A 57,671-nucleotide genomic window follows, 5' to 3' on the forward strand; every position below is an offset into this window, starting at 1 on the left:
CGGCCACGCGCGTGCGCGCCGGAAGCGTTCGCCACCGGATCACCCCGCCCGGTTGTAGTGAGAATCTGTGACGAGGCAGGTCTCCTGGCTGACGGTGTTCAGGCATTGGGCCTGGCGTTTGCTGCGCCTTCCCGCTGGCTCATGGGGTTGAGCTGGCAGTGGCGTGGCAGCGAACATCACCGTTCACAGTTGCGGGGGCAGCCGCGGCATTGACCGCGTTCCCTTCTTAGCTTCGGCAGCGGCCGAAGAACCTCGAAAGCGCAAGGCTACGCATGGCTTGCTTATGGGTCAATGTTTGGATTGGGGGCATATCCGTTTCTGCGGCAACGGCTACTTAGGGTTCCGCCCTTACGGCGGGTCACTTTTTCCAAACGCCGAAAAAGTAACCAAAAAGGCTTGCCCCGGCGTACGGCACTTCGCTGAGGCTCAGTGTTCCCTCGCTACGGTGTCCATCCGGGGGCATCGCCTACGGTTTGCTTCGCTGCACCTCCTCTCGATGTGTTCGACTTCGTCGAACGGCGCTGCGCGCCTAACCCCCGGATGAACACCTACGTTCGGCCTGCCGAAGGGGCAAAAAAGCCAGATCAAAAGCCAGATCAAAAGCCCCTCACCCTAGCCCTCTCCCGGAGGGAGAGGGGACTGATCGAGTTGTTTGGGCGAGGTACGCCGACGTGCGATACCGCGTTGAACTCAGGCTCAAAAAAGCAAAAAAATCGGCCCCCTATCCATGAGGTTAGGGGGACTGATCGGGGTGTTTGGGAGAGCTACGCCGACGTGCAATACCGAGTCGAACTCAGATTTTGAAAAGCCCACAAATCGGCTCCCTCTCCCTCGGGAGAGGGCTGGGGTGAGGGGCACATCCACCACAAAACCAAAGTCCAACACCCGCTCCTCACCACTCAATAGGCCGAGTGTCAGCTCGCCTGCTTTTGATCTTGGAGCCCGTCGGCAGGCTGAGTGGAGGGATTGATCCGGGGGTGGGAGCGCAGCGACCGTTTGGCGCAGCCAAACACAGCGGGAGTAGGTGCAGCGAAGCAAACCGGAGACGCTGCGCCCGGATCGGTCCCGGAGCGAAGGAACCCCGAGCTTTAGCGAGCGGGCCGAACGTCAGGGCGAAGACCTTTTGGTTACTTTTGGGGCGTTTGCCAAAAGTGACCCGCAGTAAGGGCGGAACCCTAATCAGCAACACCCGCAGCAACGGATATACACCCAAAAATTGACCAAAACCCCACCCCCATGCTCTCCTACACAACTTGTTACGGGTGCCCTTCACAGGGTGAAACGGGAAACCGGTGAATCATGTGCTTTACTCAAGCCCATGTCAGTCCGGTGCTGCCCCCGCAACGGTAAGCGAGCGAAGCGTCAAAACCACTGTGTCAGCAAGGCATGGGAAGGTGACGCTTGCAGGTCGGCCTGACGCCAACCCCTCGTGAGCCCGGAGACCGGCCCGCAACACACAGCCCGCACCTTGTGCGTCGCTGAACATAACAAACCCGCGGTGGGCGGGCGCTGTTCGAACCTCTGCGAGCCCGACCCGCAGGGGTTTTCATGCGCTCGATTCACCCACTGACATTCCAGAGGGAAGCGCCATGTCGATCATCAGCAGCACCGGCAGCAACACGGACAAAATTTCCAGCACCGCCACCCTGAGCCAACGCCTGACCGCCGCGATCTTTGCGTCGATCCTCGGCGCCAGCCTGGTCTACTTCGCCGGTTTCTCGCACATCGAAGCGGTGCACAACGCCGCCCACGATACCCGCCACAGCGCCGCGTTCCCGTGCCACTGAGACCTGCCGACATGATCAAGCGAATCGCGCAAACCGCAGGTTTCACCGGTCTGCTGGCCGCCCTGCTCCTCACTCTGCTGCAAAGCTTCTGGGTCTCGCCGCTGATTCTTCAGGCAGAGACGTTCGAGAAAGCCGAACCGGTTGCAGAAGTTCACGAACACGCCGCCGGCACCGCTGCGCACACCCACGATGCCGAGGCCTGGGAGCCGGAAAACGGCTGGCAGCGCGTAGTCTCGACCACTGGCGGTAATCTGGTGGTAGCCGTCGGTTTCGCTCTGATGCTTGCCGGCCTCTACACCCTGCGCGCACCGACCAAAACCTCGCAAGGCCTGCTCTGGGGCCTGGCCGGTTACGCCACTTTCGTCCTCGCGCCGACCCTGGGCCTGCCGCCTGAGTTGCCGGGCACAGCCGCTGCTGATCTGGCCTCACGCCAGATGTGGTGGATCGGCACGGCCGCTTCGACTGCGGTCGGGCTGTCGTTGATCGCGTTCAGCCGTCACTGGCTGATGAAGATCCTCGGCGTGGCGATTCTTGCCGTACCGCACGTGATCGGCGCACCGCAGCCGCAAGTGCATTCGATGCTTGCTCCCGAGGCATTGGAAGCCCAGTTCAAAATCGCTTCGCAGTTGACCAACGTGGTGTTCTGGCTGGCCCTCGGCCTGATCAGCGCCTGGTTGTTCCGCCGCAAAAGCGCTGGCCAATACCACGCATGACCGATGACAGTGCAGCGCCGACCTTCGTGGTCGGCCTGGGCTGCCAGCGCGGCTGCCCGGCCAGTACGCTGCGCGCGTTACTTGATCAAGCCTTACAGGCACATCGCATTGAACTTGAAACGGTCAAGGCATTGGCCAGCATCGATTTGAAGCGCGACGAGCCTGGCTTGCAGGAACTTGCCGCTCAGTTGGCTTTGCCCTTGCTGTATTTCAGCAGTGAGGAACTGGCCAGTTATCAGCAACGACTCAGCCACCATTCGCAAATTGCCTACGAGCGCACCGGTTGCTACGGCGTGGCGGAAAGTGCAGCGTTGGCACTCGCCGAACAGTTGATTCAGGCTCCGGCAAAACTGCTGATTTCCCGGCAAAAATACGCTCAGGCAACACTGGCATTGGCCGGCGCGGCGTAAAATCCCGATAATCCCCGCCATTGATCATGAGCGTTGTTCATCTGCAACGCGGTCGTGCCCTTTTTTACTCAGGATTCAACGATGACCGTCTACTTCATCGGCGCCGGCCCCGGCGACCCGGAATTGATCACCGTCAAAGGCCAGCGGCTGATCCGCAGTTGCCCGGTGATTATCTACGCAGGTTCACTGGTGCCGGCGGCAGTGCTCGACGGCCATCAAGCCGAAACGGTGGTCAACAGCGCTGAATTGCATCTGGAACAGATCATCGAACTGATCAAGACCGCGCATGCCAAGGGTCAGGATGTGGCGCGGGTGCATTCCGGTGATCCGAGCCTGTATGGCGCGATTGGTGAGCAGATTCGCTATCTGCGTGAGTTGAATATCCCGTTCGAAATCATCCCGGGAGTGACGGCAACGGCAGCCTGTGCCGCGTTGCTCGGCGCGGAACTGACCCTGCCGGACGTGTCGCAAAGCGTGATTCTGACCCGCTACGCCGACAAGACCGCCATGCCGGCAGGCGAAGAGCTCGGCAGTCTGGCGCAGCACGGCGCGACCATGGCGATTCATCTGGGGGTCAATCATCTGGACAAGATTCTGGCGGAACTGCTGCCGCATTACGGCGCCGACTGCCCGATTGCGGTGATTCACCGGGCGACGTGGCCGGACCAGGATTGGGTGGTGGGGACGCTGGCGGATATTGCCGGGAAGGTCGAGGCCAAAGGGTTTCGGCGTACGGCGTTGATTTTGGTTGGGCGCGTTTTGGGCAGTGAGGTGTTCAGCGAGTCATCGCTGTATCGCGCCGGGCATGCTCACCTCTATCGCCCATGAAGGCCCCTTCGCGAGCAGGCTCGCTCCCACATTTGGAATGCGATCAAATGTGGGAGCGAGCCTGCTCGCGAAGGCGTCAGTACATTTCATCCATAAAAAACTCACCCATAAAAAAACGGCGCTCACGGGGCGCCGTTTTTCATGTCCGCAGCGAACACCTTAGTAGTAGGCGTTTTCTTTCTGCGTGTGGTCGGTCACGTCGCGAACGCCCTTCAGTTCAGGGATGCGCTCGAGCAAGGTGCGCTCGATGCCTTCCTTCAAGGTCACGTCCGCCTGCCCGCAGCCCTGGCAACCACCACCGAACTGCAGAACGGCGATGCCGTCTTCAACCACATCGATCAGGCTGACCTGACCGCCGTGGCTGGCCAGCCCCGGGTTGATTTCGGTTTGCAGGTAATAGTTGATGCGCTCGTTGACCGGGCTGTCGGCGTTGACCATCGGTACTTTGGCGTTTGGCGCCTTGATGGTCAGCTGGCCGCCCATGCGGTCGGTGGCATAGTCGACGACGGCGTCATCGAGAAACGCTTCGCTGAAGTGATCGATATACGCGGTGAAGCTTTTCAGCCCCAGCGCGGTGTCTTCAGGTTTTTCTTCGCCCGGCTTGCAGTAGGCAATGCAGGTTTCGGCGTACTGGGTGCCAGGCTGGGTGATAAAGACGCGGATGCCGATGCCCGGGGTGTTCTGCTTGGAGAGCAGATCAGCCAGGTAATCGTGGGCGGCGTCGGTAATGGTAATAGCGGTCATGGAAACTCCTCGCAGGCTTGGGCGCAGTTTACGCCAATCGTTGCGCCGGACAAAGTCCTAGTATTTTTGTCGGGAAAGATTCTCGTCCGCCCCGCCGTCGATCCGCGCCTTGAGCCAGCGATAGCTGCGTTTCTCCACCCATTCGTAGCTCAACCAGGAGCCGACGCCGATGGCCAGCGCACACACGACAAACATCAAATACGGGTTGATGCCGTAGCGCCGGGCCAGATAACCGCCAGCCGACAGCACCAGAACGTGCATCAGATACACCGAATACGAGCAATCGCCGAGCAGTTTCAGGACCCGGCTGCGCTCGACATAACGCTCAAGGGAAATACACGACATCACCAGCAGCGCACTCGGTACGCCCCAGTTGAGCAACCTCGGCGCCGGTGCCAACTGATAGATCGTCAGCAACGCAGCGCCAATCGCGGTCAGCGGCAGCCAGAAACCCGGGCCAATCCAGCCCCGGCGATAGAGCATGCCGATGCCAATCCCCAGCAGAAACTCATAAACAATGTCCGAACGATAAAACTCGCTGATCCAGCCAAACCCGGTCCAGGCCTGACTCACCGCAAACAGCAGCGCCGCGACTACCAGCAGGCGCACCTGCAGACGGAACAGCAACGCCCAGGCGAACAACACGTAAAACAGGATTTCGTAATTCAGCGTCCAGCCGACATTCAGCGTCGGATAGAGGCCGTAGCCGCCGGGGTTCTCAGTCGGAATGAACAGCAACGACAGCAGCAAATGGCTCCAGTCCACAGACTGATCCGGCAGCAACGGCTGGGCGAACACCACCAGCAGCGCCATCAACAGCGTGTACAACCAATACGCCGGGACGATGCGAAACAGCCGATACAACAGAAAACGCGCGGGCGGCAGCGGTTTGTTCTCGGTCGAGAGGAAAATCACCAGACCGCTGATGACGAAGAAGATATCGACGCCTACCGCGCCCTTGTCGATGAACAGCTGCCCGATAGGCCCTCGCGCCTGGAAGTCGAAGAAAATCTGCATGAAGTGGTGGCAGACCACCGTCCACGCGGCAAGCGCACGCAGGGCTTGCACTGAAATCAACATCACCTGCTCCCGATCACACCCTCAAATTCACCTCAATCCCCGTAGGAGCTGCGGCACGCTGCGATCTTTTGATCTTGATTTTTAAAGATCAAAAGATCGCAGCCTCGTTTCACTCGACAGCTCCTACAGGGTTTTGCGGTGTTGCTTGAAGTTGGGACAGCAAGCCAATCTGAATCGATCAAAGATTCTCGTAGCGGTTCATGTCCAGTACACCCTCTTCCACCGGATCGGTTTCGTGGATGTACTGACTCAAATCGTGGAAATAGAACCAGAATTGCGGATGACTGCGACGGATCCCCCACCGTTCGACGATTTTCTCAAAGCGATTGGCATCCTTGGCGTTTTCCATTGCATCGACAAACGCCGGCACCTGATCGGCCGGGACATTAAAGATGAAGTTCGGATAACTGCTGAGCACGCCCGGGTAAATGGTCAGCGTGTCCAGCCCCGGTTGATAGCGCAGCGACTCACCCAGCAGGAACGCCACATTGCTATGGGCGCGGTTGCGCAACAGGCTGTAGACCTCGCGTTTGCCGCTGGCGGTTTCAATGCGCAGCATCGTCGCTTCCGGGAGCTGATCAATCACCTTCAAACCGGCCGCCGGGCGCGAAGTCAGGCGACTCAACGCCTGCTCGGCATTTTGCAGCGCCGGGTCGATATTCGGCCGCGAGCAATAAGCGCCGTCGCAACGGTTGATCGGATCGGGCCGCGCATTGAGATCGCCGTAACGTGCCAGTAATTGCATGGCGAAGTCGTGTTTCGGGTCTTTCTCATCGAGCTTCAACGCGGTCGGCTTATCGTCGTCAATCGCCTCGTAATCGAGCCACATCTTGAACTGGCCACCGCTCTGGTACCAATCGTCGAGATAGTCTTCGCGCGAATCAGCGGGCATCAGGCGCAGGAAGTTCTGCTCGGCGCCGTTGCGGATCAGGTCGAAATACAGACGGGTTTGCGCCTGATGGGAGACGTTGCCGAACACATCGAAGTTGACCGCCAACTGGTAATAGGTGCGTTCCAGCAGCGGATAGTCAAACAGCCACATCGTCTGCGGCACCTCGCCAATCAGGCCTTTGGTCACCGAAGCGCTGTCGAAGTGGCGAAAAATGCTCAGCAAGGCGTTGTCGTTGCCGGCCCACAGGGTCGACCAGCTCGGCGCGGGGAGATCCGCGTAGCTGTCGCGGCGCAGAGCCTCATATTCATTGCGCTTGTCGCGGTAGTTGCGCCACAGGCTCAACACGCTGCCGACATCGTCGTTCTGCCCCGGCATGGCCAACAGCGGCGTGGCCTGGCCGCGATAGTTCGGGTCGGTGATATAGAGGTCGTGTTCCGGTGCCTGGAACAGTGCCCAGAAGTTGTCGCGGATCACGTCGGTCGCAATCTGTCCACGGCACACCGGGCCGCGAATAAACGTGCGGACGAAGTATTCGGCGTTGTCGAGCATGAACTGGTAACGCGCCTGCGCCGGAATCGCTTCGAACGTCGCGAAGGGATTGGCACGGCTCTGCGGGCCGTAACCCGGCAAGGCATTGACCTGCCAGTTGCCGCTGTAAAACAGGCTTTTCACCCGCGCCATCTTCGCCGCGCTCAGCGGATAGGTGATGTGGGTTTTATGCACGATCACACCCCGCACCGGCCACAAACGGTAATACACCTGAGTGCCCGGATCGTCGTTCGGGCGGCGAGTGGCGATAAGGTCGATCGGCTGCCCGCTCGGTGTACGCGAACGCACCCACTGGAAGTAATGCCCCGGCTCGCCATCCTTGAAGAAGATGTGCGCGAGATACCAGTGCTCGTACAACCAGCGGCCGACCAGACTTTGCCGTGCGCCGGGAGCGTTGAGCAGGTTTTCCCACTGGACGATTTGCAGCGCCTCTTTCGCGCTCGGCGCCAGGCCTTGTTCGTCAATCGGCGCGCCCGAGGCCAGCCAGCGCTGCAGCGTCTGATATTGCTGATCGGTCAGCCCGGTCACCGCCAGCGGCATGCCTTCTTTCGGATGCGCACCGGCATAACCTTCGAACTCGGCGGGCAGCGAGCACATGTTCTCGCGGTTCAGGCCCAGCACAATCTCTTCCGGGAGTTTGGCGTTGGGCGTCAACGGCGTCTTGTGCCCGAGCTCGAGCATGCGCGCCATCAGCGCCGCCTGACTGCCCTGCGCATCGAGCACCGAATAGAAGTCTTTCTGCTGCCAGGCACGTTTACCGAAGGCGTCGTAAAACAGCCGAGTGGTTGGTGCCGCCTGGGTGCGCTCGCCATCGTAAACCGGCATCTTGCTGGCGCCACGGGCCGCGCCCTCGCCGCTGCCCAGGTTGAGCTGACAGGCAGAGTCGTAGCACGCATGGCAGGCCACGCACTTCTCGGTGAAGATTGGCTGGATGTCGCGGGCGTACGAAATCGACTGAGAAATGGCCGGCACAGTCTCTGGCTCTTGCGCCACGGCGCCCCAGCTGAGAAACAGCAACACAAAACCAATGACGCGGTAAGACATGCTGCTGATCCCGATTGTAAAAAACCGCCGCGATTCTACAGTATGACGCCCGCACCAACATGAGCGATATTCATGAAAAAGCCCCGTATGCTCCAAAAGCGCACAGGTTTGCTATGATCCCGCTCCTTCGTAATGGTCTTTCCGAGTGGTTCAAATGTCCGATCGCAGCGTCCGCCTTCAAGCTCTCAAGCAAGCCCTCAAAGAGCGCATCCTGATACTCGATGGCGGTATGGGCACGATGATCCAGAGCTACAAGCTCGAAGAGCAGGATTATCGCGGCAAACGCTTCGCGGACTGGCCGAGTGACGTCAAGGGCAACAACGACCTGCTGGTGATCACCCGTCCGGACGTGATCGGCGGGATCGAAAAAGCCTATCTGGATGCCGGCGCCGACATCCTCGAAACCAACACCTTCAACGCCACGCGCATTTCCATGGCCGACTACGGCATGGAAGAACTGGCCTACGAACTAAACGTAGAAGGCGCACGTCTGGCGCGCAAGGTCGCCGACGCCAAGACCGCCGAGAACCCGGCCAAGCCGCGTTTCGTTGCCGGCGTACTCGGCCCGACCAGCCGCACCTGCTCGCTGTCGCCGGACGTCAACAACCCTGGCTACCGCAACGTCACCTTTGATGAACTGGTGGAGAACTACACCGAAGCCACCAAAGGCCTGATCGAGGGCGGCGCCGACCTGATCCTGATCGAAACCATTTTCGACACCCTCAACGCCAAAGCGGCGATCTTCGCTGTGCAAGGCGTGTTCGAAGAGCTGCACATCGAACTGCCGATCATGATTTCCGGGACCATCACCGACGCCTCCGGCCGTACCCTGTCGGGGCAGACCACCGAAGCGTTCTGGAACTCGGTGGCGCACGCCAAGCCGATTTCCGTCGGCCTCAACTGCGCGCTCGGCGCCAGTGAATTGCGCCCGTACCTTGAAGAGCTGTCGAACAAGGCCAGCACCCACGTTTCCGCGCACCCGAACGCCGGCCTGCCGAACGAATTCGGCGAGTACGACGAACTGCCGTCGGAAACCGCCAAGGTCATCGAAGAATTCGCCCAGAGCGGCTTCCTCAATATCGTCGGCGGCTGCTGCGGCACCACACCGGGGCACATCGAAGCCATCGCCAAAGCCGTCGCCGGTTACGCGCCGCGGCAGATTCCGGACATTCCCAAGGCGTGCCGCCTCTCGGGTCTGGAGCCGTTCACCATCGATCGCAACTCGCTGTTCGTTAACGTCGGCGAGCGCACCAACATCACCGGCTCGGCGAAATTCGCCCGGCTGATCCGTGAAGACAACTACACCGAAGCGCTGGAAGTCGCCCTGCAACAGGTCGAGGCCGGCGCGCAGGTGATCGACATCAACATGGACGAAGGCATGCTCGATTCGAAGAAGGCCATGGTGACCTTCCTCAATCTGATCGCCGGTGAACCGGACATCTCCCGTGTGCCAATCATGATCGACTCCTCTAAATGGGAAGTGATCGAAGCCGGCCTCAAGTGCATTCAGGGCAAGGGCATCGTCAACTCGATCAGCATGAAAGAAGGCGTCGAGCAGTTCATCCACCACGCCAAACTGTGCAAGCGCTACGGCGCGGCCGTAGTGGTGATGGCGTTCGACGAAGCCGGCCAGGCCGACACCGAAGCGCGCAAGAAAGAAATCTGCAAACGCTCCTACGACATTCTGGTCAACGAAGTCGGCTTCCCGCCGGAAGACATCATCTTCGACCCGAACATCTTCGCCGTCGCCACTGGCATCGAAGAACACAACAACTACGCGGTGGACTTCATCAACGCCTGCGCCTACATCCGCGACGAGCTGCCGTATGCGCTGACCTCGGGCGGCGTGTCCAACGTGTCGTTCTCGTTCCGGGGCAACAACCCGGTGCGTGAGGCGATCCACTCGGTGTTCCTGCTCTACGCAATCCGCGCCGGCCTGACCATGGGCATCGTCAACGCCGGTCAACTGGAGATCTACGACCAGATCCCGCAGGAGCTGCGCGACGCCGTTGAAGACGTGATCCTCAACCGCACGCCGGAAGGCACCGACGCCCTCCTCGCCATCGCCGACAAGTACAAGGGCGACGGCAGCGTCAAGGAAGCCGAGACCGAAGAGTGGCGCAACTGGGAGGTCAACAAGCGTCTGGAACATGCGCTGGTCAAAGGCATCACCACGCACATCGTTGAAGACACCGAAGAATCCCGTCAGTCGTTCGCGCGCCCGATCGAAGTGATCGAAGGCCCGCTGATGTCGGGCATGAACATCGTCGGCGACCTGTTCGGCGCCGGCAAAATGTTCCTGCCGCAAGTGGTGAAATCCGCCCGCGTGATGAAGCAGGCCGTGGCGCACTTGATCCCGTTCATCGAACTGGAAAAGGGCGACAAGCCAGAAGCCAAGGGCAAGATCCTCATGGCGACCGTGAAAGGCGACGTGCATGACATCGGCAAGAACATCGTCGGCGTGGTACTCGGTTGCAACGGCTATGACATCGTCGACCTCGGCGTGATGGTGCCGGCAGAGAAGATTCTGCAGGTGGCCAAAGAGCAGAAGTGCGACATCATCGGCCTCTCCGGCCTGATCACGCCGTCGCTGGATGAAATGGTCCACGTTGCTCGCGAGATGCAGCGTCAGGATTTCCACCTGCCGCTGATGATCGGTGGCGCGACCACCTCCAAAGCGCACACCGCGGTGAAGATCGAGCCGAAGTACAGCAACGATGCGGTGGTTTACGTGACCGACGCCTCCCGCGCGGTGGGCGTTGCCACACAGTTGCTGTCGAAAGAATTGAAGGCCGGTTTCGTCGAGAAGACGCGCCTGGAATACGTCGATGTACGCGAACGCACCGCCAACCGCAGCGCCCGCACCGAGCGCCTGAGCTACGCAGCGGCCATCGCCAAGAAGCCGCAGTTCGACTGGGCGACTTATGAGCCGGTCAAACCGACCTTCACCGGCAGCAAGGTGCTGGACAACATTGATCTCAAGGTTCTGGCCGAATACATCGACTGGACGCCGTTCTTTATCTCTTGGGATCTGGCCGGCAAGTTCCCGCGCATCCTCGAAGACGAAGTGGTCGGTGAAGCCGCCACCGCGCTGTACAAGGACGCGCAGGAAATGCTCGCCAAGCTGATCGACGAGAAGCTGATCAGCGCCCGTGCGGTGTTCGGTTTCTGGCCGGCCAATCAGGTGCATGACGACGACATCGAGCTGTACGGCGATGACGGCCAGCCATTGGCCAAGCTGCATCACTTGCGTCAGCAGATCATCAAGACCGACGGCAAACCAAACTTCTCGCTGGCCGACTTCGTAGCGCCGAAGGACAGCGAAGTGACCGATTACGTCGGCGGTTTCATCACCACCGCCGGCATTGGCGCCGAAGAAGTCGCCAAGGCTTATCAGGACGCGGGCGACGACTACAACTCGATCATGGTCAAAGCCTTGGCCGACCGTTTGGCCGAGGCTTGCGCCGAATGGCTGCACCAGCAAGTGCGTAAAGAACACTGGGGCTATGCCAAGGACGAAACCCTCGACAACGACGCGCTGATCAAAGAGCAATACAGCGGCATCCGCCCTGCTCCGGGTTACCCGGCGTGCCCGGATCACACGGAGAAGGCGGCGTTGTTCGCCCTGCTCGATCCGGAAGCTGAAGAGATGCGCGCCGGTCGCAGCGGCGTGTTCCTCACCGAACACTACGCGATGTTCCCGGCCGCCGCCGTCAGCGGCTGGTACTTCGCCCATCCGCAGGCGCAGTACTTTGCGGTGGGCAAGGTCGACAAGGATCAGGTCGCCAGCTACACCTCGCGCAAAGGCCAGGAGTTGAGCGTGACCGAGCGCTGGCTGGCGCCGAACCTGGGTTACGACAACTAGTCCAGCTTCAACGCATCACCCTGTGGGAGCGAGCCTGCTCGCGAAAGCGGTCTATCAGCCAACACTCATGTTGAAGCTGATGGCCTCTTCGCGAGCAGGCTCGCTCCCACATTTGTTTTGCGGTGCCCTTGAAAGGGTTGGCTATGCTTGTCTGACACACACGGCAGACGAGGGATTTATGGACGATCCAGTCGACAACAAACCGCCGACCTTCTGGCAGATGCTGCACAGCGTGATGGCGGCGGCGTTCGGGGTGCAGAGCGGCAAGAATCGGGCAAGGGACTTCACCCATGGCAAGCCCAGCCATTTCGTGATGCTGGGGATTCTGTTCACCGCCATCTTCGCGTTGACGCTGTTTGCCATCGTCAAACTGGTGCTGCACTTCGCCGGGGTCTGACGCGTTCAGCGCATCAGGGTTTGCAAGGTGAACGGGTAGCGATACGACGCCGGTTGCCCTTTGGCTGAGAGCTTGCGGAAATTTACTCCGTAGTTCGGCGACTCACCCATGGCCAGCATTTGCCGGGCGTGACGTTTGTCGATCAGTTGCAGCAACGGAATCTGCCGATCACGGCCGCCGTAGCGATTCAAATCGACGCCCTGCTCCACGTCATGCAACTCGACCAACGCCCAGCCGCCAAGGGTGAAATGCCCGCCGACCAGTGCGCTCAGGCGCCCGTCAACCAGCGCCTGCAAAGCCGCCGGGGAGGTGTTGACCGCACTGAACAAGGCATCTTTGCCGGGGACTTTGCCGGTCTCGGCGTATGCACGCATCGCACCGAAAGCCATTTCATCATTGGCCGACCACACCAGCGACACCTTCGGGTAACGGGCGAACAGCTGTTTGGCCTGTTCATAGGCGCGCTCTTGGGTCCAGCCGCTGTAGACCAATTGCCGCAGGCGAATCTGTGGATGTTCGGCCAGCGCCCGCTGCATGCCGCGCTCGCGTAATTGCGCCGAGGGCGTGACCTTCAGCCCGGAGAACGCCAACACCTCAATCGGCTCAGTGCCTGGCGTCGACGGGTGCAGGCGAATCAGCTCCTTCATCATCAAGTAACCGCCCTCCTCGTCGTTCGGCACCAGGCTGCCAATGCGGTCGTCACGCTCGCCAACCATGGCCTGCTGGTCAGCCGTCAGTGCGGCGTTGACCATAAACAGCTTCACACCGCTGTTCTGCGCCAGGCGCAGGATTTGCGGGGCGACGTATTGTTCGTTGACGAAAATCAGGTACTCGGGACGATTCGGCCCCTGTAATGCGAGGCGCGCCTGAGCGAGGGTCAGTTCGGGCTGGCGTTGGGAATAGAGGATCTGCAGGTCGATACCCAGATCCTGAGCGGCCGCCTGCATGAATTGCGAATAGCTGACCCAGAACGCTTCCTGCGTCGAACCCGGATTCAAAAACAGTACAGACTCTGCCCGCGCGCTGCTCTGGAACAGTGCGCCGAACAACAGAAGACTGATATGGAAAAACTTGAACATGAAGCATCCGGGCCCAACGAAAAATGGCCGCGCATTATAGCCCTCGTTTCATCGGCTATTGACGCCTGATCCCGCTTTTTGTCCGACAATCTGTCGCAAGCGAGGCCCGGATCGGTCGTTTACTGATGGCTGACCCAGAATACCGCTGTCCCTACTACGAGAATGATCAGGAACAAAATGGCCCACGCATCGACACTGCTGTCGCTTTTTCTTGCCTTGGTCGGGTTGCTCATTGCATCGCCTCTTGTCGGTTTTATCGGTGATTGCAGAAAGACTCGACCACAGTTAAGACGATGATTGTCCGCACGACAAATGTGGATTACTTGACAGTCGTTCTCGTTAGGCGATTTGGTTCTTTACATATACTCAAACATCACTTTTGCGCATAACTGCAAACGGGTATATTGCCCCGGCTCCGTTAGGGAGTGCGCGGCCGTGCGCGCAGAATTGCAGAGGCACAATCGGACTACAGCAAGCGAAAACGCAGTGCTACTCCGAATGGCCCAAGCCTGAGAACAGGACTTATATGTACGTATACGACGAGTACGATCAGCGGATCATCGAGGACCGCGTCAAGCAGTTCCGTGATCAGACCCGACGCTATCTGGCAGGTGAGCTGAGCGAAGAAGAATTCCGCCCCCTGCGCCTGCAAAATGGCCTGTACATCCAGCGTTTCGCGCCGATGTTGCGTGTGGCGGTGCCTTACGGCCAGCTGACTTCGCGTCAGACGCGCATGATGGCCAAGATTGCCCGCGACTACGACAAGGGCTACGCCCACATCAGTACGCGGCAGAACGTGCAGTTCAACTGGCCGGCGGTGGAAGACATCCCGGACATTCTGGCTGAACTGGCCACCGTGCAGATGCACGCGATCCAGACCAGCGGCAACTGCCTGCGCAACGTCACTACCGACCAGTTCGCCGGCGTCGCTGCCGACGAAGTGATCGACCCGCGCCCATGGTGCGAAATCGTCCGTCAGTGGACTACATTCCACCCGGAATTCGCCTACCTGCCGCGTAAATTCAAGATTGCCGTCAACGGTTCGACCGCTGACCGTGCCGCCATTGAAGTCCATGACATCGGCCTTGAGCCGGTGCACAACGCCGCTGGCGAACTGGGTTTCCGTGTGCTGGTGGGTGGCGGCCTCGGCCGTACGCCAGTGGTTGGCGCGTTCATCAACGAATTCCTGCCATGGCAGGACCTGTTGAGCTACCTCGACGCGATCCTGCGCGTGTACAACCGCTACGGTCGTCGCGACAACAAATACAAGGCGCGGATCAAGATCCTCGTCAAAGCCCTCACGCCTGAAGTGTTCGCACAGAAAGTCGATGCGGAAATGGAACACCTGCGCGGTGGCCAGACCACACTGACCGACGCCGAACTGCAGCGTGTCGCCAAGCACTTCGTCGATCCGGACTACAAGGCGCTGGACAACCAGACTGCGCAACTGGCCGAGCTGGACAAAGAGCATCCGGGTTTCGCCCGCTGGCGTACCCGCAACACCCTGGCGCACAAGAAGCCGGGTTATGTCGCCGTGACCCTGTCGCTGAAGCCGACCGGCGTTGCCCCGGGCGACATCACTGACAAGCAGCTCGATGCCGTCGCCGATCTGGCCGACCGCTACAGCTTCGGTCAACTGCGCACCTCGCACGAGCAGAACATCATTCTGGCCGACGTCGAGCAAAGCCAGTTGTTCACCCTCTGGGGCGAATTGCGTGAAGGCGGTTTCGCCACGCCGAACATCGGCCTGCTGACCGACATCATCTGCTGCCCTGGCGGTGATTTCTGCTCGCTGGCCAACGCCAAGTCGATCCCGATCGCCGAATCGATCCAGCGCCGCTTCGACGACCTCGATTACCTGTTCGACATCGGCGAGCTGGACCTGAACATCTCCGGTTGCATGAACGCCTGCGGTCACCACCACGTCGGCCACATCGGCATCCTCGGCGTCGACAAGAAAGGTGAAGAGTTCTATCAGGTCTCTCTCGGCGGCAGCGCCAGCCGTGATGCGAGCCTGGGCAAGATCCTCGGCCCGTCCTTCGCTCAGGAAGCCATGCCTGACGTGATCTCGAAGCTGATCGACGTGTACGTTGAACAACGTACCGAAGACGAGCGCTTCATCGACACCTACCAGCGTATTGGCATCGACCTCTTCAAGGAACGCGTCTATGCAGCGAATCATTAAAAACAACGAGGTCGTCGACGAAACCTGGCACTTGCTGCCCAAGGATTTCAACATCGACGAGATCAGCAACTGCGACGACTTGATCGTTCCCCTGCAACTGTGGCGCGAACACAGCCGCATGCTCAAGGCCCGCGACGGTGGCCTGGGTGTCTGGCTGGACGCCGACGAAGAAGCCGAAGAAATCGGTGAAGACGTCGCCGAGTTTCAGGTGATTGCCCTGAACTTCCCGGCGTTCACTGACGGCCGCAACTACTCCAACGCCCGCCTGCTGCGCGACCGTTACGGTTTCAAAGGTGAATTGCGGGCGATTGGCGATGTGCTGCGCGATCAGCTGTTCTACATGCATCGCTGCGGTTTTGATGCCTTTGCCATTCGCGCGGACAAAGACCCGTACGAAGCGCTGGAAGGCCTCAAGGACTTCTCGGTGACCTATCAGGCTGCCACTGACGAACCGCTGCCGCTGTTCCGTCGCCGCTAAGTCTTCAGGTTTAGCGCGGACAAAAAAACGCCGGTCATGTGACCGGCGTTTTTTTATGCCTGTTCGAGTTACCAGAAGCGCTGCTGGGTCAGGCGACTCCACCAGCTCAGCAGTACGCGGTCGACCGAGCCGCTGGCGGCCATGCCGATACGCTCCTGCAAGCTTTTGCGCTCGGCGTAGTGCAGGTGATAGACCTCAGCCTTTTTGGCCCGGTCTGCCAGGTATTCATCACTGGTCTTGAGCTCATCGACCAGTTGCTTATCCAGCGCCGCGACGCCGAGCCAGACTTCACCGGTGGCCACATCATCGATAGCCAGTTGCGGGCGGTAGCGGGCGACGAAGTTCTTGAACAGTTGATGGGTGATGTCGAGGTCTTCCTGAAACTTCTCGCGGCCCTTCTCGGTGTTTTCGCCAAACACGGTCAGGGTGCGTTTGTACTCGCCGGCGGTGAGGACTTCAAAGTCGATGTCGTGCTTCTTCAGCAAGCGGTTGACGTTGGGCAGTTGAGCGACCACGCCGATCGAGCCGAGAATCGCAAACGGTGCACTGATGATCTTCTCGCCGATGCACGCCATCATGTAGCCGCCGCTGGCCGCAACCTTGTCGATACACACCGTCAACGGCACGCCGGCTTCACGGATCCGCGCCAATTGTGACGATGCCAGCCCGTAACTGTGGACCATGCCGCCACCGCTTTCCAGACGCAGGACCACTTCGTCTTTTGGCGTGGCGAGAGTCAGTAGCGCAGTGATTTCGTGGCGCAGGCTCTCGGTGGCCGAGGCTTTGATGTCGCCGTCGAAATCGAGGACGAATACGCGGGACTTGGCTTCGGGTTGTTTCTTCTGCTTCTTCGCGCTTTTCTCGGACTTGGCCTCGCCCTTGCGCAAAGCTTTGAGCTGATCCTTGTCGAGCAAGGTCTGCTCCAGGCGCTCACGCAGGCCTTTGTAGAAATCATTGAGTTTGCTGACCTGCAACTGACCGGCCGATTTGCGCCGGCCCTTGCTGCGCAATGCAGCAAAACTGGCAAGTACCACCAGAATGGCGATCACCAGGGTGACGGTCTTGGCCAGGAAGCTGGCGTATTCGGTGAAAAACTCCACAGAGACTCCTTAAACGATGCGCGGATGTGAGGCACACGCGGGATGGCTCCAGCATACCCATGCGCCGGCTTGTCGGCCAGCCGTGAAACCTCTGGCAACACCCCTGTAACGGGCATTTCAAACAAGCGTATGTTTTTTCATTGACAGCTACCCGTCATCCTCATAACCTCGCCACAACCTTCAACGTACCGGGATGACGCGGACGTGGGCAGCATCTACTTGATTCGACATGGCCAGGCCTCCTTTGGTGCAGACGACTATGACGTCCTGTCGCCGACCGGTGTGCACCAGGCAGAAATCCTCGGTCAGCACCTTGCTGAACTGGGTATCAACTTCGATCGCTGCCTCGCCGGTGACCTGCGTCGCCAGCAGCACACGGCCACCAGCGCGCTGGCGCAATTCGCCGCCAAAGGTTTGCCGGTACCGACGCTGGAAACCGATTCCGCCTTCAACGAGTTCGATGCCGACGCGGTGATCCGTGCCCTGCTCCCGGACATGCTGGCAGACGAGCCGGAAGCTCTCGACATCCTGCGCAACGCAGCGCAGAACCGTGGTGAATTCCAACGCATTTTCGCCCTGATCATCGAGCGCTGGCTGGCCGGCACTTACGACACGCCGGGGCTGGAAAGCTGGCTGGGTTTCGTCGAACGGGTTCAGGCCGGGCTGCAGCGGATACTCGATCTGGCCGATAAAAATCAGAAAATCGCCGTGTTCACCTCCGGCGGCACCATCACTGCCCTGCTCCACCTCATTACGCAAATGCCTGCGAAACAGGCCTTTGAATTGAACTGGCAAATCGTCAACACCTCGCTCAACCAGCTGAAGTTCCGCGGTCGCGAGGTGGCTTTGGCCTCCTTCAACAGTCATGCGCATCTGCAGCTGTTGAAGGCTCCGGAACTCATCACTTTCCGTTGAGTCCGGTTAACTGTGAACCTTGCTGTAATCAACCAGCTCCTATTATCCAAGAAAGGATCGAACCATGACCTCCGTAGCCGATGCCGTAAAAGCAATGCAAGCCAAGTTCAACCCAGCCGCTGCTGCCGGTCTGGATCTGGTCTTCGGTTTCAACATCACTGACGAAGACAAGCAGTACTCGCTGATCGTCAAAGACGGCACCTGCGACATCCAGGAAGGCGAAAACCCGGACGCCAACTGCACGCTGGTGCTGGACAGCGAAACCCTGAAAGGTATCGTCAGCGGCGAAACCGACGGCATGCAGGCTTTCATGGGCGGCAAGCTGCGCGTTGAAGGCGACATGATGCTGTCGATGAAACTGTCCGAGCTGTTCCCGTCGTAATAGCGACGTTCAGTGACACAAGAATCCCGCCCCCTGTGGCGGGATTCTTGCGTTTCGGCCCTGTAGGAGCTGCGGCACGCTGCGATCTTTTGATCTGGTTTTTTAGAACGCAAAGTCAAAAGATCGCAGCCTCGTTTCACTCGACAGCTCCTACAGGGTTACCCGGTGTATGACGCGGCTAGTAGCTCCCGGGTATACGAATGCTGCGCGGCATGAAACAGCGCATTCGTCTCGCCACGCTCCACCACTTCACCTTCCTTCATCACAATCAAGTCATGGGCCAACGCGCGCACCACCGCCAGATCGTGGCTGATGAACAGATAGGTCAAGCCGTGTTCCGCCTGCAAACGCCGCAGCAAAGCCACGATCTGCTTCTGCACCGTGCGATCCAGTGCCGACGTCGGTTCATCCAGCAGGATCAAGTCGGGCTTGAGTACCAGCGCCCGGGCAATCGCGATGCGTTGCCGCTGCCCGCCGGAAAACTCGTGGGGATAGCGATGGCGAGTAGCCGGATCGAGGCCGACTTCACGCAGCACATCGATCACTGCGCTCTCGCGCTCGCTGGCGGTCAAATCGCTGTGCACCTGTAAACCTTCAGCGATGATCTGCTCCACACACAGGCGCGGACTGAGGCTGCCAAACGGATCCTGAAACACCACTTGCAGGCGTTTGCGCAGTGGCCGGAGTTGTTTGCCGCTCAAGTGCTCCAGCGCCTCGCCCTGAAAGCGGATGCTGCCCTGGGCATCGATCAACCGTAGAATCGCCTGGCCCAACGTCGATTTGCCGGAACCGGATTCGCCGACGATACCCAAGGTCTTGCCGCGCTGAAGATTCAAATCAATGCCATTGACCGCGTGCAAGTACGACTTCGCGCGCAGCCATCCGCCGCCCAAACGAAAGCGTACATTGAGATCACGCACCTCCAGCAAATCCTCGGCGGGCTCCCGGCACAACGCTTCGCCACCCGGTTCAGCGTTGAGCAATTCGATGCTGTAAGGATGTTGCGGCGAACTGAACAACTGTTCACACGACGCCTGTTCGACAATCACCCCGCCGCGCATGACCGCCACCCGCTGAGCGATGTTTCGCACCAGATTCAGATCATGACTGATGATCAACAGCGCCATGCCCAGCCGTTCTTGCAACTCCTTGAGCAACAGCAGAATCTTGCGTTGCACGGTTACGTCCAGCGCTGTAGTCGGTTCGTCGGCAATCAGTAACTGCGGCTCGCAGGCCAGCGCCATGGCGATCATCACCCGTTGTCGCTGACCGCCCGAGAGTTGATGCGGATAGGCCTTGAGCCGTTCGCGCGGGCGCTGAATACCCACCAGTTCGAGCAACTGCACAATTCGCTGGCGCGCCGCCGCCCCGGCCAGTCCCTTGTGCAGCGCCAGGCTTTCGCCCAGTTGCCGCTCAATCGTGTGCAAAGGATTCAGTGAACTCATCGGCTCCTGAAAAATCATCGCGATGCGGTTGCCCCGCAGTTGCCGCAGATAGCGCTCATGCACGCCGAGCAGTTCCTCGCCAGCATAACGAATGCTGCCATCAATTCGCGTGATGGCCGGGTCAAGCAATTGCAGAATGCTATGCGCCGTCACCGATTTACCGGAGCCGGATTCTCCAACCAGCGCCAGACACTCGCCGGGGCGGATATCAAGGTCGATGCCGTGCACCACGGCTTGGCCATTGAACGCGACACGCAGGTCACGTATTTCGATCAGATGTTCAGGCATCTCAAGTCCTCGGATCAAACGCATCGCGGCAGGCCTCGCCGATGAATACCAGCAATGAAAGGATCAGCGCCAAGGCAAAGAAAGCGGTCAAGCCCAGCCACGGCGCTTGCAGATTGCTCTTGCCCTGACCGATCAACTCGCCCAACGACGCGCTGCCGGCCGGCATGCCGAAACCGAGAAAATCCAGCGCGGACAAGGTTGCGATTGCTCCAGTGAGAATGAACGGCAGATAAGTCAGCGTTGCGCTCATGGCATTGGGCAGGATGTGCCGAACGATCACTTGCGCATCGCCGACACCCAGCGCCCGCGCTGCTTTCACATATTCCAGACCGCGACTGCGCAGGAACTCGGCCCGCACCACATCGACCAGGCTCAACCAGGAAAACAGCGCCATGATCCCCAGCAACCACCAGAAATTCGGCTCGACGAACCCGGACAGAATGATCAGCAGGTACAACACCGGCAGCCCCGACCAGACCTCCAGCAGGCGCTGACCGATCAAGTCGACCCAACCGCCGTAGTAACCCTGCAACGCGCCGGCAGCGATGCCAATCACTGCACTCGCCGCCGTCAGCGCCAAGGCAAACAGCAGCGATACACGTGTGCCGAAAATCACCCGCGCCAGCACATCGCGCGCCTGATCATCAGTGCCCAGCCAGTTCTCGCTACTGGGCGGACTCGGTGCCGGTTCCGTCAGGTCATAATTGACCGTGTCGAACGCGAACGGAATCGGCGCAAACCACATCCGCCCGCCCTGCCCCTCGATTAATTGCCGCACCTGCGCGCTGCGATAGTCCGGTTGAAACGGCAGTTCACCGCCAAAGTCCTGCTCGGTGTAGCGCTTGAACGCCGGGAAATACCATTCGCCCTGATACGTCACCAGTAGCGGTTTGTCATTGGCCACCAACTCACCGCCGAGGCTCAGGCCGAACAGCGCAAGAAACAGCCACAACGACCACCAGCCGCGCCGATGCGCCTTGAACCGCGCCCAGCGGCGCTGGCCGATTGGAGATAACGTCAGCATCAGGCAGCCCTCGCGGTGAAGTCGATACGCGGGTCAACCAGCGTGTAACAAAGGTCGCCGAGCAGTTTTATCAGCAGGCCAAACAAGGTGAAGATAAACAGCGAGCCGAACACCACCGGATAGTCGCGCGCGACTGCCGCTTCGTAGCTCAGGCGACCGAGACCATCGAGGGAAAAGATCACTTCGATCAGCAACGAGCCGCCGAAAAACACCGTCACCAACGCTTGCGGCAAACCGGCGACGACCAACAGCATCGCGTTGCGAAACACATGGCCGTACAACACCTGCCGTTCACTCAGTCCCTTGGCACGCGCTGTGACCACGTACAGCCGTGAGATCTCGTTGAGAAAACTGTTCTTGGTGAGGATCGTCAACGTGGCACAACCGCCGATAACCAGGGCAATCACCGGCAGCACCAAGTGCCAGAAATAGTCGGCCACCTTGGCCCACGGCGACAGTTCAGCGAAGTTGTCCGAGACCAGCCCGCGCACCGGAAACCAGTCCAGCGCCGTGCCACCGGCAAACACCACGATCAGCAGCAGCGCAAAGAGAAATCCCGGCAGCGCATAACCGATGATGATCGCCACGCTGCTCCAGACATCGAACGCCGAGCCGTTGTGCACGGCTTTGCGAATGCCCAGCGGAATCGACACCAGATAAGTGATCAGCGTCGCCCACAAGCCCAGCGACAAGGTCACCGGCAGCTTCTGCCAGATCAGTTCCGTGACGCTGGCACCGCGAAAGAAACTCTGACCGAAATCCAGTTGCGCATAGCTTTTGAGCATCAGCCACAAGCGCTCGCTGGCGGGTTTATCGAAGCCGTATTGACGCTCGATATCAGCCACCAGTTTCGGGTCCAGCCCTCGGGTCGCGCGGGATTCGCCACCGATCGTTTCTACATGGCTGGAGCCCACTGCCGCGCCGACGCCAATTCCCTGCAAGCGTGCAATGGCCTGCTCGACCGGGCCACCGGGCGCGGCTTGCACGATGACAAAATTGACCAGCAGGATCGCCAGCAAGGTCGGCACGATCAGCAGTAAACGCCGCAGGCTATAACCCCACATGGCCGTACTCCTTGTGCATCTGCGTTGTGGTCAGTGCGGTCGGGCTGATTTCCCACCACGTGTCGAGACCGGCGTCGTACAGCGGCGCAATCGCCGGTCGGCCGAAGCGGTTCCACCACACCGTGGAAATCCCCGGCGGGTAATAGTTGGGCACCCAGTAATAGCCCCACTGCAACACCCGATCCAGTGCATGAGCATGGCGCAGCAGACTCTGGCGATTGTCGGCCTGCACCAGCCCTTCGAGCAGTGCGTCGACGGCCGGATCGCGCAGCACCATGTAATTGTTCGAGCCGGGATCAGCGGCGCCATCGGAGCCGAAGTAATTGAACATCTCGCGCCCCGGCGCCTGACTCACCGGGTAACCGGCGACGATCATGTCGTAGTCGCGATTGCGCACGCGGTTGGTGTATTGCGCGGTGTCGACCTGGCGAATATCGAAGCCGATGCCGATCTGCGCCAGGTTGCGTTTGAACGGTAACAACAGCCGTTCGAAACCTTTCTGGCCATTGAGAAACGTGAAGTGCAGCGGCTCGCCATTGGCGTTCACCAACTGATCGCCCTGAGGTTTCCAGCCAGCGGCCTCCAGCAGTTTCAGCGCCTGCAATTGTTCCGCGCGGATATTGCCACTGCCGTCGGTTTTCGGTGCTTCAAACACCGTGGTGAACACTTCATCGGGAATCTTTCCGCGCAACGGCTCAAGAATCTTCAGCTCTTCGGCATCCGGCAACGCGGTGGCCGCCAGTGCGCTGTGGGAGAAGAAGCTGCGCTGACGCAGGTACATGCTGCGCATCATTTGCCGGTTGCTCCATTCGAAATCCCAAAGCATGGCGATGGCCTGACGCACCCGGCGATCCTGAAACAGCGGTTTTTGCAGGTTGAACACAAAGCCCTGCGCGCCTTGCGCAGCACCGGGTGCGAGATGTTCACGAAGCAATTTGCCTTGCTCGAGTGCAGCGCCCGCGTAACCGATGGTGAAACTGGTGGCGGAGAACTCGCGGTTGTAATCGAAGCCGCCGGCCTTGAGCACCTGCCGCGACACGTCGGTGTCGGCGAAGAACTCCACGCTTAACTGATCGAAGTTGTACAGCCCACGGGTGATCGGCAGATCCTTGGCCCACCAGTCCTGCACCCTTTGGAATTTCACGCTGCGCCCGGCATCTACCGCGCTGATGCGATACGGGCCGCTGCCCGGCGGAATCTCGAAACCGCCGCCCTCGGCGAAATCACGAGTCCGCCACCAATGTTCGGGCAGCACCGGCAGTGTCGCCAGGTCCAGCGGCAAGGTGCGGCTGTCGTTGTTCTTGAAGAGGAAGCGCACTTGCGTCGGCGACTCCACGACAACCTCGGCGACATCGCGAAACTGCTGACGGTATTTGAGGCTGCCCTGGGTGATGAACAGGTTGAAGGTGTAGCGCACGTCTTCGGCAGTGATCGGCATGCCGTCGTCGAAGCGTGCCTTCGGGTTCAGATAGAAGCGGATCCAGCGGCGATCCGGATCCAGCTCCATCTGCTGCGCCACCAGACCGTAGACGCTGTAGGGCTCGTCCTTGCTGCGATAGGCCAGTGGCGCGTAGAGCCAGCCATCGATATCGGCCACGCCGGTGCCTTTGTCGGTGTAAGGAATCAGGTGATCGAACGGGCCGCTTTCCAGCGAAGAACGGCGCAGGCTGCCGCCCTTCGGCGCGTCGGGGTTGGCGTAGGCCAGGTGCTGGAAGTCGGGGGCGTATTTGGCGGGTTCGCCGTAGACCGTTAACGCCGGTTGCGGGGCCGCCCAACTGAACGGGGTTAAAAGCACACATGCGCTGAATAAAATGAGCCTGGAGAACATGGGCAGATCCTTTTACACGGTGCTGCTACTGGCCTCTTCGCGAGCAGGCTCACTCCTACAGGGTCTGCGGTGAACACAAAGCCAATGTAGGAGTGAGCCTGCTCGCGATAACGCCGGAACAGTCAACACACCTTCTGCCTACCTGTGATGTGCAACAGGCCGGCGATTTTTATAGGGCGTGCTTTAGATCAATAGGTGACTAAAACCCGCCATCTCTGAGCATTTTCAAAACTTGTAACTGACCCGCGTGTACAGCGTCCGCCCAAACGGATCGCCATATTTCGGGTCGTAGCCGCTCTGGAATGTGTAGGTCTGGTTGCTGAACGGTGGCTCGCGGTCGAACAGGTTTTTCGCGCCGAGGGTCACGCTCAAGGTCTTGCGCCAGGTGTAAGTACCGGCCAGATCCCAGACGTTGTAAGAGCCGACGTAATCGTGAGTGTCGCGATCGGAGTCGTGGTAACCGCTGGTGTAGCGGTTGGTGAGCGCGGCGCCGAACGGGCCGTAATTCCAGCTGCCGGTCAGGCTGTGGCGCCAGCGCGCCACGGCACCCGCCGAGGCAAAGTCACCGCCACGGAAATCGCCCAGCTTGTCGATGTAGTCGCCCTTGAGTTGCTGCTGATAGTCATAACGGGTGACGTAAGTGCCTTGCAGGCCGATGCCGAAGTTTCCGTACGGCGTGCTCGGCAAACGGTAATCGAAGCTGACGTCGACGCCGTTGGTCTTGATCTTGCCGAGGTTGGCCAGGCCGGTGACGATGTGATCGATGGAGCCATCCGGCTTGCGCACCAGCCGATCCGGGTACAGCTCAGGATTCTCGAACACCGCCGATTCCGGGAACTCGGCAATCTGGTTGGCGATGTCGATCCACCAGAAATCCAGCCCGGCGCTCAGGCGCTCAAACGGTTGATAGACAAACCCGAGGGTAACGTTGCGCGCGGTTTCCGGGCTGAGGTCGGTATTGCCGCCGCTGGTGCGATTGAACTGCTGCGCGCAATCACGGTTGGCGATGCCGCCATTGCTCGGATTGCCGCCAGCGCACAAACGTGGATCGTTGTAGTTGGCGTTGGTGAAACTGGTGAAGGTCGGGTTGTACAGCTCATACAACGACGGTGCGCGGAATCCTTCGCTGTAGGCACCGCGCACCACCAACTCCTTGAATGGCTGGAAGCGGAACGAGTATTTCGGATTGGTGGTGCTGCCGAAGTCGCTGTACTTGTCGTGGCGTACGGCGGCGGACAGTTCGAGGCTGTCGAGCACCGGCACGTTGACCTCGGCGTACTCGGCGGAAACGCTGCGATCCCCGGCAACGCTGCCGTTCGGATCAACACCAAGGCTTTGCACGTCGCCGGCAAACTGCGCGAAATCCTGATGGAAGTCTTCCTTGCGATACTCGCCGCCCAGCGCCAATGCCGAAGGGCCGGCACCGAACCAGTTGCCGATTTCACGACTGATGCGCCCGTCGATGGCCTTCACCCGCCCTACCGCCGTGGCGTAATCACCGTCCACCGCGTTGGCCGCCAAAAGCGCGGACCCGGCAGCCGTCTGCGGGCCGAACGGGTTGATCACGCCGTTGGCAATACCGGCGCTGACTGCACGGTCATTGACGTAGCCGTCCTGAATGCTGTTGACCACTTTGTTCTGGTTATACGAGGCGCCGAGGTTGTAATCCCAGCCGACCAGCGTGCCGTCGAAACTCAGCAGCAAACGCTGACTGGTGTTGTCGTCTTCGTGTTGACGCGCGCCGACGGCAGTTTCGCGCCAGTTCACGTCGACCGGTTGCGTCGGGTCGAGGGCAAAACCGTTCGGCCCTGGGGTGATGCCGTTGCCCGGATAGAACGCCGTGCCGGGGTTGACCTGATTACCCATCAAAGTGCCGGGGCCGATTTGCGTGCGGTTTTCGTTTTGCGCCCAGAAGTATTCGAGGCTGACATTGTGATCGTCCGACAGCTTACCGGTGGCTTTGGCGAAGGCCGAGGTCTTCTCCGTTTCCGGCACCAGATCGAGGTAATTCCACAGGCTCTGCCGGCAGATGCCGTTGCGCGCCAGCAAACCCGGTGCGTTGCAGCCAGAACCGGCCAAAGGGTTGGTGGCGTTACTGCCCTGGCTCCAGTTGGCCGGCGAGGCGGTGCCGGAGGTGTAATCAAGTCCGCGGTTGGGCTGATAGTTGTAGGTGTAGCCGCGATCCTCAGCGGCCAGGCGTTGCTGCTTGTCGTAACTGACCACACCAAACACGTTGAAGCGATCATCCTGCAAATCACCGAAGCCCCAACTGCCGCTGAAGTTTCGACTTTCACCGCCCCCCGAATGCGTTGGCGTGTCGTAATTGGTGCTGATTTGCCCTTCGGTCAGGCTGGACTTGGTGATGAAGTTGATCACCCCGCCAATCGCATCGGTGCCGTACAGTGCCGAGGCGCCATCACGCAGCACTTCGACGCGGTCGATGGCAGCGAACGGAATGGTGTTGAGATCGACACCCGAGCCGTTGATCGCATTGGTGGCGTTGTTGCTCAGGCGCCGGCCGTTGAGCAGCACCAAGGTTTTGTTGGCGCCGATGCCGCGCAGATCCGCAAAAGACGCCCCGCCACTGCTCGACCCCACCGAACGCCCGGAGCCGACCGAAGACTGGTTGGCGGATATCCGGCTGACCAGTTCCTCGGTGGTGGACACGCCCTGCTCGCGCAGCTCTTCTACGCGCAGGATGGTCACCGGCACTGCGGTTTCTGCATCGACCCGGCGGATTGCCGTCCCCGTGACTTCGACACGCTGCAGTTGAGTGGTCGGTTCGGTTGCCGTGCTATCGGCGGCGATGGCCGGCAGCGTGTTGATTGCCAGCAGCAAGGCCAGGCTCAAAGGTGATTTGACGGGTGAAAACTGAATCATGAACAGCCATCCCTGCGTTTTGGTTTATGCAGGGATGTGCAATGACGAATAAGGATTTATAGAGGGTGGTTTAGACCGTTGGGTGATGAGGTTATGCACAAAATGCCGTGCGTCCGCATCAAGCCAATGTCACCTCCCTCAACAACCGGGTATCCAGGCCAAACCGCTCCTGGGAGACCATCTTGAACTGCCCCTCTGCCAGGTCGCAACTCACCAGCAGATTCCACGAGTGGCGGGTTGCCGCCGAGGGAATCAGGACAAACGGATGCTCATCCAGTAAAGCGTCGGCAAACCGCTGTTGATTGGGCGACGGCCACGCGGGACTCAACCAGTAAGGATTCGGTACCTCTTCAGGCTGAACGACTTTGACCCGTGCATCGCGGATGACTTCAAAGCACGTCAGCACATAAGGCTCTCTGTCCAGTGCATCAAAACTGTTATTGGCCGCCACCTCCAGAATGGCCGAGGACGGGTCAACAGATGCATAGACGACTCGCCGGCCAGGCGCATTCCATCGACCGCCCTTCAGTTTTGAACCCATCCCGCTGTCCCATGTCTCTCCGTAGGCCTCCTGATCAAGGCGCCAGCCATACCAGTGCCCTTCCCAGGGCAAGGGATTCATGGGTAACCCCCGTACAGAACCCGACACAAGTATTGCTCGACCATCTGGAAACCGAGCGGATGGTGGGTCAACTCCAACGGCACGTAGCCATTAAGGTAAGGGGTGGACTTCTGCATCCATATTTCCGCCTGTGACAGCCCCCCGAACGCCCGAGTGGCCATCTCCAGCACCAGCGCATATTGGTAGGCGACAACACTCTGCTGCGAGTCAAGCCGTATCGATTTGCCTTCCTTCAGCAGCCGCTGCACGGTTCTGACAGACCTGCCGGTAATGCGTTTGACCATGTCTTCGCGCAGGTACATTTCGGAAGTTGAAAGCATGTTGACGACGTCGCTCAGCTCAAAGCCCTCCTCGGTAAGGCGGACAATCAGCATGGCGTCGTCACCGAGGTCCTGGCCATGCACGAGCAAATCGACAGGCTTGCCCGCGACCTTCTTCAGCCCCGTCAGCCGAGGCACTTTTGCTGCGGGCATCGCGACATCCTCCATGGGGCATCTGGCGCGATCGTCGATCCAGAAGTTGCGCAGGGAATAAACAGAGGTTTCATGCTGAATGTGTGGTGTACGCATAATTGATCCTTGATCTGGGAGCCTGAGCGTTCAAGCCGCTCAGCGACTTCAATGTCAGGTCCGATGCTATAGATCGCGCGTCCGACGACCAACCTGAAAAAGTCGTCGGAAATATCCCCTGCTTACCGCAAAACCCGCCATTTTCCGTAGGACGTCAACGCGAAATTCCTGCCATCAGCCGCCGAAGTGATAACTCACGTCCAGCCACCACTGCCGCCCGTACGGGTCATAGTTGCCGGTCGGGTAATACGGCCACCCCGCTGAATCATCGTGTTTGACCTGATTGAGCACGTTGTTCACGGTCAGACCGACACTTGCCCGGTCATTGAGTTTGTAACGCGCACTGGCGTTGAACACCGTCCACGGCGACAGACGCCCGTCTCCTGCGCCGTTGGTGACTGAACCGTAACGAATGCCCATCAGCGTCGCCGTGGCTTTCTGATAATCCCAGGTCAGGCTGGCGTTGACCTTGCTGCGCCAGTCGTAATTGGTGCGTGAGGTGCGCCAGTCTTGCGTCGGTGCTTCTTCCGACTCCTTGTAGTAATGCGACAGCACCAAGGTGTAGCCCAGCGCCGAACTGAATGCGCCGTACTGCCCGGCGCCCCAGCGAATGTTGCTCTTGAAGTCCAGACCACTGACCCGCTCGCTGGCGGCGTTGATCGCGTTGACTCGCACGCGGTTCAACTGGTTCGGATCGACTGCGGCATTGCCGGCGTTGCGATCGATGCGCGCCAGGGTCGACTGGCAATTGGCCGAATTGATGTCCTGCGTACCGTTGCGGCACTCGTTCTCTTGTTGCAACAAGCGGTTTTCATCGACGGTGGTCAGCAGATCGTCGATCTCGACACGCCAGAAATCCGTGGAGAAATCAAAGTTGCGCGACGGCGACCAGACAAAACCATAGGTCCACGATTTGCCGCGTTCAGACTCCAGATTCGCGGTGCCGCTCTGGGTGTAATCGACCCGCCCACGATCACACGCGCCTTCCACGCCCTGGCTGCAACCGTAGTAATCGATCTGCGCCGGATAGTAGCCATTGCTGTCGGACTGATAGATGTAGTTCAGGTCCGGCGCACGGAAACTGGTGCCGTAACTGCCGCGCAGCAACAGGCTGGTGACCGGGCGCCATTCCAGTCCCAGGTTGTAGGTTTTCTGCTGCTCGGTGCGGCCGCTGAATTTGTATTGGTCCCAGCGTCCGGCGGCAGTCGCCAACAACGTGTCGGTGACCGGAATGCTGAACTCGCCACCCGCCGCATAACGCTTGCGCGAGCCGCCGGAACTTTGCTGCGGGCTCACGCCGTAAAACGTGCCGTCGTTGAGGCCGTCATCCGGGTCGACGCGGTATTCCTGTTTGCCCGCTTCCAGTACTCCGGCGAAGCCCACCGGGCCGGCCGGCAAGTCGAACAGATCACCGTTGACCGAAGCGTTGTAACTGGTCGACACCGACTTGCTGCTCTGGGTGAGGTTGCCGCGAAACTGCTGCCACTCCTGCGGCGTCAGCGGCCGGTCGAGCCGTGAAGCATCCGGGGCGAATACTGGATAACCGCCGCTGACACCGAGTTGCGGGCCGAGGTAGAAATCCTGAATCGATGACAGTGGCGTGTAGCGCGTGGTCCTGACGCTGCGATATTCCGAGCGATTGGCCGCCAGATCATAGCTCCAGCCAGTGTCGGCGATCTTGTCCGAGAGACCGAGGGTGCCGGTCCACGAGGTGTCGCGCCACTTGCTGTTGTTGCTGGTGCGACCACCGATTTCCTCTTCGCCGAAGCGTCGATACCAGCGCTCCAGATTGCCGCTGTTCTGGTTGATGAAATCCGGCGAGGTGAAGGTCGGCCCGCGCGTGTTGTTCTGGATATGGTCGAGGCCGTACATCAAATCGGCGAAGACCTGGCCGCTGTCGCTGAAATGCCAGGTGCCACGGGTGTAGCCGTCGTAGTTTTCCTTCTGGGTCTGCACGGTCCAGTAGTCGTTGTACATCTGGTCGGTGCGGCAGCGCCCGCCGCTGTTGACCAGTTTGTTGTCGAAGGTGCCCTGATAAGCACCGCAACCCGGTCCCAGATAACGACTGTTGCTCAGGTCGCGGCGGTAACCGACGTCCGCCAACGGGCCGTTTTGCATAAAACCACGGTCATCGGCCCAGATCGGATCGCGGTTGGTCAGTTCCAGACCGAACAAGCCGTCAAAATCCCCCCAACTGCCGCCGCCGCTGATCTGCAAACGCTGGTTGTCACCGCCGCCGCGCTCACTGGTGCCGCCCTTGAGATTGACGTCGACGCCGTTGATCTTGTCCTTGAGGATGATGTTGACCACCCCGGCGATCGCGTCCGAGCCGTAAATCGCCGAGGCGCCGCTGCTGAGGATTTCGATGCGTTCGATGACCGCCGACGGAATGTTCGCCAGGTTGGTGAAGTTGACCTTGCCGTCGTACGGCGTCGGGTAGTCGGCGACGCGACGGCCATTGATCAACACCAGCGTATGGTTCGGCCCGAGGCCGCGCAGGTTGAGCGCGCTGGCCGCCGGTTGCCAGGTGTTGCCGTAATCTTCGCCTTGGGTCATGCCGGTGTTTTGCGTCTGCGTCGCGAGGGCGTCGTAGACGTTTTTGTAGCCGCGTGCTTCCATTTCCTCGTGGGTGATGACGTTGACCGGCGTGGCGCCATCGCTCTGCGCGCGGGCGATGCGTGAGCCAGTGACGGTGACTTTTTCCATGCGGTAATCGGCGCTGGTGACCGGTGCCACGGCAGTGACTTTCGCCGGCGCATCGGCTGCGCGAACGGTCAGGCCCTGAGCGCTTTGCTCGACTTGCAGGCCACTACCGAGCAAAGCTTTCTCTACTGCCTGACGACCGCCCAACGCACCGCGCACCGCCGCGCTGCGCTTGCCCTGCACCAGTTCTTGGCTGAAGGAAATCGGCACACCGCTCTGCCGCGAGATGTCCAGCAGCACTTCGTCGAGCGGTCCGGTAGCGATGTCGAAGGTAAACACCGCTGCAGCAGGCTCCTGGGCAACCGCCGCCCATGGGCTGATGCCCATCGCCAAGGCAGCGGCGAGGGTCAATCGAGGTAATTGTTGTTTGATTGAGAACATCGAAGGGTTTCCCTGTTGGAGGCATCTGCAGGGAATGAGCAGCGGGCCGGCTCTTTTTATAGGGCGGCGATTAGGCCAAGAAGTTATGGGTTTATAACCGCGCGTCGATGCTGACCCAGTACGGGTTGTGCCAGGTGACGCGGATCGGCAGCGAGCGTTCCAGCAGTTGCAACGTGCGATCGCTGTCGTCGAGCGGATAGAGGCCGCTGAGGCGTAGATCCGCAACGTCGGGACTCAGGTGCAGAATGCCGCGACGGTAGCGGCGCAGGCTGTCGATGACTTCGTACAAAGGCCGGTCGCGCACCTCCAGTCGACCTTGCACCCAGGCACTTTCCTGACCGGTGCTGCGTTCCAGCGACAGCACTCCAGCGCCGTTGAATAACAGACTTTCTCCGGCCTGCACCACTTGCCGCTCGCCACCCGCCGTGACCACTTCGACCTGCGAATGGAGCAGCACCAATCGCGTCGTATCTTCACTGTACTGCACGAGAAATTTCGTCCCCAGCGCACGCATGCGCCCGTGCTCGGTCTCGACTACAAAGGGTCGCGCCGACTCTTTCGCCACATCGACCAACAATTCGCCACTGCGCAAGGCGAGCAAGCGTTGCTGGCTATCGAACAACGGCACCACACGACTGCGCGCATTGAGGGTCAGCGCACTGCCGTCGGCCAAGGTGAAGTCACGTCGTTCACCTGTGCCGGTCGACAACTCCCCCGCCTCCGGCAGCCAGCCGTAGCGCCGTCCGAGTAATCCGGCTAACAGCGCAACACCGAGCACACTCAGACTGCCGCTGATAAAGCGTCGACGACTCGACGGCGCATTGAGACTGTGCAGCAGGCTGTTGCGCGGCACGCTGCGCAGGCTCGGGTTGCGCAGCAGATTCAGGCCGCCGCCCATTTGTTCAATGACCTGTTGATGCCGTGGATCGGCAAGCCGCCAGACCTCAAACGCTGCCCGCTCGGCCATGCCCGCCTCGCCCGATTGCAACAACGCCAGCCATTGCGCCGCCTCGTCGATCACCGCGTCGTCCGGCCTCATGCCTGCATTGCCTGATAGCAACGCTTGAACGCTTCGACCATGTATTGCTGCACGCGACTGGTCGATACGCCGAGGCGCTCGCCGATCTCGCTGTAGGTCAGGCCGTCGAGTTGATGGTAGAGAAACGCCGCTTTGGCCTTGGCCGACAACCCGTTGAGCAACCGATCGACCGCCAGCAGCGCTTCGATCACCAGCGCCCGTTCTTCCGGAGACGGATGCACCGGTTCGGGTGCCAGCGCCAGGCTTTCCAGATAAGCACGTTCAAGGTCCTGGCGGCGCCAGCCTTCGTACACCAGTCGGCGAGCGATGGTGGTGAGCAGCGCGCGTGGTTCGCGAATGGCCGTTGGGTCCGGCAATGCCAGCACCCGCAGAAAGGTTTCCGAAGCGATGTCCTGCGCACTGTGCGGGCAACCCAGCGTGCGGCCAACGGCAGCACACAGCCAGCGATAGTCCTTTTGGAACATCTGCCCGATGATCTGGTAATGCGGGTTGTACCCACCCATGCCTTGCTCCCTGAAACGGGTCCCACCCGCTGCGAAAAACCATCGTTCTGCCGGGATCGTCCGGCTCTGATCAGGCGCGACTGTGCAATAGCCTCGAAGACATTTGAAGTAATAAAAAATCAGCACAAGCAAACCATTGAGCATAAGGCACTTGGTCGCCGCAGAAACATTGGCTGACACAACGTTGACCTCGGTCACTGGCGCATGGCCGGCCACTGATTAATCTCGCGGCTCCATCGAAAGCCAGGGACGGCTCACCGAGAGCCCACGGCGAACCCACTCAAGGAAGAGCAAGCATGCGACCACTCAACATCATTCTGCTGTCGTCAGCGTTCAACGGCCTGACCCAACGTGCCTGGCTGGAACTGCGCGAGGCCGGGCACTCGCCGAGCGTAGTGCTGTTTACCGATGAAAACGCTGTATGCGAACAGATCGAACACAGCGGCGCGGATCTGGTGATCTGCCCGTTCCTCAAGGACCGTGTGCCCGAGGCGCTGTGGAGCAATGCCGAACGGCCGGTGGTGATCATTCATCCGGGTATTGTTGGCGACCGCGGCGCCAGTGCCCTCGACTGGGCGATTACCAATGAATTGTCGAGCTGGGGCGTTACCGCGTTGCAAGCGGTCGAGGAAATGGACGCCGGGCCAGTGTGGGCCTCTTGTGAATTCAACCTGCCGGCGGGCCTGCGCAAATCCGAGCTGTATAACGGCCGGGTCAGTGACGCGGCGATTCGCTGCATACGCGAAGTGGTGGAGAAATTCGTCGAAGGATTCGAGCCGGTGGCGCTGGACTATGCCGATGCGAAAGTGCGCGGGCGCTTGCAGCCGAACATGAAGCAGGTCGACCGCAGTTTCAGCTGGCACGACTGCGCGCGCTTCATCAAACGCTGCATCGATGCCGCCGATGGTCAGCCCGGCGTGCTGGCGAGCCTGGCCGGCAGTCAGTATTACGTTTACGACGCACACTTGGATTCACGCAGCGGCGTGCCCGGCGACATTCTTGCGGTGCATGACGATGCCGTGCTGGTTGCGGCGGGTGATCAAAGTTTGTGGATTGGTTCGCTACGCCGTAAACCGCAACCCGGCGAAGAAACCTTCAAACAACCGGCGCGGCACCTGTTGGCTGAGCAATTGGCCGACGTGCCGGTGCTGGGCTGGTCGATCGCTACACAGCCGTTCAGTGACGAAGCCTATCAACCGCTGCGGTATCGCGAATCCGGCATCGTCGGTGAGCTGACATTCGAGTTCTACAACGGCGCCATGAGCACCGAGCAATGCCAGCGCATGGTCGCTGCGCTGCGCTGGGCCAAATCCCGTGATACGCAGGTGTTGCTGATCAAGGGCGGGCGCGGCAGCTTTTCCAACGGCGTGCATTTGAACGTGATCCAGGCCGCGCAGGATCCCGGTGCTGAAGCCTGGGCGAATATTCAGGCGATCGACGATGTCTGCGCAGAACTGCTCACCGCCCGGCAACTGGTGGTCAGTGGCGTTACTGGCAACGCTGGCGCTGGTGGCGTGATGCTCGCACTGGCGGCCGACATTGTCTTTGCCCGCGCCGATGTCGTGCTTAATCCGCATTACAAGAGCATGGGGTTGTACGGCTCCGAATACTGGACTTACAGCCTGCCCCGCGCCGTCGGCCCGGCCATGGCCGAGCAACTGACTCAGGCGTGCCTGCCGGTGAGCGCGGTGCAGGCGTGGCAACTGGGCATGGTTCAGGAAATCGGCCCGCGTTGCCCGGACGAGTTTTCCCTGTGGTTGCTGCAGCGGGCCAATGGTGTGGTGAGCGATCCAACCTATGCGGCGGTGCGTGAGCGCAAGGCGCGGGTTGATCAGGTATTGATCCAGCGGTGTCGCGAAACCGAGTTGCAGGAGATGCAGGAAGACATGCTCTACAACCGCAATCAGTTTGCCGAGAAGTGCCGAAATTTTGTCTACAAGCGCAAGGTGTGTGGCACGCCGGCGCGGTTGATCGAAGAGTGGGCGCGGGTGCGTTTGACCGAGTTGGCCAGTTGATTTTGGCGGTGACTGCTTTCCCCTCACCCTAGCCCTCTCCCAAGGGAGAGGGGACCGATTGGGGGATGCTGTAGAGGTTCGCCGACATGAACGATCTCTACTGAATCCATAATCGCCTCGATCTTTCAGGTCGATGCATGACGCAAGACACCTCGGTCAGTCCCCTCTCCCAAAGGAGAGGGAACCGAGCCGGGGATATTGGAGATCTACACCGATGTGAGATTCATGTTCTGAATCCATAATCGACCCGATCTTTCAGGTCGATGTATGACGCCAGACACCTCGGTCAGTCCCCTCTCCCTCCGGGAGAGGGTTAGGGTGAGGGGCTTTTGCCTTTACAATGCCCGACACTTCAAACACCGGCCCGCCCATGGACATCGATCTCGCTCGCACCTTTCTGGAAATCGTCCGTCACGGCAGTCTCGCCGCTGCCGCGCAGAAGCTGTTCGTCACGCAAACGGCGATCACCGCCCGGGTGCAAAAGCTCGAAAGCCAGCTGGGCAGCACGCTGTTCGTGCGCAACCGCGCCGGGGCGAAACTGACGCCCAATGGCGAGGCCTTTGTGGTCTACGCCAATCAACTGGTGCAGACCTGGGAAGCCGCGCGCCGCGACCTGCCGCTGCCCGAGGGCTATCACAACGTGCTGCACATCGGTGGCGAAGTCAGCCTGTGCAACCCGCTGATGCTCAGTTGGGCGGCGGAGCTGCGCGAAAAGATTCCCGGGCACGCCCTGCGCATGGAAATCCGCGACGGCGAAAATCTGCTGCGGCAACTGGAACTCGGTGTGCTCGACGCCGCACTGGTCTATCAGCCGGAATACTGGCCGGGATTGCAGGTCGAGCAAGTGCTGGAAGAAAAACTGATTCTGGTACGCGCCCCCGAGCGCCCCGATCCTTACGTCTACATCGACTGGGGCCCGGACTTCCGCCGCCAGCATGACGCCGCCCTGCCGGAAAAAGCCAAAGCGGCGCTAAGCTTCAACCTCGGCCCACTGGCCCTGCAATACATTCTCGAACACGGCGGCAGCGGCTACTTCCGCACCCGCGTAGTACGCACGTATCTGGAAAGCGGCGCCCTTGAGGCAGTGACCAAAGCTCCGGAATTCGGCTATCCGACTTACCTGGTCTACTCACGCGATCGCGATTCGGCGACCCTGCAACAAGCCTTCCACCTGTTGCGCGAAGTGATCCGCACCGATGACGACTGGTCGCAGCGCTGGAACCCGCTGAGCTAAAGCGACGGCTTCGTACCGGAGCATGGCGCATGTGCCATCGAGGTCCGGCCTGCACAAACGGCCGGATCGGCTAATCTGCCGGGTATAACAACAATACCCGCAGGTGAAGCAGTGAGGCAGACCACCGAAATATTCCGCAGCCGTTACCGCGCGGCCATTCATCCGCTGTACAACCCGTGGCTGCACGGCGTCTTCGTGCTGCTCTTCGGCGTGCTGGCCATCGCTGCGTTCTGGGGCAGCGTGCGGCAGGTCAGCCTGCTGGAATGGCTGACGCTGCCGTTGACCCTGCTGCTGTTCAATTTCGGCGTGTACATGGTCCATCGCCATCTCGGCCACCACAAAAAAACCTTCGCGAAAATGTTCTACGCCCGGCATGCCGGCGATCATCACAGTTTCTTCACCCCCGGCCACATGACCTACGACAGTGCCCGCGACTGGCGGGTGATCCTGTTCCCTGCCTGGCTGATCGTGCTGCACACACTAGTGATTGCCCTGCCGTTGTGGTGGCTGTTGGCACAGGTAAACGCCAACGTCGCCGGACTGTTCGGCGGCTGCATGGTGCTGGGTTATCTGACTTACGAGGTGTTTCATGCCTGCGAGCATTTGCCGGCAGACAATCCTCTGGCGCGCCTGCCATGGATCCGCCAGATGCGCCGCTTGCACGAGCTGCATCACCGCCGCGAGCGCATGCAGCAGAGCAATTTCAACATCGTCCTGCCGCTGATGGACTACCTGTTCGGCACCCTTTACTGGGAGCCGGAAACCGCCCCTTTGAGCTACGCGAGAATGGCCATGACCCGCATGCAGCACACCGTCGATATCGCTGGCGAACCCAATGCTGTGCTTGCCTACGCCGCCAGTGTCGGTCGCTGGCCGGAGTGGCACCCCTCGTCGCTGAAGATCGATGGCGCCCACGGCCCACTGCATGCCGGCTCGCGCTTTGAAGAGGACATTCACGCGGGTGGACGTGAAGGCCATTTAATCTGGGAAGTCACCGAGTACTTGCCCGGCCGACGCTGGTGCGCACGGGCACAAGGCGATCATGGCCTGTCGTTGCTGCTGACCTATGAATGCAGCGCCGGCGACAGCGGTACGCGATTTGTGCGCACGCTGGATTATCGCTTCGGCGGTCTGGGCATGCGCATCGCCAATCACCTGCTGCTGAAACGGCGCATCGAGCGCGAATCCGCCGCATCGATGCTGGCGCTGCGCGACATGGCCGCGCAATACCTGGCCTCGGCGAGGGCCAGCGCGTGAAGCTACGACATCTGCTGTTGCTGCTGGTGCTCATCGTCATCGCGTTCTTATTGTTGATGCCGACCAAAGTCGAACCGGTGGCATGGACGCCGCCGCCGGCACCTTCGCTGACAGAAGGCATGTATGCCGAAAACCAGAAACTCAAAGGCATAGCGCAGGTCGGGCCGAGCGACATCGAAGGGCCAGAAGCCTTGCTGCTGGAAAGTGACTTTTTGATCACCGGCCTGCACGACGGCCGACTGATCCGCACCAGCCTCGACGGCCAGCAACGCAAAGTACTCGCCGACACCGGTGGCCGTCCGCTGGGCTTGGCCCGACATCCGAACGGCTTGCTGGTGATCGCCGACGGGGTCAAGGGTTTGCTGTCCCTTGATGCGCAAGGTCAGTTGATCCCTTTGACCACGGAGGCCAATGGTCTGGCGTTCGGTTTCACCGATGACGTCGCCATCGACAAGTCCGGGCATTACGCCTATTTCAGTGATGCCTCCAGCCGCTGGGGCTACGGCCATGATGGCGAGGCGATCATTGAGCACGGCGGTGATGGGCGTTTGCTGCGCTATGACTTTCAGAGCGGTAAAACCAGTGTGCTGCTCGATAAGCTTGAGTTCGCCAACGGCGTGACCCTCGGCCCGGACGACGCCTATGTGCTGGTCAACGAAACCGGCGCCTATCGCATCAGCCGTTACTGGCTGACCGGGCCGAAAGCCGGCACTCATGACCTGTTTATCGACAACCTGCCGGGGCTGCCGGACAACCTTGCATTCAATGGCAGTAACCGGTTCTGGGTGGCGTTGTATGCGCCGCGCAATGCTCTGCTTGATAGCACCGCCGGGCATCCGTTCGTGCGCAAGATGATCGTGCGGGCGTTGGCGGTTCTGCCTAAGCCAGTGGAGAAGCGCGGGTTTGTCCTGGGGCTGGATCTGGAGGGCAAGGTGATTGCCAATTTGCAGGATGCGAGCAGTGGCAATTACTCGCCGATCACCACGGTGCGCGAGTATGGGTCGTGGTTGTATTTTGGCTCGTTGAAGGCGACGCATATGGCGCGGATGCCGCTGGATGCGGCGCTGAAGTGAACCTGCTGGATCTGTATCGAGCCTACTGACGCCATCGCTGGCAAGCCAGCTCCCACAGGGTTCTTTGCTGACCGCGGCATTTGTGGACAACACAATTCACTGTGGGAGCTGGCTTGCCAGCGATGGCGATCTGTCAGTTGCTGGATTTATCGAACTTGTCCGGATCTTCGTCTTCGGGCAGATCATCATCCGGCTCTTCAGGATTGGCCGTGGTATGCGCCGGGCTATTGGGTTCGGGATGCGTGGGAACCGGGTCGAATGCGCCCTGCTCTTCACTGGGGAATTTGGGATCGTTCATAAGGCACCTCGCAATGAGTCGGATGGAAGACTCTGTACATTCGAGGTGCCGCTCGTGGCTGTCGTTCCCGTCAATCCGCAACCGCAGGTCGGCGGATCAGGACGGAGCCTGCAAATGGCTGACGATTTCGTCTTTGACCTTCAGGCGTTTCTCTTTGAGCTTTTTCAATGCGTCATCGGTGGGGGCATCTGAAGTGGCCGTTTCGGCTTTGACCACATCGGCGTCGGCTTGGGAATACTTGTTGATCAGTGAATCCAATCGTGGATCCTGGGTGCGTTTTTGCTGGATCTCTTCCTTCGTGCAACTCAAGTCCTGAAACAGGTCATGGGGAACCGGCATGGAACACCTCCGTCAGTTGATCGGCTGGCCAGCGCGACCGATTGCGCTGGCCAGTTATCAGAATGGCCTCGGTTGAAGGGTTCTGTCGACCACCTGTCAGACCAGCGGTGCCCGTTCGTCGCCCTGTCGCAAATGCGATCAAACCTTTATTCACCGCATCGTCTCCATTGGTTAACACCAACAATAACTGCGTGGAGATACACAATGGACGGATTCAACCTGCGTCATCTGGTTTTGGCTGTCGCTTTGAGCAGCGGCATGGGCAGCGCCTTCGCTGCGACTGACAATGACTTTGTCGATAACGCTGCGGCCGGTGGTATCGCTGAAATCGAAACCAGCCGTCTCGCCCTGGAAAAAAGCCAATCGGCTGACATCAAGGCGTTCGCCAACATGATGATCACCGATCACGGCAAGGCCAACGACGAACTGGCGAGCATTGCCAAGGCCAACGACATCGAAGTTCCAGACACTACGACCCTGGTCAAACAGGCCAAGGAAAAAATCCTCGAAGTGCGCGATGAGTCTTTCGACGCGGCGTACGCCAACAATCAGGTGAAGGCGCACGAAGAGACTATTGAGCTGTTCAAGAAGCAAGCCAATACCGTGACCGATGACAAGGTCAAAGGCGCGACTGAGCTGAAAGCGTTTGCGCAGAAAATGCTGCCGGGGCTGGAAAAACATCTGGCCGCCGCTAAAGAGTTGCAGGCCAAACATCCGAGCAAGTAAAAAGCTTTACCCTCACCCCAGCCCTCTCCCGGAGGGAGAGGGAGCCGACCGAGGTGGATGTTCGAGTTACGCCGACTTGAAAGTCTTGAGTCGAACTCAGGCTCTGAACAGCCCCTGACTTGAAATCTCGAGTTGAACCTGATTTTTGAAAAGCACCGAGATCGGCTCCCTTCCCCCTCGCCCCCTTGGGGGAGAGGGCTGGGGTGAGGGGGATCGATCTCAGCCACACCACCAGACTCCAGCGAAAAAAAGGCCGCATCCATAAGATGCGGCCTTGTCATATCCGCCGAACATCAACCGCCATCCGTATCAATATCCGCATCCGTCTCCTCCCCCGGTTTCGCCCGATCCGGCTGCGGTTCGAAGCCCGGACTGAATTCATTGTCGTTGTCCGTGTGCTTGTTCTTTTGATCCACCACCGGATCCGCACTCTGCGCCTGACCGTCATCGCCCTGTTGCTGCGTCGGCACCTCTTGCCCCGGCACCTGCGGGTCAATCGCCGGGTCGTTGCGGTTGATCGGCTCGGCGGAGGGTTTCTGCTGATTTTGCGATTGCTCGTTCATGACCACCTCGTTCGTCAAAACCAGCCCGGCGCAAACCCGCCGGGCCTTGAAGATTCGAAGCCTGCCCCACGCCAACGTTCAAAACTTCGCCGCGCCCGGCGACGCCGACTAGAGTTACCGGGACGTTCCTTGCGCCAGAGCAAAAATATACGTGCATGAACGAACAACTATTTCGAACGGCAAATGTCGATCACTTCGCGGCGATCATTTTCACGATCGCCCCCCAATTCGCGACGGAGCAACAGGCACATGGCAGCACTGCAGAACAGCACACTCGATGCGATGAAAAACAAACAAGCACAACTGCTGGGCGAATGGATCAACGGCCTGCAAGCCAGCGGTGCCACGCGTAATCTGAAAGATCACGATCTGCAGCAACAGACCACGGAATTCCTGCAACTGGTGGTCAGTGGCATCGAGAACGACAACGGTACCAACATTGCCGCACCGGGCTGGGAAGCCACCCGCCAGTTCCTCGAAAAGCTCTCCCACAGCCGCGCCCTGCTCGGCCAGGATTCGCAGCAGACCGCCAGTTTCATCTTCGCCCTCAAAGGCCCGTTGTTTAACCTGCTGCAGAGCCATTACAAAGACCAACCGGCGCTGCTCGCCGAACAACTCTGGGAAGTCTCCGAGCTGCTTGATGCATTCGGCATGCACACCATCCGCACCTTCCAGAAATCCCGCGAAGCGGTGATCAAGCGTCAGCAGGAAGAACTGCTGGAGCTGTCGACCCCGGTGGTCAAGCTGTGGGACGGCGTGCTCGCGCTGCCGATGATCGGCACCCTCGATTCGCAACGCACGCAAGTGGTGATGGAATCGCTGCTGCAGCGCATCGTCGACACCGGTTCGGAAATCGCCATCATCGACATCACCGGCGTGCCGACGGTCGATACTTTGGTCGCCCAACACCTGCTGAAAACCGTCACCGCGATCCGCCTGATGGGTGCCGACTGCATCATCAGCGGCGTGCGTCCGCAAATCGCGCAAACCATCGTCCACCTCGGCCTCGACCTGCAAGGCGTGGTGACCAAAGCCAATCTGGCGGATGCGTTGAAACTGGCCCTGACCCGCCTGGGCATCAGCATCGGCAAAGCGGTCTGAGCCCATGGAAAGAATTCCGATTCTTCAAATGGGCAAGTTCCTGCTGGTGACCATTCAGGTCGACATGCATGACCAACTCGCCCTCACCTTGCAGGACGACTTGTCCGAGCGCATCAGCAAGACCTCGGCGCGTGGCGTGCTGATCGACATCTCGGCGCTGGACATGGTCGACTCGTTCATTGGCCGGATGATCAGCACGATTTCCGGCCTGTCGAAAATCATGGACGCCGAAACCATGCTGGTCGGCATGCAACCGGCAGTGGCGATCACCTTGGTCGAACTCGGCCTGACCTTGCCCGGCGTCAGCACCGCACTGAATGTCGAGCGCGGGATGAAACTGCTGCAGGAACGAGTAGACCGGCAATGACCGTACGCAGCAGCGGTACTCAACCCATTCACATCGAGCAGGATGTCGTGCTCGCCCGCCAGACCGCACGCAAGCTGGCCACGGAATGCGGAATGCGCCTGATCGACCTGACGAAAATGGTCACGGCGGTCAGCGAGCTGGCCCGCAACACCATGGTTTACGGTGGCGGCGGCGACATGGACTGGCAGATCCTCGATGAGGATCACAAGGTCGGTCTGCGCTTGACCTTTCGCGACGAAGGCCCGGGCATTCCCGACCTGAAACTGGCGATGACCGACGGCTGGACCTCCGGCAGCGGCATGGGCCTGGGCCTGACCGGGGCGAAACGCTTGGTTGAAGAGTTCGAACTGGACACCGAGCCCGGCAAGGGCACCCGAATAACGATTACCCGATGGACATGAATATCAGCGGGTCGATGACCCAGGTTTTACTGATCGAAGACAGCAGCCAGATCGGCCACGCACGGCGCACTGCGCAACAACTGGCCGAACAACATGGCTTTGACGAGCGCGATGCCGGACGCGTGGCACTGGTGGCTACGGAGTTGGCGAGTAACGTGCTCAAGCACGCCAGCCACGGTGAAATGCACCTGCGGGTGTTGCCACGCGCCAATGGTTTTGGCATTGAACTGCTCGCCATCGACCGTGCTCAGGGGTTTGATCTGGAGGCCTGCATGGCCGACGGGTTCTCGACCGGCGGCACCCAAGGCATCGGCCTTGGCTCGATATCACGCCAGACCGAAGTGTTTGATGTGTACGCCGATGCCCGTGGCGCGGTGTTATTGGCGCGATTTTATCCGCGCACGGATCGCGAGCCTGACATGCGCTTTGGGATAAGCCAGCACTCACTGCACAACGATCCGGCCTGCGGCGATGTCTGGCACCTGGCGTATGACAACGGCAGCATCAGCGCGCTGATCATCGACGGCCTCGGTCACGGTGAAGAAGCCGAACGCGCCGGCCGCGCCGGAGCGCAAACGTTCGCCCTGACGCCCTTCGCCGAGCCGGTGATGCTGATGGAGGACATGCACCGCGACATGATCGGCACTCGCGGCGGCGCTGTCGCGTTCGCCCAGTTCGATGCGCGGCGCGACCACTTGACCTTTGCCGGCGTCGGCAACATCGGCGCCAGTCTGATCAACGCCGACAAGTCCCGTGGACTGGCCTCGCACCCAGGCATTGTCGGCGTGCAGTATCGGAAAGCCAGATCCTTTGACTATGCTCACGTGAACGGACATCTATTGATCATGTACAGCGACGGCTTGCAGTCCCGTTGGAACCTTCAAGACTACCCCGGTCTGGTGCACCGCCATCCCGCCGTGATAGCCGGCGTCCTGCACCGCGACTTCAGTCGCGGGCGCGACGATGTAACGGTGCTGGTCGTTGCCCTGGAGGCCGCCCATGGCTGAGTCGCCGATTCTGAGCAGTGCGGAACAGACCGCGCTGATTGCGCAGTTGCAGAGCGAAACCGCGGCCCTGCGCGAAGAACTCGATGAAACCAATCAGGGCGTGCTGGCCCTGTACGCCGAACTCGACATACAGGCTGAGGAATTGCGCCAGGCCTCGGATCTGAAAAGCCGCTTCCTGTCGTACATGAGCCATGAGTTCCGCACGCCACTGGGCTCTATCCTCAGCATCAACAGCCTGCTGGCCGATGAACTCGACGGTCCGCTCAGCCCCGAACAGCACAAACAGGTGGCCTTCGTCAGCACCGCCGCCCGCGAACTCAGCGACATGGTCGATGACCTGCTCGATCTGGCGAAGATCGAAGCCGGGCGCATCACCATCTCCCCGGCGTGGTTCGACATGTTCGACCTGTTCTCCGCCCTGCGCGGGATGTTCCGGCCGATCGTCGATGCCAGCGCCGTGGACCTGATCTTCGAGGAACCGGTCGGTCTGCCGCGCCTGTACACCGACGACAAGAAGCTCGCGCAGATCCTGCGCAATTTCATTTCCAACTCGCTGAAGTTCACCACGCGAGGCGAAGTACGGGTTTCCGCGCGGCTCGAAGGTGCAGACAAGGTGCGTTTTGCCGTCAGCGACACCGGAATAGGTATCGCTGCCGAGCTGCATGGCGCATTGTTCGAGGACTTTTCCCAGGTCGACTCGCCGTTGCAGAAACGTCTGCGCGGCACCGGGCTGGGCCTGTCGCTGTGTAAACGCTTCGCCGCCCTGCTCGGCGGTGAAGTCGGGATGGACAGTGCGCCGGGGGTCGGCTCGACCTTTTTCGTGATCATCCCGTTGGCGATCGCTCTGGAGAACGTCGATGAAACGTGACATCCGTCTATTGATCGTCGATGACAACGTCGCCACCCGCTACGCCCTGCGTCGACGGCTGGAGCGCCACGGTTACGAAGTCCTTGAGGCCGGGACCGGCGGCGACGGGCTCGCGCTGATCGACAGCGAAGCACTCGATGCGTTGATTCTCGACGTCAATCTGCCGGACATGAGTGGCTTCGATATCGTGCGCATTCTGCGCGCTGATGCGCGCACTGCCCTGCTGCCCGTGATCCATGTGTCCGCGGCGTCGATCCAGACTGGCGACATCATCACCGGCCTCAATGCCGGCGCCGATGCCTACCTGATTCACCCGGTGGACCCGGATGTACTGCTGGCGACCCTGCGCACGCTATTGCGGGTGCGCGATACGGAAAATGCCCTGCGCGAAAGTGAAGCGCGATTCCGCGAAATTTTCGCCAATGTGTCCGCGCCGATCGCGGTGCTTGATGCCAACCTCAAGGTGCATGAGTGCAACCAGGCCTTCGCACAACTGATTATCGACAATCAGGACCCGCAAATCCTGCGTGAATGCTTCGCCGAGGATCAAAGCGCGATCCTCAATGAATTGCGCCTGCGTCTGGTCGATGGCGAACGCTGGCAAGGCACGCTGAACATGCGCGTGCAGGGCGAGATCCGCGAGACCGAGTGGCAGATTTCGCCGTACCGCACGCCAGAGCTGAGCCTGGTGTTTGTCGAAGACGTAACCGAACACCGCCATCGCGAGCGCTCGCATCTGGCGCGCCTGGACGACACCACCACGCAACTGGCCAAGGAAGTCGCTGAGCGCGTGCGCGCCGAAGCGCAGTTGCTGCAAGTACAGAAGATGGACGCACTAGGCAAGCTCACCGGCGGTATCGCCCACGACTTCAACAACCTGCTGACCGGAATCATCACCAGCCTCGAGCTGATCCAGAAACGCGTGGTCGATGGGCGTCTGGACAAGGTGCAGTTTTATTCCGAAGCGGCGCTGAATTCAGCGATGAGTGCCGCGTCACTCACCCACCGCTTGCTGGCCTTTGCCCGTCAGCAACCGCTGGATACACGGCCGGTGGACATCAACGAGCAAGTCCGTTCGCTGGAAGAATTGCTGGTGCGCACCATCGGCGAACGGATCAACCTCAAGCTTGAACTGACCAACAAACCGGCCATCGCCCTGGTCGATCCGGTGCAGCTGGAAAGTGCGGTATTGAACCTGGTGATCAACGCCCGGGATGCCCTGCCGGCGGGCGGCAATATCTGGGTCAACACCTACGCCGCGTACTCACACGGCGATCCGAATCTGGCCGATGGCGCTTACGTGGCGCTGTCGGTGCGCGACGACGGCACAGGGATTGAGCACAACGTCATCGATAAAGTCTTCGATCCGTTTTTCACCACCAAACCGTTGGGCCAGGGCACCGGGCTGGGGTTGTCAACGATCTATGGTTTTGCCCGCCAGTCGGGCGGTGATGCGCACATCCGCAGCGTCGCCCGGCGCGGCACCGAAGTGACCATCATGTTGCCGGCCACCACCGACCCGACCGGGGCCGACATCCCCGCGCCAGTGGTTGATCCGCAAGGTAGCGGTGAGCATGTACTGATTGTCGAGGACATGCCATCGGTGCGCATGTTTGTCACTGAAGTGCTGGAAGACGCGGGTTATCGCTGCACCCAGGCGGCGGATATCGAAACGGCGCTGGAGCGATTGCAGAATGATCCGTCGATCAACCTGTTGCTGACCGACGTTGGCCTGCCGCGCATGAGCGGGCGGGAGTTGGCGGATGTGGCGCGGGGTTGGCGTGACGGATTGCCGATTCTGTTCATGACCGGGTATGCGGAAACGGCGATCAATCGTCAGGTGTTTCTGGGCAGCGGCATGGACATGCTGGTCAAGCCGTTTCAGATCAGTGAGTTGCTCGACAAGGTCCGCCGCACGCTCGATGGTGCCTGACTGCAGCACCCACAGGAACTGATGTCGAACACAGATCCACTGTAGGAGTGAGCCTGCTCGCGATGGCGTCAGGTCAGCCAATTCATCTGTGACTGACACCCCGCTATCGCGAGCAGGCTCACTCCTACAGGGTTCGGCGTGCACGCGGGATATGGGTGGGCGAGCTTGCTCCGGGCGGCGTTCCGACAAAGACGTCAGCCTGCCAACCCACCTATCGGCTCAAGGCACGGGCCAGAAACGGTGCCGTCCTGCTCTTCTTGCTCGCCGCAACCTTCTGCGGTGTATCCGCCACGACAATCCTGCCGCCCTGATCCCCCGCCCCCGGCCCGATGTCGATCACCCAGTCACTCTGCGCGACCACGCGCATTTCGTGCTCGACCACAATCACCGTATGCCCCGCCGTCACCAGCGTATCCAGTTGTTCCAACAGCCGGTCGACATCGCGCGGATGCAGCCCGGTGGTCGGCTCATCGAGCACGTACAAGGTCGCGCCGCGCTGGTTGCGCTGCAACTCGGTAGCCAGTTTGATCCGCTGCGCTTCACCGCCGGACAGCTCCGTGGCGGGTTGGCCCAGACGCAGATAACCGAGGCCGATATCGCGCAAAACCTCCAGCGAACGGCGAATCCCCGCTTGCCTGGCAAACACCGTCACCGCTTCCTCGACGGTCAATTGCAGTACCTGCGCAATGCTCAGCCCCTCCCAGAGAATCGCCAGGGTCTGCGGGTTGTAGCGTGCGCCATGGCAGGTCGGGCACGGCGCATAAACGCTGGGCATAAACAACAACTCGACGCTGACAAAGCCTTCACCCTCGCACGTGGCGCAACGACCCTTGGCGACGTTGAAGGAGAACTGTCCAGCGTCATAACCCGCAGCCCGAGCAGCGTCGGTCGCGGCATAGAGCTTACGGACGTTGTCGAACAGCCCGGTGTAGGTCGCCAGATTGGAGCGTGGCGTGCGGCCGATCGGTTTCTGATCGACCTGCACCAGTCGCTTGATCGACTCCAGCCCCGACGTGACCTGACCGCTGCTGACCTGCGGTGCGTCGTCTTCGAGGCTGAGTTCTTCCGGCTCGCTCTCCACCGTCGGCCGCCCCAACTGCGCGCCGACCAGTTCCAGCAAGGCCTGACTGACCAGACTCGACTTGCCGGAGCCGGACACGCCCGTCACCGAGGTGAAGCAGCCCAACGGGAATTCGGCACTGAGGTTGTTCAGATTATTGCGGGTGATCCCGTCGAGTTTCAGCCACGCCGTCGGCTTGCGCGCAACGCGTGTCTGGCGCTGCGACTCGGCAAACAGATAGGCCCGCGTCTGCGACTGCTCGATCGCGGCCAGACCTGCCGGCGGGCCGCTGTACAGCACCTGCCCACCCTGCTCGCCCGCTGCCGGGCCGACATCGATCAGCCAGTCAGCGCGGCGCATGGTTTCCAGGTCATGCTCGACCACAAACAACGTGTTGCCATCAGCCTTCAAGCGTTGCAAGGCCTCGAACAACGCCTCGCCATCGGCGGGATGCAAACCGGCGGAAGGTTCGTCGAGCACGTAAATCACCCCGAACAATTGCGAACCCAGTTGCGTCGCCAGGCGCAAACGCTGCAGCTCACCGGACGACAACGTTGGCGTGCTGCGCTCCAGCGCCAGATAACCGAGGCCCAGATCGGTCAGGGTGCTGACGCGCTCCAGCAGATCCTCGGCAATGCGCTGCGCCGCCAAACGCTTTTCCAGCGACAGGTTTGGCGTGTGTCGCACATCCGGCGCACTGCCATGCCCGCTGGCGCCGTGGGCCACGCGCTGCTGGCGGGCCTCGCGGGTTTGCGCGTGGCTCAAGGTCTCGCCGGTTTCTTCGGCCTGCTGCAGATAACTGGCCGCCGCCACCGGCCTTAATACCTCGGCCACTTGCAGCAACGGCATCTGCGACAGCTCACCGATGTCATACCCGGCGAACGTCACCGATAACGCTTCACGCTTCAGGCGCTTGCCGTCACACAACGGGCAAGGACTGCCGAGCATGAACTGTGAAACGCGCTTCTTCATCAGCGCACTTTGCGAATGGGTAAACGTGTGCAGGATGTAGCGGCGGGCGCCGGTGAACGTGCCCTGATAACTCGGCTCCATCTTGCGCTTGAGGGCGACGCGGGTTTCTTCCGGGGTCAGCCCAGCATACACCGGCACGGTCGGGGTTTCTTCGGTGAAGAGAATCCAGTCGCGCTGCTTTTTCGGCAGTTTTTTCCACGGGATGTCGACGTCGATGCCCATGGTCACGAGGATGTCGCGCAGGTTCTGGCCCTGCCAGGCCAACGGCCAGGAAGCCACGGCGCGCTGGCGGATGGTCAGGTTCGGATCGGGCACCATCAGCGCTTCGGTGACTTCGTAGACGCGACCGAGGCCATGGCACTCCGGGCAGGCACCCTGCGGCGTGTTCGGCGAAAAGTCCTCGGCATATAACATCGGCTGCCCCGGCGGATAACTGCCGGCGCGCGAATACAGCATGCGAATCAGGCTCGACAACGTCGTGACGCTGCCCACCGACGAGCGCGTGCTCGGCGTACCGCGTTGCTGCTGCAGGGCCACGGCTGGTGGCAGGCCTTCGATGGAATCGACATCCGGCACGCCAACCTGATCGATCAGCCGTCGCGCATACGGCGCCACCGATTCGAAGTAACGGCGCTGGGCTTCGGCATACAGGGTCGAGAACGCCAGCGACGACTTGCCAGAGCCAGACACCCCGGTAAAAACCACGAGAGCATCGCGAGGAATGTCGATATCAACGTTCTTAAGGTTGTGTTCACGGGCGCCGCGCACTCGGACCATGCCGGCGGGTGCTTTGGAGGTGCGTTTGGAAGTCATCGACCTGCCTTGATAAAGGAATGTTCAGCACTCAGTTGCCGAGAACCACCCGAATCATCTGCAACAAGGCTTCGGGGCTGTACGGTTTGCCGAGCAAATGGGTGTCAGGGCTTAACTGGTGATTGCGCGAGATGATGTCGCGGGTGTGTCCGGAGGTGAACAGCACCGCCACCGGCGGCGTTTGCACCTTGGCCCAGGCGAACAGGTCGGAGCTTTTGATCAGCCCCGGCATGACCACATCGGTGAAGATCAGGTCGACTTCGGTGCCTTCCAGGAGCATTTGCATGGCCGCATCGCCGTGACCGGCGGTCAGCACGCGATAGCCCTCCTCGCGCAACAACTCGACCGCCGAAGCGCGCACCGCGTCGTTGTCCTCGACCACCAGAATCGTCTCGTGGCCACCGCTCTGCTGCCGTTGCAGGTTGGGCGATTCATCAAGGATCGGGCGCAGGCTGCGCGGGAAGTACAACTGCACCTGCGTGCCCTCACCGACGGCACTGGCAATGTCGACATGCCCGCCGCTCTGTTTGACAAAGCCGAACACCATGCTCAGGCCCAACCCGGTGCCCAGGCCATCGGCCTTGGTGGTGAAAAACGGTTCGAACACTTGCTCGAGAATCTCTGGCTCAATGCCGGCGCCGGTGTCGCTGACGGCGACGCGGACAAACTCGCCGGGGACGATGCCTTTGCCGGCACAGAATTCGCGGTCGAGGCGCACGTTGGCAGCGCTGAGCGCAATGGTGCCCTCGCCCTTCATCGCATCACGGGCATTGATCGCCAGGTTGAGAATGGCGTTTTCCAACTGGTTGCGGTCGACGTTGATGTGCCACGGTTTTTGCGGCAACTGCACGTTGATCTGAATGGTTTCACCCAGCGCCCGCTGCAGCAATTCGCCGACACCTTCGAAAATCTGCTGCGGGTTGCACACTGCTGGCGACAACGGTTGGCGGCGGGCAAACGCGAGCAGTTGCGAGGACAACTTGGCACCGCGCTCGACCGCCGCCAGCGAGGCACTGACCCGGCGCTGCACATTGGCGTTGTCCGGTTCGTGGCGGGCGAGCAAATGCAGATTGCCAGCGATCACTTGCAGCAGATTGTTGAAGTCGTGGGCGACGCCGCCGGTGAGACCGCCGATCGCTTCGAGCTTCTGCGACTGGCGCAACTGTTCTTCAGCCGCCAGCCGCGCCTCGACCTCTTCGCCCACGCGCTGTTCGAGGTTGCGGGTAAATTTGAGCAGCGATTCTTCGGCAATCTTGCGCTCATGAATGTCGATCAGTATCCCGGGAAAACGCAACGGCGCACCATGTTCGTCGAACTCACACGCGCCACTGGCCAACACCCACGAATAACTGCCATCACTGCGCCGGACGCGATACTCGGCGTTATACGGCTCGCCGGTCTGCACGGAATGGGCGACCCGCTCTTGAACCCAGGCGTGGTCATCGGGATGGATGCGCGACTCGGCAATGTCCTGAGCGAGATTGCTCAGGTCGTGATCCGGCGGATACGAGAACGTACGGGCGAAACGCTCGTCCGCGGACAATGTGTTGTTTTTCACGTCCCAGACAAACGAGCCGAGCAAGGCCCCGGCATTCAGCGCCAGACGTACCCGCTCATTGTCAGCGCGGTAGGCTTGTTCCGCCGCCTGACGCCGGCGTTCGGAGTGCATGAATTCGGTGGTTTCCACCACCATGGCCATGACCCCGCCGGGCGCTCCATCATCATTGGCCACCGGGCTGTAATACAGATCCATCCAGACGTCTTCGGGGACGCCATCGCGCAACAGCACCAGTTCTTTATTGCGGAAAGACAAAGTGCCGCCGGCCAGGCAGGTATCGACCACGTGCCGGTTGAAATCTGCGACTTCCGGCCAACCCAGCTCCACCGGCGCACCGAGTAGATACGGGTGCCGACCACCGGCAAATATCGAATAGGCATCGTTGTAGATCATGTAGCCGAGACGGCCCCAGAGCATGACCATCGGCAGTGGCGAGGCCAGCATCAATTGCACCGCGCTGCACAGGCTGGCCGGCCAGCTGTTCAGCGGGCCGAGTTCGGTGTGGCTCCAGTCGAACGCACTGATGCGTCCGGCCATTTCGCCTCTCCAGCCGTCACAACCATGGCTATCGGATAAAAACTGCATCGACTGACTCAGTGTCCTGTGGTGATTGCCCGATAAATCGCGACGCCGTATCGACGCGACGCCCGTCTGTTTCGAGCGTCTGCAGTCGCATTGGTTTCATTTGAGGTATAGCCGATTTAATCTCCGCCTGGAACCTAAACTCCGATCAGGTGTTTGAGCGGATGGTAGCCAGTTTTCATTTTCGCGGCGACGTCGAGAATGGCCTTCTCGATACCGTTGAGATGCGTACAGGTCAGCTCGATGGCGGCGCTCTGATTGCCGGCCTCGATGTACTCGATCAGGCGCAGGTGTTCGTTGTCGCGGCAGACTTCATGGCTGTCGTCGTCCAGCGCGGCGGCGTATAGCGAGGCGCGGGAGATCAGCTTCTGGAACCAGTCGAGCAATACCGGATTATTGAGGCTGCGCGCCAGTTTGATGTGGAACTCGCCGAGCAGATGGATCAGCCGTTCGTGATCGCCCGCCGCATGGGCTTCATCTTCCAGCAGCAGGTGTTCGCGCAGGTCCTGCATCGCGGTGCTGTCCTTGCGCCGGCACAGTTCAGTGACGATGCCGATCTCGATCAGCCGCCGGGTTTCGAACAGTGAACGGAGCTCTTCGTTGCTCGGCAGCGACACCGATGCCCCTTTATTGGGCTCGGTGGTGACCAGCCCATCGGCCTCCAGTTGCTTCAATGCCGCGCGCACCGACGTGCGGCTGACATTGAATAACTCGGCCAGCGAGGCCTCACCCAGCTTCATCCCCGGGCGCAACGAACGCTTGCTGATCGCCTCGTAAACCCCTTGGTAGACGCGGTCGACCGTGGTTCCCGGTTTCTTGTCGGTCATTCGAACACTCCTTTAGCGTCGGGCAACCCTCCCCGGCGATGCCTGGCCATGGAAAAAGGGCGGCAGACGCAGGTTAATCCGGGCCTTGGCAAATTGCATTCATATATTGCATACCGACGGAGGATGGCGCTGAACATCGGTCAGTCGCGGGAGATCATTTTTGGCGAGGTGGTGATGGCGCATGTGCGCGATGAGTTGATCGATCCGAAGACGCTGTACATCGATCAATTGGGCCTGGATGCGATCAGGCGGTGGTGAGCGGTTTTGGCCAGAGCGTTGACTACTGATCGTTCCCACGCTCTGCGTGGGAATGCCGCCATGGACGCTCTGCGTCCACTGTGACGCGGAGCGTCACGGGATGCGTTCCCACGCAGAGCGTGGGAACGATCATTACCGGGCTCAGTCGGTGCCGTACTTCGGCGAGCGCGGACCGTACAGCAGGCCTGCCCTATGCCCGGCCGAGAGCAGACGATTGCTCGCCACACCGGCAATCGGGTAGCCGGCATCGGTGGAACTGTTGATGATCTGCTTCACCGCCGCCGAGATCAGCATGCCGACGATACCGCCGGCATTGCTATTGCCGCCCTCTTCGCTCGACGCCCGGGCCGAACCGGTCCACAGCGTCGTGCCGCTTTTCAGGTCGACCAGTTTCGCCGTCGCGGTCACTGCGGTTTCACTGCTGATCACCATGTAACGCGTACCGTATTCGGTCACGGTGATGTACAGCGCGGCGTCCGCACCGAAGATGTCCCTCAGTTTGTTTGCCGGTGCCTGATGGATGTCGTCGGGGATGGTCAGGCCGTTCTGGCGGAATGTCTCGTCAACCAGCGTAATCGGCAGCACGTAGTAACCGGCCTCGGCCAGCGGGAACGTCACTTGCGACAGCAGGCTGTACGACGCCTTCACATCCGGCGAAGTGTTCAGCGGTGGCAGCACCAGAATGGTCTTCGGCCGCGCCTGCTTGTAGGCCGAGTAATCCACGGTCTTGGGCGCAACGCAGCCACCCAGCACGGTCAGGGCCAGAACGGCGGCCAGCAGTTTCAAGGTACGCGCGATCATTTCGCGTCTCCGGTCTTGGCGTTCTTGAGCAGGAAATCCATGTACGTCCCGGACTCGGGGAACAGGGTTTTCTCGGTCTTGAACTGCTGCACCATCTGGTCGTCCTTGCCCATGCTCAGATAGAGCAGGCCAAGGTGCGCGTGGTAACCCGGCGGTACGGCTTTGCCGGTGGAGCGGATTTTCTGCAGGTCACGTTCCAGCGCTTCGGCCTGGGCTTCCTTCGGCTCTTCGCCTTTGAAGTATTCGTAGACCTGGGGTTCGTAGCCTTCCCATTGGTACAGGGTTTGCGGGCCGGGGGCACAACCGGCCAGCAAGGCACTGGCAGCCAGCGTCAGCGCCATCAGCGAGCGCGACAAAATCAGATTCATGAGGTGTTGCTCCTTGCAATGGGCGTCGATCAGTTGCCCGGTTTCCAGGCACCGGCGTTCATGCCATCGACCAGACGATTGATCGCCTCGCGCATGGCCAGATCCAGTACTTTGCCGTTGAGGGTCGAGTCGTAGGCAGCGGTGCCGCCGAAGCCGATGATTTCGCGGTTGGACAGCGCGTATTCGCCAGCGCCCTGAGTGGAATACACCACTTCCGAGGTGCTGATGTTGACGATGTTCAGGTTGACCTTGGCGTAGGCGACCTGGGTCTTGCCACGGCCAAGAATGCCGAACAACTGGTGATCGCCGGTCTCTTTGCGGCCGAACTCGGTGACGTCACCGGTAACCACGTAATCGGCACCTTTGAGACGCTGGGCCTGGCCCTTGATCGCCGCTTCCTGCTGGATCTCGCCCATGTTGTCGCGATCCAGCACGCTGAAGCGGTTGGTTTGCTGCAAGTGGGTGATGAGGATGGTCTTGGCCTGACCGCCGAGACGGTCGACGCCGTCGGAGAAGATCCCGCGCATGTAGCTGGAGCGGTTGTCGAACTTGCCCACGGCCATTGGCACGCGAACGCCGGTCCAGACTTGTGTGGCGCTTTCAACCTTGGCCACCGGCAATGCACGGGAGCTTTCGGTCGCGCAACCTGAGAGTGTGCCAGCCATCGTGCCAAGCACAGCAATCGCGACGCCTGAGACCAGCATCCGGGAGATCATTCTCACTGAGTATTCCTTTGAAAAACGGGGATGTCCCGGCACGGCAATGCGCGGCGGGAGCTGAAAAGGGGCGGCATTATGACAAAGTGCCATCATTCGTGACAGGTTTTTTTGACGCCAGTGAATTGGCTGCCTTGAACAGAAGCAAAACCCTGTAGGAGTGAGCCTGCTCGCGATATCGGTGTGTCATTCACGTTGATGTTGTCTGACACACCGATATCGCGAGCAGGCTCACTCCTACAAGGGTTGTGTTGATCAGTGGAAATCGCGGCTCTGTACGCGGATGCCGTTGAGCAGCGGGCTGAGGTCGCTCAGCCGGCCAGCGATCAGGTGGCGCACTTCGCCCTCGCGCTCCCAGCGGCCATCGACCTTGAGCAATTGCGAACCGACCAGCACTTGCCGCTGACGCTCGGCCAGATCGCGCCAGACCACCACGTTGACGTTGCCGAACTCGTCTTCCAGCGTTACGAACGTCACACCGCTGGCAGTGCCCGGTCGTTGGCGTCCGGTCACCAGCCCGGCGACGCTCACCGGCCGACCGTGCTCGACGTCGAGCAATTCCTGCGAACTGCGGCAGCGCAATGCCTTCAACTGGCCGCGCAACAGCGCCAGCGGATGCGGCCCCAACGTGGTACCGACGGTGCTGTAATCGGCGTGCAGATCCTCGCCAACGCTGGGTTTGGGCAGCTCCACCTCCGGCTCCTCCTGGCTCGGCAACCCGGCAAACAGGCCCAGCTGTTTCTGCACCCCGGCGACTTCCCAGCGCGCCCGATGCCGATGCCCGGCCAAACCGCGCAACGCCCCGGAATCGGCGAGCAACGCCTGCGCCCGACTGTCGAGCGCCGCCCGCTCGCCCAGATCGGCGACATCGGCAAACGCACCGCGCGCCCGCGCCGCCTCGATGCGCCGGGCATCGTCTTCGCGAAAGCCCTTGATCATGCGCAGGCCCATGCGAATCGCCGGTTGCGCCGCCGTGGTGGTTTCCAGGCTGCAATCCCAGTCACTGGCACGCACGTCGACCGGGCGAATCTGCAAATGATGCCGGCGCGCGTCCTGGAGAATCTGGTCCGGGCTGTAGAAACCCATGGGCCAACTGTTGATCAACGCACAGGCGAACGCCGCCGGTTCGTGGCACTTGAGCCAGCAACTGGCGTAGGTCAGCAAAGCAAAACTGGCGGCGTGGGATTCGGGAAAACCGTAGCTGCCGAAGCCTTTGATCTGCTCGAAAATCTGCGCGGCGAACTCCGGTGTGTAGCCATTCTTCTTCATGCCGGCGGCGAGGCGTTCCTTGTGCGGCTCCAAGCCACCGTGGCGTTTCCACGCGGCCATCGAGCGACGTAATTGATCGGCCTCGCCGGGGCTGTAGTCGGCGGCGACGATGGCGATCTGCATGACCTGTTCCTGAAACAGCGGCACGCCGAGGGTTCTTTCCAGAACGACCTTGAGTTCTGGCGACGGGTAGGTTTCCTCCTCTTCCTTGTTCCGGCGCCGCAGGTACGGATGCACCATCCCGCCCTGAATCGGCCCCGGGCGGACGATGGCCACCTCGATCACCAAGTCATAGAACTTCGCCGGTTTCAGGCGCGGCAACATCGACATCTGTGCGCGGGATTCGATCTGGAACACGCCAATGGTGTCGGCGCGGCTGATCATCTCGTAGGTCGGTTTGTCTTCAGGCGGAATCGTCGCCAGACTCAAGTCCAGATTACGGTGACGTCGCAGCAAGTCGAAGCAGCGACGGATTGCGCTGAGCATGCCGAGGGCGAGGATATCCACCTTGAGCAGGCCGACGGCGTCGAGGTCGTCCTTGTCCCACTGGATGATCGTGCGCTCGGCCATGGCGGCATTCTCGACCGGAACCAGCGTGTCCAGCGGCTGCTCGGAAATCACGAAACCGCCGGGGTGTTGCGACAGGTGCCGGGGGAAACCGATCAGTTGCCCGGTCAGGCTCAGCACCCGGCGCAGCACCGGGCTTTCCGGGTCAAAGCCGCCTTCGAGCAAGCGCTCGACCGGCGGCGTTTCATCGCTCCAGTGGCCGCAGCAATCGGCCAATGCATTGATCTGATCCGGCGGCAGACCCAGGGCCTTGGCCACATCGCGCACCGCACCGGCAGCGTGGTAGGTGCTGACCACCGCCGTCAGCGCCGCGCGACCACGGCCGTAACGGCGAAACACGTATTGCAGGACTTCTTCGCGGCGTTCGTGCTCGAAGTCGACGTCGATGTCCGGCGGCTCGTTACGCTCTTTGGACATAAAGCGTTCGAACAGCAGCGTGGTGCGATCCGGGTCGATTTCGGTGATGCCCAAGGCGAAACACACCGCCGAGTTGGCGGCCGAGCCACGGCCCTGACAGAGGATTTTTTGCTCACGGGCAAAATGCACCACGTCGTGCACGGTGAGGAAGTAGCTTTCGTAGCCGAGCTCGGCGATCAGCTTCAGCTCCTTGTTGATCTGCCTCAGCACCTTGAAGGGCGCGCCCTTTTTCCAACGCCAGGCGATGCCTTCCTTGGTCAGTTGCCTTAGCCAGGAACTGGCGCTGTGCCCCTCGGGCACCAACTCTTTGGGGTATTGATAACGCAACTCGCCCAGATCGAAGGTGCAGCGCCGGGCCAGACTCACCGATTCGTCGAGCAAAGCCTGCGGATACAACTCGCGCAACACCTCAACGCTGCGTAAATGCCGCTCGCCATTGGGATGCAAACGCAGCCCGGCCTCAGCCACCGGCACGTGATGACGGATCGCCGTCATGGTGTCCTGCAAGGCACGGCGACCGCGGGCGTGCATATGCACATCGCCGCTAGCCACCGCCGGAATCTGCAACTCGGCGGCCAGACTCAACAAGCTCGCCAGCCGTTGCTGATCGTCCTGGCCACGATGCAACTGTACCGCCAGCCACAAGCGTTCGGCGAAGGTCTGCTGCAACCAACGACCCTCTTCCACGTCATCGAGTGAATCCGGCACCCACAACACCAGCAACCCCGGCAACGGCTCGGCGAAGTCCTCGCGCAACACCTGATACTGGCCCTTCTGCGTGCGCCGTCGGGCGCGGGTGATCAAACCACACAAGGCCTGATAACCCGCCAGGTTCTCCACCAACAGCACCAGTTTCGGGCCGTTTTCAATGCGCACTTCACTGCCGATGATCAGCGGCAGCTCAACCGATTTCGCCGCTTGCCAGGCGCGAACGATTCCGGCCAGCGTGCACTCATCGGTGATCGCCAGCGCCTGATAGCCGTGCTTTTTTGCCCGTTGAAACAGTTCCAGCGCACTGGACGCACCGCGCTGAAAACTGAAGTTCGACAGGCAGTGCAGTTCGGCATAACCGTCGCTCATGCAAACCAGCCCTGCAGCCACAACGGACCGCCCTCACCCACCGCGCGATAAGCCCAGCCCTGTTGACCGGCGCGGTTCTGGATCAGGTAATAATCGCGGCGTACATCGTCACCGTCCCACCAGCCGGACTCGATACGTTCCGGCCCCATCAGAATCCGCGCCGAACCTTGCGCCACGCTCTGCGGTTCGCCGAGCAACCAGCCCGGGCGATGCACGCTGGGCAAAGCTGCGCAGCGTTGTTTGTCGACGCCGTGCTGCCACGCGCACTCCGGCCGATGATCAGCCTGAAAACGCAGCCCCTGCACGGCGTCATCGCCAAGCCGTGCGCGCAGGCGTTCGCGCAATTGCTCCCACGGCAAAGTCTGCTGCGGACGATCGTCGAACAGTTCCTGAAACTGCGGGACGAA

At 60.5% G+C, this 57,671-nt stretch carries 47 protein-coding genes, 1 pseudogene and 2 riboswitches (1 of these 50 cut by a window edge); of the genes and pseudogenes, 22 read left to right on the plus strand and 26 right to left on the minus strand.

The window, feature by feature from the left end:
- Window positions 1-56: 56 nt before the first annotated feature.
- A riboswitch (cobalamin riboswitch) is annotated at window positions 57-270 on the minus strand.
- Window positions 271-1,243: 973 nt separating this feature from the next.
- Window positions 1,244-1,466, plus strand: a riboswitch (cobalamin riboswitch).
- A 123-nt stretch (window positions 1,467-1,589) separates the two neighbouring features.
- The 4 genes from CKW17_RS18800 to cobM all read left to right on the plus strand — a co-directional run bounded on the left by CKW17_RS18800 (window position 1,590) and on the right by cobM (window position 3,738).
- Window positions 1,590-1,787 (plus strand): CbtB domain-containing protein, encoded by a 198-nt coding sequence (locus CKW17_RS18800; RefSeq protein WP_003225486.1) that lies wholly within the window; start codon window positions 1,590-1,592, stop codon window positions 1,785-1,787.
- An 11-nt stretch (window positions 1,788-1,798) separates the two neighbouring features.
- Window positions 1,799-2,500, plus strand: a complete 702-nt coding sequence (locus CKW17_RS18805) for a CbtA family protein (RefSeq protein ID WP_095120977.1) — start codon at window positions 1,799-1,801, stop codon at window positions 2,498-2,500.
- On the plus strand, window positions 2,497-2,910 hold the full coding sequence (locus tag CKW17_RS18810; protein WP_095120978.1) for a cobalamin biosynthesis protein: 414 nt from the start codon (window positions 2,497-2,499) through the stop codon (window positions 2,908-2,910). Before CKW17_RS18805 ends, CKW17_RS18810 begins: the two co-directional genes overlap by 4 nt.
- Window positions 2,911-2,991: 81 nt before the next feature.
- Window positions 2,992-3,738: a precorrin-4 C(11)-methyltransferase gene (cobM, locus tag CKW17_RS18815; RefSeq protein WP_095120979.1), complete on the plus strand. Its 747-nt coding sequence runs from the start codon at window positions 2,992-2,994 to the stop codon at window positions 3,736-3,738.
- 159 nt (window positions 3,739-3,897) lie between these two features.
- Here cobM and nfuA read toward each other — a convergent pair whose 3' ends face one another.
- From nfuA to CKW17_RS18830, 3 genes are all read right to left on the minus strand, one after another.
- Window positions 3,898-4,482, minus strand: coding sequence for a Fe-S biogenesis protein NfuA (gene nfuA / locus CKW17_RS18820; protein ID WP_007912592.1), 585 nt, complete (start codon window positions 4,480-4,482; stop codon window positions 3,898-3,900).
- 57 nt (window positions 4,483-4,539) lie between these two features.
- Window positions 4,540-5,562: an acyltransferase gene (locus CKW17_RS18825; RefSeq protein WP_095120980.1), complete on the minus strand. Its 1,023-nt coding sequence runs from the start codon at window positions 5,560-5,562 to the stop codon at window positions 4,540-4,542.
- Between the two features lie 178 nt (window positions 5,563-5,740).
- A complete protein-coding gene (locus tag CKW17_RS18830; RefSeq protein ID WP_095120981.1) occupies window positions 5,741-8,047 on the minus strand; it encodes a fatty acid cis/trans isomerase in 2,307 nt (768 codons plus the stop codon).
- A gap of 154 nt (window positions 8,048-8,201) precedes the next feature.
- Here CKW17_RS18830 and metH point away from each other — a divergent pair, with 154 nt between their 5' ends.
- Window positions 8,202-11,912, plus strand: coding sequence for a methionine synthase (gene metH, locus CKW17_RS18835; RefSeq protein ID WP_095120982.1), 3,711 nt, complete (start codon window positions 8,202-8,204; stop codon window positions 11,910-11,912).
- A gap of 178 nt (window positions 11,913-12,090) precedes the next feature.
- Window positions 12,091-12,309 (plus strand): DUF2970 domain-containing protein, encoded by a 219-nt coding sequence (locus CKW17_RS18840; protein WP_095120983.1) that lies wholly within the window; start codon window positions 12,091-12,093, stop codon window positions 12,307-12,309.
- A gap of 5 nt (window positions 12,310-12,314) precedes the next feature.
- On the opposite strand, the gene CKW17_RS18845 is transcribed toward CKW17_RS18840, so the two are convergent.
- Window positions 12,315-13,388 (minus strand): ABC transporter substrate-binding protein, encoded by a 1,074-nt coding sequence (locus CKW17_RS18845; RefSeq protein WP_095120984.1) that lies wholly within the window; start codon window positions 13,386-13,388, stop codon window positions 12,315-12,317.
- 526 nt (window positions 13,389-13,914) lie between these two features.
- Here CKW17_RS18845 and CKW17_RS18850 point away from each other — a divergent pair.
- Complete coding sequence (locus tag CKW17_RS18850; protein WP_007912574.1) at window positions 13,915-15,573, plus strand: nitrite/sulfite reductase; 1,659 nt, start codon at window positions 13,915-13,917, stop codon at window positions 15,571-15,573.
- On the plus strand, window positions 15,557-16,051 hold the full coding sequence (locus CKW17_RS18855; RefSeq protein ID WP_038368934.1) for a DUF934 domain-containing protein: 495 nt from the start codon (window positions 15,557-15,559) through the stop codon (window positions 16,049-16,051). The genes CKW17_RS18850 and CKW17_RS18855 overlap by 17 nt, the downstream gene beginning before the upstream one ends.
- A 68-nt stretch (window positions 16,052-16,119) precedes the next feature.
- Here the strand turns inward: CKW17_RS18855 and sohB are convergent, their stop codons facing one another.
- Window positions 16,120-17,151, minus strand: coding sequence for a protease SohB (gene sohB / locus CKW17_RS18860; RefSeq protein ID WP_077573155.1), 1,032 nt, complete (start codon window positions 17,149-17,151; stop codon window positions 16,120-16,122).
- Window positions 17,152-17,355: 204 nt separating this feature from the next.
- On the opposite strand from sohB, the gene CKW17_RS18865 reads away from it, so the two are divergent.
- Complete coding sequence (locus CKW17_RS18865) at window positions 17,356-18,066, plus strand: histidine phosphatase family protein (protein ID WP_095120985.1); 711 nt, start codon at window positions 17,356-17,358, stop codon at window positions 18,064-18,066.
- 64 nt (window positions 18,067-18,130) lie between these two features.
- Window positions 18,131-18,448 carry an SCP2 sterol-binding domain-containing protein gene (locus CKW17_RS18870; RefSeq protein WP_007912567.1) on the plus strand — a complete coding sequence of 106 codons (318 nt, stop codon included), beginning with the start codon at window positions 18,131-18,133 and terminating at the stop codon, window positions 18,446-18,448.
- 158 nt (window positions 18,449-18,606) lie between these two features.
- Here the strand turns inward: CKW17_RS18870 and CKW17_RS18875 are convergent, their stop codons facing one another.
- The 10 genes from CKW17_RS18875 to CKW17_RS18920 form a co-directional block, all read right to left on the minus strand.
- Window positions 18,607-20,181, minus strand: coding sequence for an ABC transporter ATP-binding protein (locus CKW17_RS18875; protein WP_095120986.1), 1,575 nt, complete (start codon window positions 20,179-20,181; stop codon window positions 18,607-18,609).
- A gap of 1 nt (window position 20,182) precedes the next feature.
- On the minus strand, window positions 20,183-21,205 hold the full coding sequence (locus tag CKW17_RS18880) for an ABC transporter permease (protein WP_095120987.1): 1,023 nt from the start codon (window positions 21,203-21,205) through the stop codon (window positions 20,183-20,185).
- Window positions 21,205-22,269 (minus strand): microcin C ABC transporter permease YejB, encoded by a 1,065-nt coding sequence (locus CKW17_RS18885; protein WP_095120988.1) that lies wholly within the window; start codon window positions 22,267-22,269, stop codon window positions 21,205-21,207. Before CKW17_RS18885 ends, CKW17_RS18880 begins: the two co-directional genes overlap by 1 nt.
- Window positions 22,256-24,097 (minus strand): extracellular solute-binding protein, encoded by a 1,842-nt coding sequence (locus tag CKW17_RS18890; RefSeq protein WP_095120989.1) that lies wholly within the window; start codon window positions 24,095-24,097, stop codon window positions 22,256-22,258. The genes CKW17_RS18885 and CKW17_RS18890 overlap by 14 nt, the downstream gene beginning before the upstream one ends.
- Window positions 24,098-24,322: 225 nt before the next feature.
- Window positions 24,323-26,977, minus strand: a complete 2,655-nt coding sequence (locus CKW17_RS18895; RefSeq protein ID WP_095120990.1) for a TonB-dependent receptor — start codon at window positions 26,975-26,977, stop codon at window positions 24,323-24,325.
- Between the two features lie 118 nt (window positions 26,978-27,095).
- Window positions 27,096-27,599 carry an RES family NAD+ phosphorylase gene (locus tag CKW17_RS18900; protein WP_095120991.1) on the minus strand — a complete coding sequence of 168 codons (504 nt, stop codon included), beginning with the start codon at window positions 27,597-27,599 and terminating at the stop codon, window positions 27,096-27,098.
- Window positions 27,596-28,072: an antitoxin Xre/MbcA/ParS toxin-binding domain-containing protein gene (locus CKW17_RS18905; RefSeq protein WP_176470094.1), complete on the minus strand. Its 477-nt coding sequence runs from the start codon at window positions 28,070-28,072 to the stop codon at window positions 27,596-27,598. Before CKW17_RS18905 ends, CKW17_RS18900 begins: the two co-directional genes overlap by 4 nt.
- A gap of 270 nt (window positions 28,073-28,342) precedes the next feature.
- The gene (locus CKW17_RS18910; RefSeq protein WP_095120992.1) at window positions 28,343-31,252 is read right to left on the minus strand and encodes a TonB-dependent receptor; all 2,910 of its coding nucleotides are present in this window, start codon (window positions 31,250-31,252) and stop codon (window positions 28,343-28,345) included.
- Window positions 31,253-31,343: 91 nt separating this feature from the next.
- Window positions 31,344-32,291, minus strand: coding sequence for a FecR domain-containing protein (locus tag CKW17_RS18915; protein ID WP_095120993.1), 948 nt, complete (start codon window positions 32,289-32,291; stop codon window positions 31,344-31,346).
- Window positions 32,288-32,794 (minus strand): sigma-70 family RNA polymerase sigma factor, encoded by a 507-nt coding sequence (locus CKW17_RS18920; RefSeq protein WP_034152323.1) that lies wholly within the window; start codon window positions 32,792-32,794, stop codon window positions 32,288-32,290. The genes CKW17_RS18915 and CKW17_RS18920 overlap by 4 nt, the downstream gene beginning before the upstream one ends.
- A gap of 296 nt (window positions 32,795-33,090) precedes the next feature.
- Here CKW17_RS18920 and CKW17_RS18925 point away from each other — a divergent pair, with 296 nt between their 5' ends.
- The 4 genes from CKW17_RS18925 (at window position 33,091) to CKW17_RS18940 (ending at window position 38,373) form a co-directional block, all read left to right on the plus strand.
- Complete coding sequence (locus CKW17_RS18925; protein ID WP_095120994.1) at window positions 33,091-34,809, plus strand: hydrogenase maturation protein; 1,719 nt, start codon at window positions 33,091-33,093, stop codon at window positions 34,807-34,809.
- A 370-nt stretch (window positions 34,810-35,179) separates the two neighbouring features.
- Window positions 35,180-36,043 (plus strand): LysR family transcriptional regulator, encoded by an 864-nt coding sequence (locus CKW17_RS18930; protein WP_095121024.1) that lies wholly within the window; start codon window positions 35,180-35,182, stop codon window positions 36,041-36,043.
- 111 nt (window positions 36,044-36,154) lie between these two features.
- Window positions 36,155-37,300 carry an SRPBCC family protein gene (locus tag CKW17_RS18935; RefSeq protein ID WP_095120995.1) on the plus strand — a complete coding sequence of 382 codons (1,146 nt, stop codon included), beginning with the start codon at window positions 36,155-36,157 and terminating at the stop codon, window positions 37,298-37,300.
- Entirely contained in the window at window positions 37,297-38,373 is a 1,077-nt protein-coding gene (locus CKW17_RS18940) for an SMP-30/gluconolactonase/LRE family protein (protein ID WP_095120996.1), read from the plus strand. The genes CKW17_RS18935 and CKW17_RS18940 overlap by 4 nt, the downstream gene beginning before the upstream one ends.
- Before the next feature lie 133 nt (window positions 38,374-38,506).
- On the opposite strand, the gene CKW17_RS30415 is transcribed toward CKW17_RS18940, so the two are convergent.
- Both CKW17_RS30415 and CKW17_RS18945 read right to left on the minus strand, forming a co-directional pair.
- Complete coding sequence (locus tag CKW17_RS30415; protein WP_176470091.1) at window positions 38,507-38,671, minus strand: hypothetical protein; 165 nt, start codon at window positions 38,669-38,671, stop codon at window positions 38,507-38,509.
- A 96-nt stretch (window positions 38,672-38,767) separates the two neighbouring features.
- Window positions 38,768-39,010: a DUF465 domain-containing protein gene (locus CKW17_RS18945; protein ID WP_064387680.1), complete on the minus strand. Its 243-nt coding sequence runs from the start codon at window positions 39,008-39,010 to the stop codon at window positions 38,768-38,770.
- A 204-nt stretch (window positions 39,011-39,214) separates the two neighbouring features.
- On the opposite strand from CKW17_RS18945, the gene CKW17_RS18950 reads away from it, so the two are divergent.
- Window positions 39,215-39,736, plus strand: a complete 522-nt coding sequence (locus tag CKW17_RS18950; RefSeq protein WP_095120997.1) for a DUF4142 domain-containing protein — start codon at window positions 39,215-39,217, stop codon at window positions 39,734-39,736.
- Window positions 39,737-40,029: 293 nt separating this feature from the next.
- Here CKW17_RS18950 and CKW17_RS18955 read toward each other — a convergent pair whose 3' ends face one another.
- The gene (locus CKW17_RS18955) at window positions 40,030-40,299 is read right to left on the minus strand and encodes a hypothetical protein (RefSeq protein WP_095120998.1); all 270 of its coding nucleotides are present in this window, start codon (window positions 40,297-40,299) and stop codon (window positions 40,030-40,032) included.
- 249 nt (window positions 40,300-40,548) lie between these two features.
- Here CKW17_RS18955 and CKW17_RS18960 point away from each other — a divergent pair, with 249 nt between their 5' ends.
- The 6 genes from CKW17_RS18960 to CKW17_RS18985 are packed head-to-tail and all read left to right on the plus strand — an operon-like array spanning window position 40,549 to window position 45,976.
- Window positions 40,549-41,400, plus strand: coding sequence for an STAS domain-containing protein (locus tag CKW17_RS18960; RefSeq protein ID WP_095120999.1), 852 nt, complete (start codon window positions 40,549-40,551; stop codon window positions 41,398-41,400).
- 4 nt (window positions 41,401-41,404) lie between these two features.
- Window positions 41,405-41,767, plus strand: a complete 363-nt coding sequence (locus CKW17_RS18965; RefSeq protein WP_007912539.1) for an STAS domain-containing protein — start codon at window positions 41,405-41,407, stop codon at window positions 41,765-41,767.
- Complete coding sequence (locus CKW17_RS18970) at window positions 41,764-42,168, plus strand: anti-sigma regulatory factor (RefSeq protein ID WP_008084828.1); 405 nt, start codon at window positions 41,764-41,766, stop codon at window positions 42,166-42,168. The genes CKW17_RS18965 and CKW17_RS18970 overlap by 4 nt, the downstream gene beginning before the upstream one ends.
- Window positions 42,165-43,175, plus strand: coding sequence for an ATP-binding protein (locus CKW17_RS18975; RefSeq protein WP_095121025.1), 1,011 nt, complete (start codon window positions 42,165-42,167; stop codon window positions 43,173-43,175). The genes CKW17_RS18970 and CKW17_RS18975 overlap by 4 nt, the downstream gene beginning before the upstream one ends.
- Window positions 43,168-44,043, plus strand: a complete 876-nt coding sequence (locus tag CKW17_RS18980) for a sensor histidine kinase KdpD (protein ID WP_095121000.1) — start codon at window positions 43,168-43,170, stop codon at window positions 44,041-44,043. The genes CKW17_RS18975 and CKW17_RS18980 overlap by 8 nt, the downstream gene beginning before the upstream one ends.
- Entirely contained in the window at window positions 44,033-45,976 is a 1,944-nt protein-coding gene (locus CKW17_RS18985) for a response regulator (protein WP_095121001.1), read from the plus strand. The genes CKW17_RS18980 and CKW17_RS18985 overlap by 11 nt, the downstream gene beginning before the upstream one ends.
- Window positions 45,977-46,187: 211 nt before the next feature.
- On the opposite strand, the gene CKW17_RS18990 is transcribed toward CKW17_RS18985, so the two are convergent.
- The 3 genes from CKW17_RS18990 to CKW17_RS19000 all read right to left on the minus strand — a co-directional run bounded on the left by CKW17_RS18990 (window position 46,188) and on the right by CKW17_RS19000 (window position 51,788).
- Window positions 46,188-48,821: an excinuclease ABC subunit UvrA gene (locus CKW17_RS18990; protein ID WP_095121002.1), complete on the minus strand. Its 2,634-nt coding sequence runs from the start codon at window positions 48,819-48,821 to the stop codon at window positions 46,188-46,190.
- A 31-nt stretch (window positions 48,822-48,852) separates the two neighbouring features.
- Window positions 48,853-50,964, minus strand: a complete 2,112-nt coding sequence (locus tag CKW17_RS18995) for a PAS domain-containing hybrid sensor histidine kinase/response regulator (RefSeq protein WP_095121003.1) — start codon at window positions 50,962-50,964, stop codon at window positions 48,853-48,855.
- Between the two features lie 134 nt (window positions 50,965-51,098).
- Window positions 51,099-51,788, minus strand: coding sequence for a GntR family transcriptional regulator (locus CKW17_RS19000; protein ID WP_095121004.1), 690 nt, complete (start codon window positions 51,786-51,788; stop codon window positions 51,099-51,101).
- A gap of 114 nt (window positions 51,789-51,902) precedes the next feature.
- Between CKW17_RS19000 and CKW17_RS19005 the strand changes: the two are divergent.
- Window positions 51,903-52,040, plus strand: a pseudogene (locus CKW17_RS19005) (flavin reductase family protein); the annotation flags it as partial.
- A gap of 147 nt (window positions 52,041-52,187) precedes the next feature.
- On the opposite strand, the gene CKW17_RS19015 reads toward CKW17_RS19005, so the two are convergent.
- The 5 genes from CKW17_RS19015 to CKW17_RS19035 all read right to left on the minus strand — a co-directional run.
- Window positions 52,188-52,847 carry a DUF799 domain-containing protein gene (locus CKW17_RS19015; protein WP_095121006.1) on the minus strand — a complete coding sequence of 220 codons (660 nt, stop codon included), beginning with the start codon at window positions 52,845-52,847 and terminating at the stop codon, window positions 52,188-52,190.
- Complete coding sequence (locus CKW17_RS19020; RefSeq protein ID WP_095121007.1) at window positions 52,844-53,215, minus strand: DUF4810 domain-containing protein; 372 nt, start codon at window positions 53,213-53,215, stop codon at window positions 52,844-52,846. Before CKW17_RS19020 ends, CKW17_RS19015 begins: the two co-directional genes overlap by 4 nt.
- Window positions 53,216-53,244: 29 nt before the next feature.
- Window positions 53,245-53,931, minus strand: a complete 687-nt coding sequence (locus CKW17_RS19025; RefSeq protein ID WP_176470095.1) for a CsgG/HfaB family protein — start codon at window positions 53,929-53,931, stop codon at window positions 53,245-53,247.
- A 255-nt stretch (window positions 53,932-54,186) separates the two neighbouring features.
- Entirely contained in the window at window positions 54,187-57,285 is a 3,099-nt protein-coding gene (locus CKW17_RS19030) for an error-prone DNA polymerase (protein ID WP_218274248.1), read from the minus strand.
- Window positions 57,261-57,671, minus strand: the final stretch of a protein-coding gene (locus CKW17_RS19035; protein WP_095121010.1) for a DNA polymerase Y family protein. 1,005 nt of this gene lie beyond the right edge of the window; only the last 411 of its 1,416 coding nucleotides appear in the window; its start codon lies beyond the right edge, outside the window; the stop codon is at window positions 57,261-57,263. The genes CKW17_RS19030 and CKW17_RS19035 overlap by 25 nt, the downstream gene beginning before the upstream one ends.

This window comes from Pseudomonas sp. Irchel s3f10 (genome assembly GCF_900187515.1).
In the GTDB taxonomy this organism is placed as follows: Bacteria; Pseudomonadota; Gammaproteobacteria; order Pseudomonadales; family Pseudomonadaceae; genus Aquipseudomonas; species Aquipseudomonas tensinigenes.

Bases quoted from the DNA above. Each gene is read 5' to 3' on its own strand.
- CKW17_RS18800 (WP_003225486.1), top strand. From the start codon at position 1,590: ATGTCGATCATCAGCAGCACCGGCAGCAACACGGACAAAATTTCCAGC.
- CKW17_RS18805 (WP_095120977.1), top strand. From the start codon at position 1,799: ATGATCAAGCGAATCGCGCAAACCGCAGGTTTCACCGGTCTGCTGGCC.
- CKW17_RS18810 (WP_095120978.1), top strand. From the start codon at position 2,497: ATGACCGATGACAGTGCAGCGCCGACCTTCGTGGTCGGCCTGGGCTGC.
- cobM (WP_095120979.1), top strand. From the start codon at position 2,992: ATGACCGTCTACTTCATCGGCGCCGGCCCCGGCGACCCGGAATTGATC.
- nfuA (WP_007912592.1), bottom strand. From the start codon at position 4,482: ATGACCGCTATTACCATTACCGACGCCGCCCACGATTACCTGGCTGAT.
- CKW17_RS18825 (WP_095120980.1), bottom strand. From the start codon at position 5,562: ATGTTGATTTCAGTGCAAGCCCTGCGTGCGCTTGCCGCGTGGACGGTG.
- CKW17_RS18830 (WP_095120981.1), bottom strand. From the start codon at position 8,047: ATGTCTTACCGCGTCATTGGTTTTGTGTTGCTGTTTCTCAGCTGGGGC.
- metH (WP_095120982.1), top strand. From the start codon at position 8,202: ATGTCCGATCGCAGCGTCCGCCTTCAAGCTCTCAAGCAAGCCCTCAAA.
- CKW17_RS18840 (WP_095120983.1), top strand. From the start codon at position 12,091: ATGGACGATCCAGTCGACAACAAACCGCCGACCTTCTGGCAGATGCTG.
- CKW17_RS18845 (WP_095120984.1), bottom strand. From the start codon at position 13,388: ATGTTCAAGTTTTTCCATATCAGTCTTCTGTTGTTCGGCGCACTGTTC.
- CKW17_RS18850 (WP_007912574.1), top strand. From the start codon at position 13,915: ATGTACGTATACGACGAGTACGATCAGCGGATCATCGAGGACCGCGTC.
- CKW17_RS18855 (WP_038368934.1), top strand. From the start codon at position 15,557: ATGCAGCGAATCATTAAAAACAACGAGGTCGTCGACGAAACCTGGCAC.
- CKW17_RS18870 (WP_007912567.1), top strand. From the start codon at position 18,131: ATGACCTCCGTAGCCGATGCCGTAAAAGCAATGCAAGCCAAGTTCAAC.
- CKW17_RS18875 (WP_095120986.1), bottom strand. From the start codon at position 20,181: ATGCCTGAACATCTGATCGAAATACGTGACCTGCGTGTCGCGTTCAAT.
- CKW17_RS18880 (WP_095120987.1), bottom strand. From the start codon at position 21,205: ATGCTGACGTTATCTCCAATCGGCCAGCGCCGCTGGGCGCGGTTCAAG.
- CKW17_RS18885 (WP_095120988.1), bottom strand. From the start codon at position 22,269: ATGTGGGGTTATAGCCTGCGGCGTTTACTGCTGATCGTGCCGACCTTG.
- CKW17_RS18890 (WP_095120989.1), bottom strand. From the start codon at position 24,097: ATGTTCTCCAGGCTCATTTTATTCAGCGCATGTGTGCTTTTAACCCCG.
- CKW17_RS18895 (WP_095120990.1), bottom strand. From the start codon at position 26,977: ATGATTCAGTTTTCACCCGTCAAATCACCTTTGAGCCTGGCCTTGCTG.
- CKW17_RS18900 (WP_095120991.1), bottom strand. From the start codon at position 27,599: ATGAATCCCTTGCCCTGGGAAGGGCACTGGTATGGCTGGCGCCTTGAT.
- CKW17_RS18905 (WP_176470094.1), bottom strand. From the start codon at position 28,072: ATGCCCGCAGCAAAAGTGCCTCGGCTGACGGGGCTGAAGAAGGTCGCG.
- CKW17_RS18910 (WP_095120992.1), bottom strand. From the start codon at position 31,252: ATGTTCTCAATCAAACAACAATTACCTCGATTGACCCTCGCCGCTGCC.
- CKW17_RS18915 (WP_095120993.1), bottom strand. From the start codon at position 32,291: ATGAGGCCGGACGACGCGGTGATCGACGAGGCGGCGCAATGGCTGGCG.
- CKW17_RS18920 (WP_034152323.1), bottom strand. From the start codon at position 32,794: ATGGGTGGGTACAACCCGCATTACCAGATCATCGGGCAGATGTTCCAA.
- CKW17_RS18925 (WP_095120994.1), top strand. From the start codon at position 33,091: ATGCGACCACTCAACATCATTCTGCTGTCGTCAGCGTTCAACGGCCTG.
- CKW17_RS18930 (WP_095121024.1), top strand. From the start codon at position 35,180: ATGGACATCGATCTCGCTCGCACCTTTCTGGAAATCGTCCGTCACGGC.
- CKW17_RS30415 (WP_176470091.1), bottom strand. From the start codon at position 38,671: ATGAACGATCCCAAATTCCCCAGTGAAGAGCAGGGCGCATTCGACCCG.
- CKW17_RS18945 (WP_064387680.1), bottom strand. From the start codon at position 39,010: ATGCCGGTTCCCCATGACCTGTTTCAGGACTTGAGTTGCACGAAGGAA.
- CKW17_RS18950 (WP_095120997.1), top strand. From the start codon at position 39,215: ATGGACGGATTCAACCTGCGTCATCTGGTTTTGGCTGTCGCTTTGAGC.
- CKW17_RS18955 (WP_095120998.1), bottom strand. From the start codon at position 40,299: ATGAACGAGCAATCGCAAAATCAGCAGAAACCCTCCGCCGAGCCGATC.
- CKW17_RS18960 (WP_095120999.1), top strand. From the start codon at position 40,549: ATGGCAGCACTGCAGAACAGCACACTCGATGCGATGAAAAACAAACAA.
- CKW17_RS18965 (WP_007912539.1), top strand. From the start codon at position 41,405: ATGGAAAGAATTCCGATTCTTCAAATGGGCAAGTTCCTGCTGGTGACC.
- CKW17_RS18970 (WP_008084828.1), top strand. From the start codon at position 41,764: ATGACCGTACGCAGCAGCGGTACTCAACCCATTCACATCGAGCAGGAT.
- CKW17_RS18975 (WP_095121025.1), top strand. From the start codon at position 42,165: ATGAATATCAGCGGGTCGATGACCCAGGTTTTACTGATCGAAGACAGC.
- CKW17_RS18980 (WP_095121000.1), top strand. From the start codon at position 43,168: ATGGCTGAGTCGCCGATTCTGAGCAGTGCGGAACAGACCGCGCTGATT.
- CKW17_RS18985 (WP_095121001.1), top strand. From the start codon at position 44,033: ATGAAACGTGACATCCGTCTATTGATCGTCGATGACAACGTCGCCACC.
- CKW17_RS18990 (WP_095121002.1), bottom strand. From the start codon at position 48,821: ATGACTTCCAAACGCACCTCCAAAGCACCCGCCGGCATGGTCCGAGTG.
- CKW17_RS18995 (WP_095121003.1), bottom strand. From the start codon at position 50,964: ATGCAGTTTTTATCCGATAGCCATGGTTGTGACGGCTGGAGAGGCGAA.
- CKW17_RS19000 (WP_095121004.1), bottom strand. From the start codon at position 51,788: ATGACCGACAAGAAACCGGGAACCACGGTCGACCGCGTCTACCAAGGG.
- CKW17_RS19015 (WP_095121006.1), bottom strand. From the start codon at position 52,847: ATGATCGCGCGTACCTTGAAACTGCTGGCCGCCGTTCTGGCCCTGACC.
- CKW17_RS19020 (WP_095121007.1), bottom strand. From the start codon at position 53,215: ATGAATCTGATTTTGTCGCGCTCGCTGATGGCGCTGACGCTGGCTGCC.
- CKW17_RS19025 (WP_176470095.1), bottom strand. From the start codon at position 53,931: ATGATCTCCCGGATGCTGGTCTCAGGCGTCGCGATTGCTGTGCTTGGC.